We start from the raw sequence: 49,082 nt of genomic DNA on the forward strand, positions 1-49,082 counted from the left end.
CGGAAGCAGCGCTGGGCGCGGCGCACATCACGGTGAACAAGAACGCGATCCCGAACGATCCGGAAAAGCCGTTCGTGACGAGCGGCGTGCGCCTGGGTTCGCCGGCAATGACGACGCGCGGCTTCGGCGTGAAGGAAGCGGAGATCGTCGGCAACCTGATCGCCGATGTGCTGGAAGCGCCGGAAGATGCGGCCACGCTCGAGCGTGTGCGCGGGCAGGTTGCCGAACTGACGAAGCGTTTCCCCGTCTACGGCTGATGCGCGCAAGATTCAGCCGCTGCAAGGCGGTTGAATCTCGTTGTTGCGCGTAGACATGAAAAAACCGACTCGCGGCATCGAGCCAGCGAGTCGGTTTTTTTTCAGCCTGCTTCGCAGACGTTTCAGACAGACGGATCGACGTTCGCCTCGAGTTCGCGGATGCGGTCGAGATTGCGCGTGTCCTTCAGCACCGGCGGCCCCGCGAACGTGTTGCGCACGCCGAAGCCGTACCAGATCACCATCAGCACCACGACGAAGCCGACGAGCACGTACAACACTTTCTCGTTCGGCGGCTGGATGCCGACATACGCGAGCACGCAGGCGCCGATCAGCGCAAGCAGCGCACACGGCTTCGACCAGATCCCCAGTTGAAACGGGCCCTTGTCGGTCCACGTGCGGCCTTCGGCCAGCATCCCGGAGCCGATCGGCATCGCATACGAGATGAACAGGAACACCGCGCTGCCGGCACTCAGCACCGAGAACGCATCGCCGTACAGCGTGACGACGATCGCGAGCACCGCACACGTCCAGATCGCGGGGCCGGGCGTGCGGTGCGTCGGGCTCACGCTGCGCAGCAGCTTCGATGCCGGCAGCCCGCCGTCGCGTGCGAACGCATACACCATCCGCGACGTCGACATGATCGCCGCGAGCCCGCACACGTAGTTGATGAAGAACATCGCGAGTTCGAGCGTGACGCGCAGCGTCTTCGGAATCGGCGCGAGAATCGCTTCGAAGAAGCCGGTGCCCTGCTTCATGCTGGCGGTCAGGTCCGGCATCACCAGCACGAACGCGCACACCATCACGTAGCCGAACACCGCGGACCAGAACACCGACCCGATGATGCCGCGCGGCACGTTCTTCGCCGCATCATGCGTCTCTTCCGACGTGTGCGCGGAAGCGTCGAAGCCGGTGATGGTGTAGGTCACGAGCAACAGGCCGGACAGGAACGCGAGCGGCGTGGCCTGCTTCGGCCATGCGCCGCCATCGACGCCGGTGAAATTGGTGAACGTCACCAGCCGATGCGCATCGAACGCGACCGGCGAGTAGTAGAGCAGCGATACCACCAGCGCGATCGTCACCACGAAGATGAGATAGCCCGACAGGTCGGTGATCTTGCTCGCGATCTTGATGCCGCGCGCATTCAGGATCGCCTGCGAGATCGTGATGAACGCGATGAACGCCGTTTGATGCCACCAGGTCAGGCTGTCCGGGCTGACGCCGAACATCGGCGCGATCAGCGTCTTGAAGAACGGGTCGTAGGTGCCGAAATTGATCGCGGCGATCACGAAGATCAGGCCGATCAGGTTGAGCCATGCCGTCATCCACCCCCATTTCTTCCCGCCGAGGATCGCGCCCCAGTGATAGAGGCCGCCGGCCGTCGGAAACGCGGACGCGATCTGCGACATCGACACCGCGACGATCAGCGCGAACAGCGAGCCCAGGGGCCAGCCGAGGCCGATCGACGCGCCGCCGGCGGCGGAAAACGCGAGCTGGAACGCGGTAATGCCGCCCGACAGGATGCAGATCACCGAAAACGACACCGCGAAGTTCGAGAAACCGCTCATACGTCTCGACAGTTCCTGCGCATAGCCCATCTTGTGCAGCAGGCTTACGTCACTGTCAGTGCCTGAATCAGGCTGGAATTTTGCTTCCATGGTCGCTCCGTCACGAATGTCCTGCGTGGCAGGACCGTCATCGCCGCCCGGGCCAAGCAAGCTGGCCCGCTCCTGGGATTCGTCGGCGGCTCGCGATGCCCGGGGTCGAGCGGCAATCGCTTTCCAGTCCGATGCGTGAACGGTATGAAATCAAATCTCCCGGCTCTATCAGATTTCGGCAACGTAGTGAAAATCCGGAGGGATGCACCGGAAGAGGGCAGGGAGAGGTGTCGTGGCAGGTAGATCCGGTGCGACGCCGGATCCGGGTTATCGCCCCCGGGATGTTCGGGGGGACGAGCGTCGGAGCGTCAGTCACGCAGGGTCACGCATGGCCCGCCGCGAACAGCGCTTCCCAGCCGAGAAACGCGCCGAGCGGAATGATGTCCCAGTCGATCAGCCCGGCCTTGGCCAGCGGAAACTCGCGCAGCGCTTCCCGCGCGCTTTCCATCGAATCGCACTCCGCAATGATCGCGACGCCGGGGCGATCCTGGCGGAAATAGATGTCGCGGACGATCCCGCGCTTGAGCAGTTGCCAGCCGTAGCGCACTTCGTCGAGCATGTGCGGTTGATAGGCTTCCGGACTCGCGCCGGGCAGCGGAACGTCGAGGCACAGCAGTTTCATGTCGATCTCCTGGTAAGCGCGTTGCACCGCTTATGCGCTGGCCGCGAACCGCGTCGCCAGTTCGGCGACGCGCTGCCCGAGGTGCGCGGCGGTTTCGAGGTCGCTGGCGATCGGCGACAGTTCCGGCGACACGTCGTCGGACTGCGCCATCGCGCCGAGCCAGCCGCCGATCCGGTTGCGCTCGTTTGCCGCGGTGCCGGCGAACAGGTCGAGCCCGACCCAGATCATCCCGTGCTGCGCCGCGAACAGCGTCATCGTCATCAGCGCGTTCAGCTTGTCGCCGTGCTGCGCGCCGGAGTTGGTGAAGCCGGCCGCGATCTTGTTGCGCCAGGTTTGCGGAATCCACGCGGGGCGCGTCGAATCTTCCATGAACTTCTTGAGCCGCGAGCTGATCGACGCGTTGTACGTCGGCGAGCCGAAGATGATCGCGTCGCTCGCGGCGAGCGCATCCCACGGAATCGCGCCGTCGGCGACCGCGATGAGCCGAACTTCCGCGCCCGGTACGCGCCGCACGCCTTCCGCGACGGCTTGCGCCTGTCGCTCGGTGTGACCGTGACCGCTGTCGAAAACGATGGTGGCAAGCATGAGCATTCCTTTGCAGTCCGTTGAACGATGGCCGCATTGTGGGCGGCGCGAGTCGCAACCGGAAGTTGGGCCCGGGTTGAGTCGCTCTCAACTTCAGGTTGATAATCGGCGGCAGGCGAAGGTGTACCGTGCAACGTGTCGATCGAAGGAGGCTGCTTTGGATGTGTCACAACGGACGCGCGCGATCCTGTCGTTCGTGCATGCGGCCGACGGCGGCAGCTTTGCAGCGGCCGGGCGGGTGCTCGGCATCACGTCGGCCGCCGTCAGCAAGAACGTCGCCGGCCTGGAGCAGTCGCTTGGCGTGCGGCTGATGAACCGCACCACACGCACGCTGAAGCTCACCGATGAAGGCAGCGTGTTCCTGCGCGAGGCGCGCATCGCGCTGGACGCGCTCGATTCGGCGGTCGACAGCATCGTCGCGCAGCGGCTCGGGCCGCAAGGGCGCGTGCGCATCTCGACGAGCGCTGCGTTCGGGCGCGAGCACCTGCAACCGGTGCTGCCCGGGTTGCTGGCGCGCTACCCCGGTTTGTCGGTGGAGGCCGATTTCGACGACCGGATCGTCGACGTCGTGCGCGACGGTTACGACATCGTCATTCGCGGCGGCAACATTCACGATTCCGCACTGGTATCGCGGCCGATCTTTCGCATGAATACGGTGCTGGTTGCGTCACCCGCCTATCTGGCGAGTCACGGCATTCCGCGAGCACCGGACGATCTGGGCGCGCACCGGCTGATCGCACGCAGGTTTCTGGGCGGTGAGGTGTCGACGTGGATCTTCAGGATGCGCGGCGGGAGCATCGTGGCGGTCGATCCGGGCGACACGGCGCCGCTGACGTTCTCGGCGCCGGAGGCCGTGCTGCAGGCCGCGCGTGACGGCCTCGGCATCGCGGAGGTCGGTGTGCATCTCGCGTGGGCGCATCTGCGCGCCGGCTCGCTGAAGGTGTTGTTGCACCGCCATCATTTGCCCGGCACCTACGAAATGGCGATGCAGTATCCGCATCGCGCATTGAAGGCGTCGCGCGTGCAGGCAACGGTCGACTATCTGCTCGACGCGTTTGCTTCGAACGAAAGCCTGCATGTGCCGTTGAAGGCGCTGGATGCGTACGGCGCGTGATGCGGGCGCGGGCTAAGCGGTCCGCTGTCTGTCGGAGTGGGGATGCACGCCGAAGCGTGCGCGATAGTCACGCGGCGACACGCCGACCTGCTTCGCGAACGCGCGCTGTAGTGCGTCGACACTGCCGAATCCCGAGCGCTCGGCGATGCGTTCGAGCGGCCAGTCGGCCCGCTCGAGCAGCGCCTTCGCGCGTTCGACGCGTGCCGCCAGCACGAATTGCGCGGGCGATCGCCCCGTTTCCTTGAGGAAGGTGCGCGCAAACGTGCGTTCGCTCATGTGCATCCGTGCGGCCAGCGCGGCGACGCCGAGATCGCCGGCCGGATCGTCGGCGATCTCGGTGAGCAGCGCGCGCATGCGCGGCGTTGCGCTGGCCAGCGAGCCGAGCCCGACGCTGAACTGTGCTTGCCCGCCGGGCCGGTGCATGAACAGCACGAGTTCGCGTGCGACCGCGAGCGCGGTCGGCGCACCGCAATCCGCCTCGACGAGTGCCAGACACAGATCGATGCCGGCCGTCACGCCGGCCGACGTATGGAACGGCGGATCGCTGACGTAGATCGCATCCGGTTCGATCCGCGCGTCGGGACAGAGTGCCTGCAGCATCGCGCACTGGTTCCAGTGCGTGGTCGCGCGCTTGCCGTCCAGCCATCCGCCCGCGGCGAGCACGAACGCCCCCGTGCAGATGCTCGCGATGCGCCGCGTGTCCGCGATCCGCGTGCGCAGCCACGGCAGCACGCCGGCTTCCGACGCCGCGTGTCGCAGCGCCGTTTCATGGCCGCCGGCGACGACGATCGTGTCGATCCGCGCCGGCAGCGCCGCCAGCGCGACGGTACCGGCGAGGCGCAGGCCCGCGTGCGTGACGATGTCGTCCCCGTGTTGCGACGCGAGCGTGAGCCGGTACGGCACGGCATGATCGGGCAGGTAACGGTTCGCGACCGCGAACACTTCCATCGGGCCCGTGATGTCGAGCGACTGGACGCCTTCGAAGCCGACGACAACGATGTCGCGTGCCGAACAGGTTGACTGGGACATGGCGGAAAGTGCGGTGGAGTTGTCCTTGTGACCGCGAGCATGATCCTTGTAATTTTCCGGACGTGCAATCGACGGATGTGGGGGGACGATGCGGGTATGGAAGACAGGCGGCGCAGTGCTGCTCGTGGGCGCGATGCTGGGCGCGTGCGCAGCGGGGCGGACGGCACCGGCGAGGGCGGAGGACGCACTGCCGGTCGCACGCGCGCTGACGATCGGCGTGCCGAAAGCGGGCCGCACGCGGCCGCTCGTGGCGATCGTCGCGGACAACGCCGGAACCGAGACGACCGATTTCATCGTGCCGTACGCGATTCTGAAGACGTCCGGTGCGGTCGATGTCGTCGCCGTGTCGGCCGACGAAGGCGAGGTCGAACTGATGCCCGCGCTGCGCATGCTGGCCGATACGACCTTCGACCGGTTCGACGCCGCTACGCCTGCGGGGGCCGATGTCGTGATCGTGCCCGCGCTGCATCGCGCGGATAGCCCGGTGGTATTGGCGTGGCTGCGCAAGCAGGCCGTTGCCGGCGCGACGATGGTGGCGATCTGCGATGGCGCGGAAGTCCTCGCGAATGCGGGCCTGCTGCGGCATCGCACGGCGACGTCCCACTGGTATTCGCGCGACGGCCTGCGCCGCCGCTTCGCCGATACGACGTGGGTCGACGATCGCCGTTACGTGATGGACGGCAACGTCATGACGACGACCGGCGTGTCGGCGTCGATTCCCGCTTCGCTGGCCTTGGTGAGTGCGCTGGCCGGGCCGGCGGCGGCGCGCGAGACGGCGCGGCGCGTCGGCGTGCAGACATGGAGCGATGTTCACGACGGCCGCCGGTTCGCGTTGACTGCGCGTGCGGTGACGGTCGCGTTGACGAACCGTGTCGCGTTCTGGCGGCACGAGACGTTCGATCTTCCGGTCGAAAACGGGTTTGACGAGCTGTCGGTTGCGTTGACCGCCGACGCATGGGCGCGAACCTGGCGCAGTGACGTCGTCGCGACGGCGGACACGCGCGTGATCGCGTCAAGGCACGGACTGCGGTTGCTGGCGCAGCCGCCGAATGTCCGGCATGTGAGCGTGACGACGCCGACCGACCGGCGTGGGGAATCCGTGCTGCCCAGTGTGCTCGGCGACATCGCGGCTCACTACGGCGATGCGACATCGGGCTGGGTTGCGTTGCAGCTGGAGTATCCGAAGTAGCGGCCGTCTTGCGCAGAATGCTGGCGTTGTGCGCCGCGCTTACTTCACCCACTCTGCGAGCTTCGGATCGGGATAGGGCAGGATGTCTCGCGACTGGGTGTGCTCGGCCACCCATTTCGTTCCGTTCCAGTGGAAATCGGCCTGCGTTTCCGTCCCGTGGCCGTTCGCGCGGATGACCAGCGTGCAGGCCGCCTGGATCGGGTAAGTCGGGTTTTTCGGGCCGATGCAGGACCCGAGAAACACCATGACGTCGCCGAGGCCGAACCGCTCCTTCATCGCGTAGGTCGCGTCGAAGTCCGAGAGCCGGTCCGGTACCGGCGTTGCGTCGCACGCGGCGACGCTCGCGGCAAGCAGCAGCGCGGCGGCGCGGCCGGCACGCCGCCAGTTGCACGGGGTGTGGGCTGAACGGGCATCAGCGTCGGCGCGCTTCTCCGCGCGGGAGTTTGACGGGCAGGGCATTCGGGGTTCGGGTCACGGACACGGCGGCCATTGTGACGGATTTCACCGGCACCCGGGCTGACCCGAGCGCATCGGTGCATCGGCTTCGTACCCGAACGCGGGGGGCCGTTGAGCGGCGCGGTGTTCCGGCTCAGGCCGTACGCCGGGCGGACCAACGATTCCACAGCATGCCGGAGCGGTTGCCGCTGCGGCAGTACGCGAGCACCGGCTTCTGCAGCGTGTCGACCAGTTCACCGAAGGCATCGATCTCCGCCTCGCCGATGCGGTCGCGCTCGACCGGCAGGTAGCGCGCTTCGAGGCCCAGTTCGCGGGCGGCAGCGGCGATTTCATCGAACGCCGGATGTTCGTCGCCTTCGCCGTCCGGACGATTGCAGATGACCGAGCGGAAGCCGGCATTGCGGATCGCCTTCAGGTCGGCCGGCGTGATCTGCCGCGACGCGGAGAACCCGTTCGCCGCCGTCGCGCGACACTGTTCGATCGCGTGGCGGAAGCAGGCGATCGCGAAATCGACATCCTGCTCCGTCGTGAAGCGGCCGAAGCTCACGCGCACGGTGCGGCCTGCCGTCTCCGCGTCGAGGCCGATCGCGGTCAGCACGTGGGACGGGGCGCCGCTGGTCGAGTTGCACGCGGACGTCGACGACACGGCGAGCGCTTCGCCGAGCATGAACGGGAAGAAGCCCGGCGCATTCACCGTCAGGCTCAGCGTGTGCGGGATGCGGCGCGCGGCGGCCGCGTTCTGCGTGACATCGCCGAGCGCGACCAGCGCGTCCGTCAGGCGGGCGCCGAGCGCCGCGATCCGTGCGGTTTCGCCGTCGAGCTTGTCAGCGGCCAGTTCGCATGCCACGCCCATGCCGACGATCTGATGCGTCGCGAGCGTGCCCGAGCGCAAGCCGCGCTCGTGCCCGCCGCCGTGAATCTGCGGGGCGATCCGGTCCGCGATGTCGCGGCGCACGAACAGCGCGCCGATGCCCTTCGGGCCGTACACCTTGTGCGCGGACATCGACAGCATGTCGATGCCGAGCGCGCGCACGTCGATCGGCGTCTTGCCGAGCGCCTGCGCGGCGTCGACGTGGAGCAGCGCGCCCGCGTCATGCACGATGCGCGAGATTGCGCCAATATCGGTCAGCGTGCCGAGCTCGTTGTTCACGAGCATCAGCGACACGAGGCCCGTGTCGGGGCCGATCGCGGCAGCGACCGCGTCGGCGGTGATCTCGCCGTCGCGCGTGGGCGTCAGGAGCGTGACCGACGAACCGTGCTTCGACAGGTTCGCCATCGTGTCGAGAATGGCCTTGTGCTCGATGCGGCTCGTGACCAGGTGGCGCTTGCCGGTCGCGTTTTCCGCATAGCCCTTCAGTGCGAGGTTGTTCGATTCGGTGGCGCCGGACGTCCAGACGATCTCGTCGGCATCTGCGCCAATCAGCGCGGCCACTTGCGCGCGTGCGTGCTCGACCTTGTCTTTCGCCAGCCGGCCGGCGGCATGCGAGCTCGATGCGGGGTTGCCGAAGATGCCGTCGAAGCCGAGGCAGGCCGTCATCGCTTCGATCACGCGCGGATCGGCGGGCGTCGTGGCGGCGTAGTCGAGGTAGTGCAGCGTGGTGGTGTCGCTCATGTCCTTCTCATACTCGTTTCTTTCGGAATGGAAGAAATGATACGGGGGACAGGAGGGAAAAAGGATCCAAAGTTGGCTGGCGATTCAGTTTGATATGGAATAACGTTTTATCTGAGTGTGGATTGGGGGAATTTATTTTTCTGGCGGCGGGCGGGTGCGACTGGCGCGTCCGCCGCTTATTTTGCGAGGGATGGTCGATATGCAGTATGAACTGACGACGTTGTCGTGTTGGCTGCTGGCGCAGGATGCCGTTTCCGCCGGGGCGCACCGATGGGTATCGGATCCGGGGGCCGCGGGGCGTCTCCTTGGCGCCTGGCGTTCGGAAATCGGCGAGTTGGGGCAGATCGTCGTGTTGCGCGGCTTCGACGAAATCGACGAGCTGCAGCAGGAGCGCCGTCGTGCGTTGATGAGCGGCGGGCCGTTCAATATCGACGGTGCCGACGTGGGTCTCAACATGGAAACCTACGAACGCTTTCCGTTCCTGCCCGAGATCGAGCCGTCGAAACTCGGCAGGTTCTACGAATTTCGCCGCTATTGGCTCAAACCGGCCGGGATCGCGCCGACGATCGCCGCGTGGGCGCAGGCCGTCGGTCCGGCCGAAGCCTATACGTCTCATCTCGTCACAAACCTGTACGCGATCGATGGCCCGCCTCGCATCGCCCATATCTGGGGGTTCTCGAGCCTGGAGGAGCGCATGGCCTTGCGCGCGCGCCACTATGCCGAAGGACTCTGGCCGCCCAAGGGCGGGCCGCAGCAGATCGAGCGGGCCACGTCGACGATTTGCCTGCCGGAGGCGTGGTCTCCGCTGTGCTGAATGTCCGGTGACGCGTCGGTGAGGTCGCCCCGCGCATTGCCGCCGAGGGCAGCCCGTTGCGAAAGCAACTGGCTGGTTCGGCCACACCGAAGTGGCCGGCTTGCCGCGTTTTACCGATGAACGGCGGCGAGCGCCGGGGCGTGCCCGAATGGCGGTTCGCCGTGTTCATGCGGCGAAATGCAGCCGCCGCCATGTCTATGAGGGATTCCCCCGTGACACGCGAGTGAGCGCTGTTTCAACGCCGCTTTCGTTCGCTCCGCGCTTCTCCGTCGATGCTTCCCGCGCACCGCCCGCGATTATTTGCGTTTCGCGAATGGCGCGTTCGCCGGTTGTTCCATACCCGATTGGCGGCCGTGCACCTATCGTGGTGACGTCGGCCGATTGAACTCGGCGCGTCGAACCCGAACGGCGGCCGGCACTTCCTCGCGATTCGCGTCGCACACAAAAACCATCGGACCTGGCTCATGCGCAGGCGCTGCGGCGCGCGCAGGCGAACCTGTGTCCACGGAGACGGACATGAAAGCAAACGAGTGGGATACCTCATACGAGTGGAAGGCAGTCACGCTGCTGGCGCTCGGCTTCGGGCTGGTCGGCCTCGATCGCTGGCTGATCGCGCCGCTGTTCCCTTCGATCATGAAGGACCTCAACCTGAACGCGCAGGACGTCGGCAACTGCATCGGCGTGCTCGGCCTGTCGTGGGGCATCTTCGCGGCGTTGATGGGCGGCATCTCCGACAAGATCGGCCGCCGGAAGGTGCTGATTCCGGCCATCCTCGCGTTCTCGCTGCTGTCGGGCTTCTCGGGGCTCGCCGGCGGGCTGCTCGGGCTGATGGCGATTCGCGGCCTGATGGGCGTGGCCGAAGGCTCGTTCTGCCCGACGAGCTTTGCCGCGACCGCCGACGCGTCGCATCCGCGGCGGCGCGGGCTGAACCTCGGCCTGCAGCAAAGCGGCTTCGCGCTGTTCGGGCTCGCGCTGTCGCCGATCATCGCGACGCAGCTGCTCGGTTTCGTGTCGTGGCGCTGGGTCTTTGCGCTCGTCGCCGTTCCCGGCCTGATTCTCGGCGCGATCATGTTCTTCGTCATCCGTGAGCCGAAGGTCACGAAGGCCGTCGCGTCGGAGCATGCGCCGGCGTCGCTCGGTCATGTGCTCAAGAGCCGCAACATCCTCGTGGCGATGGCGGCCCTGTGCTGTGCGATGACCGGCGTATTCGTGCTCGGCGCGCTGCTGCCGCTGTACCTGACCGACTACCTGGCGCTCGGCACGCAGAAGATGGGCCTCGTCGTGTCGGCCATCGGCTTCGGCGGGTTTCTCGGGCAGTTCGGGTTGCCGGGCCTGTCCGACCTGGTCGGCCGCCGCCTCGCGAGCATCGTCGGCTTCGCGGGAACGGCCGTGATGCTCTATATCTTCCGCGGCCTCGGCCCGCAGCCGGTCGTGCTGTTCGGGGTCCTGTTCGTCGCGTCGTTCTTCACGCTCGGGCTGGTGTCGCTGCTGTCCGGCCCGGTGGCGACCGAGGCCGCGCCCGTCGGGCTCGTGTCGACGTCGATCGGCGTGGTGGTCGGTGTCGGTGAAATCTTCGGCGGCGGCATCGCGCCGGCGATGGGCGGCTACGTCGCCGCACACTTTGGCATCCAGAACATTCTGTGGCTGCCGATGTGCTCGGTCGTGCTGGGCATCGTGGTCAGCCTGCTGCTGAAGGAAACCGCGCCGGCCGTGCTGCAGCGTCGCGTGGCGGCCGTGCAACCGGAACTCGCGGCGGGTGAGCAATCACGGTAACGTCCGCGCGGGCACGGCGGTGCATTCGGGAGCGGATGCCGTCGGCGATTGACATCGATTGGGCGACAGAGTGACGCCTCCCGCATGACACAGCCCGTTACCCGCACGGGTAGACTGCCGGTTTCGCTGTCGAAAAAGGGCGCGGTATGGACCGGTTCCTGAGCATCGAGGCATTCGTCAGGGTGGCGGAGGCGAGCAGCTTCGCCGAGGCGGCGCGGCAGCTTGGCGTGACCAGCTCCGTCGTGACGAACCGAATCCAGCAGCTCGAGAAGTTCGTCAACGCGCCGCTGTTCCATCGCAGCACGCGCCACGTGCGCCTGTCGGAAGTGGGCGAAGCGTTCTATCGCGAGTGCGCGGAGGTGGTGGGGCGCGTCAACGAGCTGACGGACCAGATGCGCGAGCTTCGCGCGACCCCGACCGGGCGGCTGCGCATCCAGATGCTGCCCGGTTTCGCGCTCGATCACTTCGGCGCGCCGCTGATGGAATTCAACCGGCGCTACCCGGGCATCCAGCTCGACGTGATCGTCAATGACCGTGTCGTGGACCCTGTCGAAGAAGGGTTCGACATCGCGTTCCAGATCTTCCCGCCGATCTCCGAGTCGCTGATCGAACGGCGGCTGTTCACCGTCAGGCGCCTCTTCTGCGCGTCGCCTGCGTACCTCGACGCGCATGGTGCGCCACAACATCCACGCGACCTGCTGCAGCACACCACGGCACTTTATTCGGGCTATCCGTCGCGCAACCGCTGGACGATGACGCGCGGCGACGAGGTCGTCGAAATGGAGCTGCCGGGCATGATCCGCTCGAACTCCGTGCACCTGCTGCGCGAGTACGCGCTGTCTGGCGGCGGCGTCGTGTGCCTGCCCACGCTCGTCGCGAGCGAGGCGCTCGTCGCGGGCCGGCTGGTGCCCATCCTCACCGACTTCCAGCTCGCGCCGCTGAGCTTTGCCGCGGTTTATCCCGCAACGCAGCGACAGGCGCTGAAAGTGAAGGCGCTGGTCGAATTCCTCGCGGAAACCATCGGCGACGAATCGCCGTGGGACCTTCCGCTGCTGGAGCGTGGCTGGGTGCGCTGAACCACGCGGATTATTCGCGAAACGCAAATGCCGTAGTCGCCGTCCCGTGCCTTGTTGCGGTGGTGCCTTGCCCCTAGAGTTGAATCCAACAAGCGGTTCAACTCAGGAGACAGAAATGACCGACACGGCATTCCACACCGTCTTTGGCTCGCTCGACCATTACCGGAAGGGCGAGATCGAAATCACGAGCGGCAGCGCTCAACACTACGCGTTCTCGAATGTCTTCGAGGTCGCATCGAAGTCGGCCCCTTATGAAAAGGTCGTCGCCGGCAAGAACCTCGAATACGTGATCGAAGTGCTGCGGACCGACGGCCAGTCGCCGTGGTTCGCCTGCTCGCACGACGAGTTCGTGATCCAGATGGATGGCGAAGTCCGGATCGAATTCATCAAGCTCGATACGCCGCCGCAATCGGCGCGCGGCACCGTGAGCGCCGGCACGCAACCGGCCGGCCGCAAGATGGGCTACGTCGTATTGCGCCAAGGCCATCAGGCGCTGCTGCCGGCCGGCTGTGCGTATCGCTTCACAGCCAGCCGGCCGGGCGTCGCACTCGTGCAGACCGTCCTGGGCGAGCTGTCCGTGGAGAAGTGGGCCGACATCTGCCTGCACTGATTCGTCCGACCTCATTCGACTATTCCAGGAGACACGTTATGGCCACCCTCGACACTCTCGACACTTCCGCAGGCTTTGCCGCCGATCTGGTGCGATCGACCGAAGCCGATGCCGTCACCGGCTACCGCCGCTTCCAGCTCGGTGAATTCGAATTCCAGCGCGACGAATATTTCGTGAAGATCTGCTGGCCCGCGAAAGGCCAGACCCGCACGCACGCGATGCCGGCGGACGCCTTCCTGCGCGCGATGATGCGCGACGTGGCATGGGGCTTCTTCTACGGCTGGGTGAACTTCGATCATGTGTTCGGCACGCGCAATCACTATGGCAAGGTCGACATGTATGCGGGCACCTTCAACGGCATCCTGAAGGACGCCGGGGTCGACTACACCGAGACCTTCGAAACGCCCACGATCATGGCGACCTTCAAGGCGATGCTGCACGACTGGACCAACGAAGGCTTCGATCCGTTCGCGGCGCCCGAGGAAACCGGTACGGCGTTCGGGCGCAAGCACGGCGACAACGGCTCGGCGATCGAGCGCACGCGGATCGCGACGCGCCGCATGCCGGGCCTCGAAGGCGATTCGCCGCTGCGCGACGACCTGCCGGTCAACCGCGCGTTCCTCGACGTCGCGCAGGACGAGCCGGAGGTGCATGTCGAGCCGGGCTTCGAAGGCGAACTGCACGCGTTCAACCTGTTCAAGTACCTGTCGCGCTCGGACGTGACGTGGAATCCGTCGGTCACGTCGGTGTGCGGGCGCAGCCTGTTCTGCCCGACCACCGAGGAATTCATCCTGCCGGTGTTCCACGGCAACGACCGCGTCGAGTGGTTCCTGCAACTATCCGACGAAATCGTGTGGGACATCGGCGACAAGAACACCGGCGCGCCGCGCGCACGCGTGACGATGCGCGCCGGCGACATCTGCGCGATGCCCGCCGACATCCGGCATCAGGGTTATTCCACGAAGCGGTCGATGCTGCTGGTCTGGGAAAACGCGACGCCCGACCTGCCGCAGCGCTACGAAAGCGGCGAACTCGCGCCGTATCCGATCGCGTTCTGAGCGGCGCTTCCGCTTCAGATTCCGCTTCAAGCCTTACACCGAGGACGATTCATGCAAACCCAACTCTTCATCGACGGGCGCTTCGTTGACGCCGTCGACCGCGGCACGATCGACGTGCTGAATCCACACGACGGCTCCGTCATCACGAAGATCGCGGCCGCCACCGCCGCGGACGTCGATCTGGCCGTCGAAGCCGCGACACGCGCGTTCCCTAAATGGTCGGCGCTGCCGGCCGCCGAACGCGGCCGCCTGCTGCTGCGCCTCGCCGACGCGATCGAGGCAAACGCGGAGGAGCTGGCACAGCTCGAATCGCTGGACACCGGCCACCCGATCCGCGATTCGCGCGCACTCGACGTGCCGCGCACGGCCGCCTGCTTCCGCTACTTCGGCGGCATGGCCGACAAGCTGCAAGGCTCGGTGATTCCCGTCGAAACCGGCTTCCTGAACTACGTGCAGCGCGCGCCGATCGGCGTCGTCGGCCAGATCGTGCCGTGGAATTTTCCGCTGATGTTCACGAGCTGGAAGATGGGCCCGGCGCTCGCGGCCGGCAACACGGTCGTGCTCAAGCCGTCGGAAATCACGCCGCTGTCGACGCTGCGCATCGTCGAGCTGATGGCCGAGGTCGGGTTCCCCGCGGGTGTCGTCAACATCGTTCCCGGCTACGGTCATACGGCCGGCCAGCGGCTCGCCGAACATCCGGGTGTCGGCAAGATCGCGTTCACCGGATCGACGGCCACCGGCCGCCGGATCGTCGAAGCGTCGCAGGGCAACCTGAAACGCGTGCAGCTCGAACTGGGCGGCAAGGGCGCCAACATCGTGTTCGACGATGCCGACCTCGACGCGGCCATCAACGGCGCCGCGTGGGCGATCTTCCACAACCAGGGGCAGGCGTGCATCGCCGGCTCGCGCCTCGTGCTGCACGAACGCATCGCGGATGCGTTCCTCGAGCGCTTCGTGGCGCTCGCGTCGTCGATCCGCATCGGCAACCCGCTCGATGCAAACACCGAGATGGGGCCGCTCACGTCGAAGCAGCACCTCGACCGCGTGCTGTCGTTCGTCGACGTCGCGCGCGAGCAGGGTGGTCGCGTGCTCACGGGCGGCAGCGCACCGCAGGACCCGGCGCTCGCCAACGGCTACTACGTGCGCCCGACGGTCATCGAAGCAAAGAGCGCGGCCGACCGCGTTGCGCAGGAAGAAGTGTTCGGCCCGTTCGTCACGGTGCTGCGCTTCGGCAGCGACGACGAAGCGCTGGCCATTGCGAACGCAACCGAATACGGGCTGGGCAGCGGCCTCTGGACGAAGGATCTGTCCCGCGCACACAAGATGGCGTCGCGGATCAACGCGGGCATGTGCTGGATCAACTGCTACAAGCGCGTCAATCCGGGCAGCCCGTTCGGCGGCGTCGGCCAGTCGGGCTACGGCCGCGAGATGGGCTTCGAGGCGATGCACGACTACACCGAGGCGCGGTCGGTGTGGGTCAACGTCGACGGCAACGTGCCACCGCATTTCAAGCGCTGAGGTTCGTCATGGATCGCTTCGTCTATCAGGGCACCCCTTCCCGCGTGGTGTTCGAATGGGGCGCGCTCGACAGGCTGCCGGACGAGTTGTCGACGCTCGGCGCGCGCCGCGCGCTGATCCTGTCCACGCCCGAGCAGCGGCCGCTCGCCGAGCGCGTGGCGGCGATCCTGGGCGAGCGTGCGGCCGGCATCTGCGCGCAGGCGGTCATGCACGTGCCGGTCGAGGTCGCGCACGCGGCGCGCGAGATGGCCGGCGAACTGGATGCGGACTGCTGCATCGCGATCGGCGGCGGATCGACGATCGGGCTGGGCAAGGCGATTGCGCTCGAGTCGGTGCTGCCGATCCTGGCCGTGCCGACGACGTACGCGGGCTCGGAGATGACGCCGATCTTCGGGCTCACGGAAGGCCGGCTGAAGCGCACCGGCCGCGATGCGCGCGTGCTGCCGCGGACGGTGCTCTACGACCCGTCGCTGACGTTGTCGCTGCCGCCGGACATTTCCGCGGCATCGGGCATCAATGCGATGGCGCACGCCGTCGAGGCGCTGTATGCGGAAGACGCGAACCCGGTGATCAGCCTGATGGCCGAGGAATCGATTCGCGCGCTCGGCGAAGCGCTGCCCGTGGTCGTGCGCGATCCGGGGAACCGCGAGGCGCGCAGCCGCGCGTTGTACGGTGCATGGCTTGCCGGAACCTGCCTGGGTGCGGTCGGCATGGCGCTGCACCACAAGCTGTGCCACACGCTCGGCGGCACCTTCAACCTGCCGCACGCGCAGACGCATGCGGCGATGCTGCCGCATACCGCGCACTACAACCACAGTGCCGCGCCCGATGCGCTGCGCCGCGTGGCGCGTGCGCTGGGCGGGAACGATGCGGCCGAAGCCGGCCCGCTGCTGTTCGCGCTGAACGCGCGGCTCGGCATCGCGCCGGCGCTCGCCGATCTCGGGATGCCGGAGGCCGGCCTCGACGAAGCGGCCGACCTCGCGTGTCGCAACCCGTATGTGAATCCGCGGCCGGTCGAACGCGAGGCGATTCGCGCGCTGCTGCAGTTCGCATGGGAAGGGCGCGCGCCGCAATGAGCGGGCGGATACGCCAACGGAGACAAGCATGAGCCATGATCAACATGACGGCGACGCCGGGCTGACCGAGCAGGTTGTCGCCAGCTTCGACGGTACGCCGAGCCATCACTGGCGAGCGCGGATGCGGCGCCTCGTGCGGCATCTTCATGCGTTCGTTCGCGACCGGAGCTGACCGCCATGGCAAGATTTTTTGCGGTGTTAGCGACGGACCAGCCGGGCATGCGCGACGTGCGCGATCGCATGCGGCCGATTCATCGGACTTACCTGCGCTCGGCCGATCAGCACGGCGTGGTGGTGCGGCTCGGCGGCCCGACGCTGGACCCGCATGGCGATGCGATGAACGGCACGCTGCTCGTCGTGGAGGCGGACGACATTCATGCGGTGATGCAGTTCATCGGCAACGATCCGTATGTGAAGGAAGGGCTGTTCTCGCACGTGGAAGTGCGTCCGTGGGACTGGAGCCTCGGCAACCCCGAACATCGAGTGTGAATCATGGACGCACGACAACTCTGCCACTTTTCCGATGTGCCCGACGGCGGCGCGCGGGTCGTCGACGAAGCGTGTATCGGGCGTCCCGTGATCGTCGTGCGACGCGGCGAGCACGTGTGGGCTTATGTGAATCGTTGCCCGCACTTCTCGGTGCCGCTCGATTTCGTGCCGGGTAGCGTTTCCTGTTACCGGTCGCAGGTATTGATGTGCGCCCATCACAGCGCGCTGTTCCGGTTCGACGATGGCGTGTGTATCGACGGGCCGTGCTCCGGCTCGGCGCTGGAGGCCGTGGCTGTCGAGGTGGATGCCGCCGCGTGGATCGTTTATCGAGGCGCTTGATTCGCGTGCTTTGAAGACGTGCAAGCAGGACCGTTCAATGCGACGGTCATCGTATTGATCAATCAGTAAATCTAATCATATTTAAGGCGTCCGGTAATCGACGCCTGAATGACGGCGATTCCTTGTGCAGCACCGAGCAGGCACCTGCCACGTAGCAGGTGGTGGCCTCGCTTTTTCATAAAAAAGACGGAGACAGCATGAAACTCAGGTTTGGAGCAGTGGCGATTCTCGCCGTGGCGCAGGGTGCATGGGCACAGAGCAGCGTGACGATGTTCGGTCTGATCGATGCCGGCGTCTCCTATGTCAGCAACGAGAGCGGTGGAAAGAACGTCAAGTTCGACGACGGCATATTTGCGCCCAACCTCTTCGGCTTTCGTGGCACGGAAGACCTCGGTGGCGGATACCACGCGATCTTCGCGCTCGTGAACCAGTTCTCGATGGCGAACGGCGCGATCATCGGGACGGGGATTTTCGGGCGCAATGCGTACGTGGGCCTCGAAAGCAACCGGTTCGGCAGCATCACGCTGGGCAATCAGTACGACTTCATGGTGGATTCGCTGTTTTCAAAGAACAACGCGATTTCACGGGATATCTCGGGGCTGTACGGCTTTCGCAATGGCCCGTTCCAGCGTCTCGCGCTCCCGGACAATCCGACCGGTGCATTCGATTGGGATCGCACGGCGGGTAGCAAGCCGATCGCGAATGCCGTCAAGTACAGTTCGCCGACGGTCTCGGGGGTTTCGGGCGGCGCGATGTATGCGTTTGGCGGCGTAGCCGGTTCGGTCGGCGCGGACAATGCGGTCAGCGCCGGGGTGAACTATGAGATGGGGCCGTTCGGTATCGGTGCGGCCTACACGAACGAGAAGTACGGCCCCGCGCCCGGCGTGCCGTCCACCAGCGTGCGCAACTGGGGCGTCGGGATGCATTACGACTTCGGCGTCGTGACCGCGAATGCGCTGATGACCACCGTGCACAACTCGTTCAACGACGCCGGGGTGTGGATGGCCGAAGCGGGCGGGCTGTGGCACGTCAGGCCGGATATCGTGCTGGGTGCGAAGTACATGTACATGAAGGGCAATGAAGCGGTGAACGACAACCACGCGCACCAGGTCAGCGTGGCGCTTCAGTACCTGTTCTCGAAGCGGACGATGGTGTATGTGTCGGCGGACTACCAGCGCGCGAACAACGGCGCGAATGCGCAGGTCAATGGCGTGCTGGATCCGAACGGGGCTTCGAGTTCGGCTAGTCAGACGGTGGCGCGGGTGGGGTTGCATACGGTGTTCTGACGGAGCGGGCGCCTCGTTCTTCAAGCGCGCGGGGCGTCACATGTTCGCCCCGCGTCGATATTTCCCATCACCGATATTTCCCGCACGGTCCGCAACGCGACGATATTTTTCCTGGTAAGTGAGCGGTAAGTCGACTGGTCCTACAGTAGCCCCCGTTTCGATCGTCGACTCCAGGAAAATGATGCTGAAAATAGCCTCCCGCCGCCAACGTCCGTTACTGCTGCTTGCCGCTTCATTCGCATTGTCGTCTGCTCCCGTGTGGGCGGACGACGGCATGATCCCGCCCGATGCCGATCATTCGGGGCTGACCATACTCGACAACGCGACGAATGTGACGCATTGGGGATTGGGTGCCGGAGTCGGCTTTGCGCCGTCGGTCTACCAGGGCGATCGCAACCGCGTGTTGCCGTTTCCGCTGGTCTTTTTCGACAACAAATGGGTACATGCCGTCGGCACCACGGCCGATCTGAAAATCGGGAGCTGGAGCGGCGTCAGCGTCGCGCTTCGCGGCCAGTTTTCGCTCTTCGACGGATACAAGGGCTCGGACGCACCGATCCTGAACGGCATGGAAAATCGCAAGGGTGCGTTCTGGTACGGGCCTGCACTGTCATGGCGCACCGGGTTCGGTACGTTGTCGGGTACCTTCCTGTTCGGCGGTAACAAAGGCGAGCGCGCAAAAATCGGCTTCGAGAAGGCATTTGCTTTCGGCCAATTCTCGATCGCGCCGCATGTCGGCGCGGAATGGCTGAGCAACCAGTACGTCGACTACTATTACGGCGTGCGACCATCCGAGGCGCGCGCCGGGCGCGCCGCCTACAGCGCGGGATCGACAGTGAACGTGTCGGTTGGCACGCGTATCGACTACCAGCCGACGAAGCAGCAGACGATATTTCTGGACGTTGGCGTGTCGCGTCTCGGCGACGCCATCACGGACAGTCCGATCGTTGGAAGACGGTACGTTCCCGAGGCCAGAGTGGGTTACATGTATCGGTTCAAGTGAGTACGAGTATGCCAAGAGTGGCGATTGTCGAGGATCATCAGCGCCTCGCCGACCTGTTGTCGCAGGCGTTGGCCGCTGCGGGAATCGAATCCGACCTGTTCGGCAATGTCCGGGAAGCCGCCTACGGTGTCGACCAGGCCGACTACGCGTTGCTGATCATCGACCGCGGATTGCCTGACGGAGAGGGGCTGGCGTTCTTGCGGACGCTGCGCGCGGCGGGACGCATGACGCCATGCCTGATGCTGACGGCGCGCGACGCGTTGCGTGACCGCATCGACGGTCTCGAAAGCGGGGCCGACGACTACGTGACCAAGCCGTTCGAAATGAGCGAGCTCGTTGCCCGCGTGCGCACGCTGATGCGGCGTCCGGTGTTGCTGACGACGCTCGTCGCGTCGTTCGCGGATGTGACCGTGGACCCGGCGCAGCGTGCGATGCGCTGCGGCGACAGGACGGTACTGCTTGCGCCGGCCGAGCTGCAGGTCATGTTGTGCCTGATCGAAGCCGCGGGCCGCACCGTCCGTCATTCGATCCTCGAGCATGCCGCCTGGGGGCTCGGAGAGGCGGTCACGCCGAACGCGCTCGAGGTGACCGTACACCGCTTGCGCAAGAAACTGGCTTCAATCGATGCAACGATGCGGCTGACCAATATCCGCGGTGCCGGCTTCGCGCTGCAGGATGCATGATGCTTCGCCGCGTCTTGCTCGTTGCCGCTTCAGGGTAAGAAAGCGACCATGTTCCATCATTGGATTCGACGCCTGTCGACGCGTCTGTGGGTGACCAACGTCGTTGCGTTCGCCATCAGCCTGGCGCTGCTGTCCGCGCTCGCGGCATATGTCCTCGATCGATATCCGGAGTTCTTCGGGCGGCGGCAGCAGATGGAGAGCATCCGACATATCGAGGCCGGCCTGGGCTTCGGCGCCGATGGGCGTCCGGTATCGGTGCAATTGGGCGAGCGTCCGGCATTGATGTTCCGGCTCTTGCCGACCGAGGTGCAATATCGCGTGCTCGATGCGACCGGGAAGCCGTTGCTGGCGTCGGTGCCGTCGAACGGCGATCGACCGTGGCTGACGGAGGATCTCGCGAAGGCGGCCGGCAAGGTGCTGCCCACCACGATCGACGGCAACGCGTATTCGGTCGCCACGCAGCGCGCATCGAACGGGAGCGTCGTCTATTACGTGCAGGTGGCGCAAAGCAGGCAGCTTCTCGATGCGCTCATCATGTCGAGAATCGATCCGATACCGAAGACCGTCGGAATCGTGCTGGTCATTGCGACCGTCATTTTCGGGCTGACGCTGCCGCTGACGATCAGCCGCGTGCTGAAGCCGTTACGGGAGGTATCGCGTGCCGCGAGGGGCATCGAGCCGCGCAATCTGAAGACGAGGCTGTCTCCGAACGGCATTCCCAGCGAGATCAAACCGCTGATCGACGCGTTCAACGATGCACTGACCCGGCTCGAGAATGGCTTCGCGGTCCAGCAGCAGTTTCTGGCCGACGCCGCGCATGAGTTGCAGACACCGCTCACGCTGGTCAGAGGCCAGATCGAGTTGCAGCCCGACATCCGGCAGAAGGCGCTTTTGCTTCGCGAGATCGACCTGATGGCCCGGCAGGTCAAGCAACTGCTGCATCTGGCCGAAGTCAGCGAAGCGCAGAACTTCAGCTTCGGCGACGTGCACGGCGTCGACGTCGCGCGAGATGTCGTGAGCTTGCTGGCCGGCAAAGCCGATGCGAAGCAGGTGGCGCTCCATATCGAGGCGCGCGAATCCGTGTCACGCATACGGGCTGATGGCGGGGCGCTGTTCATCCTGCTCAAGAACATTCTCGAGAATGCGATCAACGCGTCGCCGTCGGAAGGCGTCGTCGTGCTGACCGTTCTCGAGACGGCGATTCATGTCGACGATGAAGGGCCGGGCATCCAGCGGGAGCATCTTCCATTGCTCTTCGACCGATACTGGCGAGCGCCGGATTCACGGTATGACGGTGCCGGTCTCGGGCTGGCAATCTGCAAGGAGATTGCCGTGGCCCATCAATGGAAACTGACGGTCGATGTGCTGGCCACGGGGACGCGGTTCAGCGTGTGGTTTTAGGCTGCACGGGTGCCGTGCGTGGCCGGGCTCCCACCGTACAAGGGCCGGATCGAGGGTTCCACCCGGTCGAAGGGGGGCTTTCCCGGCGGCCCTTGTCAGGTGTCAATTTTTCGATATAATGAACCAACGTTCGGAATGACGAACGCGAGAAGTCAAGCATCCAGAGTCGGATTCTCCGACGCCAACCTGCCCTCCCGGGCAAGGTGGACGCCTCTGAGGCGATGCGGCCGATTTACGGCAACGAAACGGGAGCAGCATGGCTGGCACCGGTTCGATAACCAATCATCCGGAGCAACCATGAGCCAAATTTCCTCCGCTTCCCGCCCGGCAGTCTGTGAAGACTGGTCGCAGTTCCTTCCTGGTTTTACGTTGACGCATACGGTTCATCTCGTTTCGGGACGGAATCCGGGCATCGTCTCGACCGCGGCGGCTGTGCTCGAAGATGAAACGGCCACGGTTGATCGTTGGGCCATCACCCGCTGTGGTGACGTTCTCGAGCAAAAAATCGTTCTTGGGGCAATGACAGAAGGGCAAGCGGCTCGGCTGCGTGAACGACTTGCTGGGCTCGATGGGGTACTGCGCACGAGGGTGGAGCATCATTTCGTGCGGGGTGGGTCAGTTGCGTCCGAGAAGGCGTCGGGGAGCGGTTGTTAGGCGATGGCAGTGCGACCTGTCGCCCCTGAGTTTGAACGTTTCTCACTGCCAGCCAAGCTGACGAGCGTTCACATACGACTTCCTCGACAGGTTTCGGCGACGTAGCATTCAAAACTGAAATGCCAGTGTCATCTGGTAGCCAGAACGCTTGATCGACGCGTTCGACCGCCCGGAGATTTCCTCGCCGCGCCGAGCACGCGTCAGTGCATGGAGCCCGACGGCGTGTATCCGTGCGTGAATCGGGTGTTCGATCGGCGGCGAACCGGTCGATCTCGCGGAGCGGGCTCATGCGCGCGGGTATGTCGATCAGGCGCATTTCACGCGCGATTTCCGCAAGCGGGTGGGGAAGGCGCCGGCGCAATACAGGCGGGAGGGTCGCCAGGCGTGAGGTTGCGGTTTCGCGACGGGCAACTGAATGTCACTGCCCTCCGTCGCGCCGCTGCTCGCTTGTCGTGGATTGTTGTAGTCTGGGCAATACGATAGTGTGGCGCGCCGGCCTGCCGCCGAACTGACAATGAACCTATGATGTGTCGCGCAGGCGATCGGTGAACTCGAACGGTTGGACCGTTACCGATCGTTCGATCCTGCCGCTCTCATCGTCGACCGATCCGCCAGAAAATCAGGAGTTTGTCGTGTCTCACCGGAGATCCATGTTGGGCCGTCCGAATGTCGCGTGCGTCGTCGCCGTGGCGATCATGCTGGCCCCGGTCGCGACGCGTGCGGCGGCCGACCATGTCGACGAAACGGCGAGCGTCGCGCCAGCCGTTTCGGCCAACACGTCGCTCACGCGGCCGATTGTCGGCGACGATCCGGTTGCGATTCGGGAAGCACTGGAGAAGCTGCACGTCAAAAGCGCGTCCCCGTCCCTGGGCGATCGCGTCCGCAGCCTGATCCCCGGCGTGGCCGACAAGCATGGCCAGAACGCCGACCTGGCCGCGGTCAACCTGGATCGTGAGGTAACTTTCCTGGTGCCGGTGACGTACGGGCTGCGATATCAGTCGCAGAAGCATCTGTTGAAGGTGAACGCCGACCTGGTCGACGCCGACGGCGAAGGCCGGACGGGCATCCTGCTCAGAAAGGTCATTACCGGGCCGCGAGGGCGAGGGCTCGTGATCGCACCCGAGGCGAATGCAAAGGGCTATATCCAGCAGATCGACATCATCGAACTCGATCCCGGAAAAGGCAGGAAGTCCACCGTGCGCGGCCGCGTGAGGCTGTTACCCGCTGCGTACGCGCAAACGCATGGCGGGTTCGTGTTCGCGCTTTCCGGGCGTCTGGTCCGGCCGTACCTGACCGAACACGTCGAGCACGCCGAGCCGAGCAACGACGAGCCGACCGACATCACGACGAGGACTTCGAGGTTGTACCTGGATATCGAATCCATTTCGCTCGTGAGTCAGGCGAGTGGTGCGGTGTTGTTGAAGAAGCTGAGTTTCTCGAAATAGCGGGTTGCTTGCGCGAGTCTTTGGGCGATCTCGCGGAACTCGCTCATGCCCTCTCGGGTATCTCGATCAGGCGTCGCTTGACGCGCGATATCCGCAAGCTGGCGGAGACGTGGACGACATTGCAACAGTGCGCGAATATCCGCGCTGGTTTGCATCGGTGTGGGACCTCGTCGCACGCTGCATTGCTGCTGGGCTGCAGTGGCTAAACGGGCCAGAACGCCTCTTGGAATCATCGTAACCTATTGATTTATAAAGATTGGCCGTTTATTTTGCAAAAAACAGACTTCTACGGCCAATGCTCAACTACCTGCCACTCTCGGACAATGCCGCTCGTCAGGCTATCGACTCGTCTACCGTGTTCGAGGAGTTCTGTCGGACGAAATCCGAGGCTTTGAAATATGCCGGAGGTATGTACTGGAAGACCCAGGGTCCTTACGAGTACCTGGTGAAAACGACCGCAGGCAACCAGCAAAAGCGTATCGGGCCTCGCTCATCCGAAACCGAACAAACCTACGCAGCCTTCAAGTCCAAGAAGGCCGAAATCGAGGCTTGCCTGTCGGACCTTCATGCTGCAGTAGTTGACGCAGAGCGATTAAATCGTGCACTCAGGGTGGGCCGGGTCCCGGCTATCGTTGTGGATGTTCTGCGGGATATCGAGAAAGCGGGACTGTCTTCCTACTTTACGGTCGTTGGTACGCACGCCCTGTACGCATATGAAGCCGCAGCTGGAGTTCGCATTGCGCAGGGTGCATCGGCCACCCAGGACGTCGACATGCGTTGGGACGCTCAGAAGCATGTTCGTTTTCTGACAGACATGGAGCGCCTGGACGTTTCGATGCTTCGTATTTTGCAGGGCGTGGACAAGACTTTTCAGCGCAAAGATGGGCATCTCGAAACGGCCATCAACAGCAAAGGCTTTGAGGTTGATTTCTTGCGGCGCCCACCGCAAGACTCTGACCCACATCCTGTCAGACTGTCTGGCTATGAAGAAGACCTGTGGCCTGTACAGGCCCGGCGTGCACAAGTATTGTCGTCGGCGCGCAAATTCGAGCAGGTCGTGGTGGCCGCGACGGGAAAAATGGCGAGGATGACGACCATTGATCCAGAAGTATTCATCGAATTCAAATCCTGGATGGCGAATTTAGCCCTGGACCGCGACCCGCGTAAACGTCAACGCGACAAACTGCAGGCCGATATCGTTTGGACGTTAATGGACCAAGGTTTGCTGTTATCGCAGTAGATGCGCGTTCAGCGCTGCATCCCTGGGTTGCGACGGCTCCTGGTGTGAGAGGTGCCGTCGTGTGTCGGGCATCCATTCGTTTTCTGCCTTTCTCGTACTTTGCGGTTTTGCTTCGGGCACCCTCACTCCACCGTCACCGACTTCGCCAGATTCCGGGGCTTATCGATATCCGTCCCCCGCGCCAGCGCAGCGTGATACGCGAGCAGTTGCATCGGCACCGTATGCAGAATCGGCGAAAGCGGCCCGTAGTACTCGTTGAGCCGAATCACCTCGATCCCTTCGCTCGGCACCAACCCGCAGTCCACATCCGCGAACACAAACAGCCTGCCATTCCGCGCACTGACCTCATGCATGTTCGACCGGAGCTTTTCAAGCAGCATGTCATTCGGCGCAACCGCAATCACCGGCATTTCGTTACTCACCAAAGCCAGCGGCCCATGCTTCAACTCCCCCGCCGGATAAGCCTCCGCGTGAATATACGAAATCTCCTTCATCTTCAGCGCGCCTTCGAGTGCGATCGGATAATGCATCCCGCGCCCGAGAAACAGCATGTTGTCGCGCCGTGCGAGCAGTTCCGACCAGGCCATGATCTGCGGCTCGAGCGCGAGCACTTTCGACATCGCATCGGGCAGATGCCTTAGCGCACGCAGATGCTCCTTCTCTTCGTCGTCGCTCAACCGCCCGCGCACCTGCGCAAGCGATAGTGTGAGCAGAAACAACGCCACGAGCTGCGTCGTAAAAGCCTTCGTCGAAGCCACCCCGATCTCGATGCCCGCCCGCGTGACAAACTGCAGCGCACATTCCCGCATCAACGCACTCGTCGCGACGTTGCAGATCGCGAGCGTATGCATCATTCCAACGCGCTTCGCGACATGCACGGCACCAAGCACATCAGCCGTCTCACCGCTTTGCGACACGGCGACAACGAGCGTGCGTGGATTCGGCACACCGTCGCGATAGCGAAACTCGCTCGCAATTTCCACGCTGGCCGGCAGCTTCGCGATGCTTTCGATCCAGTACTTCGCCGTGAGCGCCGCGTGATAACTGCCGCCACACGCGAGCAGCAACACCGAATCGACGTCGTTGAACACGCGCCACGCGCCATCACCAAACAGCTCGGGCATGATCGAAGACACATCGAGCAACGTATCGGCCACCGCCTGCGGCTGCTCGAAGATCTCCTTCTGCATGTAGTAGCGATACGACCCGAGATCGGCCGCGCCGCTATGCGCGGCGACCCGCTGCACCGTGCGCTCGACGCGCTGGCCGGCCGCATCGACGATCCAGTAGCGATGCAGTTGAATATCGGCAACGTCGCCGTTCTCGAGGTAGGCGATGCGATCGGTAATGCCCGACAGCGCAATCGCATCCGACGCCAGAAAATTCTCGCCTTCACCGACACCCACGACGAGCGGCATCCCGTCGCGCGCGCCGACGATCCGGTGCGGCTCGTCGCGGCACATCACCGCGATCGCATAGCTGCCGCGCAGTTGCGCGACCGCGCGCCGGACCGCATCGAACAGGTCGCCGTCGTACAGGTGATCGATCAGGTGCGCGATCGCCTCGCTGTCGGTCTGGCTCGCGAACACGTAGCCATGCGCCTGCAGTTCGGCGCGCAGTTGATCGCAGTTCTCGATGATCCCGTTATGCGACAGCGCAATGCGCGCATTGGCGTCGCTCGGCGAGAAGTGCGGATGGGCGTTGAGCGTGACGGGCGCGCCGTGCGTGGCCCAGCGCGTATGCGCGATGCCGGTGTAGCCCGACAGCGCATGCTCGGCGATCTCACGCTGCAGGTTGGCCACACGATCGACGCTGCGGGCGCGCGCCAGCGCCCGGTCGCGGTAGACCACGACGCCGCACGAATCGTAGCCGCGGTATTCGAGCCGCTTCAGGCCGTCGACCAGGTTCGGCAGGATGTCCCGCTGGGCGACCGCCCCGACAATTCCACACATATCGCGCTCCGTAAATGTCCTGTCTGGATCAGTGAGAGCGATGGTAGGGCGAGCTGTATGGAATTAAATTTCAAAATACAAGATAAAATGAAACGAATAGCAGATCGTCTATCATGTTGAAATTAAATTTCACACTCTGACCGGAAGGAGCCGCCGATGGCCGGCATTACCCTCGACGATCTCGACCTGCGCATCCTCGCGATCCTGCAGGACGACGCGTCGGTGTCGAACCTGCAACTGGCCGAGCGCGCGCTGTCGTCGCCGCCCACTTGCATGCGCCGCGTGCGCCGGCTGACGGAGGCCGGCGTGATCCGCCGGCAGGTCGCGGTGCTCGACCCGGTGGCGATCGGCACGGCCGTCACCGCGCTGATCGAGATCAGTCTCGACCGGCAGACCGCCGAAGACTACGACGCGTTCGAAGCGTACGTGTGTGCGGAGCCGGCCGTCACGCAGTGCTATCGCGTGTCGCCTGGGCCCGATTTCGTCGTGGTGGCCGATCTGGCCGACGTCGCCGAATACGATGAATTCGCGCGACGGCTGTTCACTGGCGCGTCGAATGTCCGCAACGTGCGGACGTTCTTCTCGACGCATCGCGCGAAGTTCGAGGCGAACGCGCGGGTTACGCATGCGATGCGCAAGCGCGGATGAGGTGGTCGCACCATCATTCGCAATGCGTTCGCGAATGCCTTCGCGACACCATCACGCAGCAGCGTCAGCCGCTTCCAGCAATTGCAGCGGCTTGCCATACCCGAAGCAATGCGCGGGTTCCGGAAACACACCCTGCCGCACATCGTGCGCGTACTGGCGGATCGCATCGCGCATCACCGCGTTCGCATCGGCATAACGCTTCACGAATCGCGGCGTGTACGCGTCGAATGCGCCGATCATGTCCTCGGTGACGAGCACCTGCCCGTCGCATGCGGGCGATGCGCCGATGCCGATCGTCGGGATCGTCAGCGTTTCCGTCAGATGTCGCGCGAGCGCTTCGGCGGTGCCTTCGATGACGACGCTGAACGCGCCGGCCTGTTCAGCCGAGCACGCGGCATCGAACACCTGCGCGGCGGAGCGCGGGTCCATCCCCTGCGCGCGGAAGCCACCCGTCGCGTTGGCCTGCTGCGGCATGAGGCCGACGTGTGCCATCACCGGGATGCCGCGCTCGGTCAGGAAGCGGATCGTGTCGCCCATCTCGGTGCCGCCTTCGAGCTTCACGCTCTGCGCGCCGGTTTCGGCGAGCAGGCGCGCGGCGGAGCGATACGCTTGCGCGGGCGATTCCTGGTACGTCGAGAACGGCAGGTCGACGACGACGCATGCCTGCGCGGCGCCGCGCACGACGGCCGCACCGTGTGCAATCATCATGTCGAGCGTGACGCGCAGCGTATCGGGCATCCCGTACAGCACCATGCCGACGGAGTCGCCGACGATGATCACGTCGGCCACCTCGTCGACCAGCTTCGCCATCGGCGCGGAATACGCGGTCAGCGACACGAGGCTGCCGATGCCCTTGGTCGAACGGATCGCGGTGACGGTCTTGCGGGTGGTGCGGGTATGAGCGCTCATGAACGGAAGCCGTGTGAAAGAAGAGCCGCCACGGTAGCATCGCGCTCGTTCGTGCAATGACCTTCGGAGGACGTCTTATGTTGCTGGCGGGACAATCGGGTGACCCTTACGCAGTGCCGCCGATGGCGTGCCTGCCGAGGCCGCTGTACGTGCGCGCGTTCGGTATTCCCGGCAACGTGAGCATCGACGCGCACAGTCATCCGTGGGCGCAGCTGATGTATGCGACGAGCGGGGTGCTCGAGGTGTCGACACCGTCGGGCCGGCATCTGCTGCCGCCGCACTATGCGATGTGGATTCCGCCGCACGTGCCGCATGCGGTGTCGACGCGCGATTGCGTCGCGTTCCACAGCCTGTATCTCGATGCCGCGATTGCGCGCGACGACGTTCACGGCGATTGCGCGATCCTCTGCATGACGCCGCTGCTGCGCGAGCTGGTGCTCGCCACGGCCGAATTGCCGGTGAACTACGACGAGACGGGGCCGGACGGCGCGCTCGTCTGCCTGATCGCCGACCGGATCGCACGGATGCGGCAGGCGCCGCTGACGGTGCCGCTGCCGCGCGATCCGCGTCTGCTGAAAATCGCGCGGGCGTTGCATGCGTATCCGGGCGATACGCGCAATCTCGACGAATGGGGCCATCAGGTCGGTGCGACGCGGCGCACGCTGTCGCGGCTGTTCCGGCAGGACACGGGGCTGTCGTTCACCGAATGGCGGCAGGCGGTGCGGCTGCTGGCGTCGCTGCCGCTGCTCGACGCGGGCGAGCCGATCGGCGCGGTGGCCGCACAACTGGGCTACGACTCGACGTCGTCGTTCATCGCGCTGTTCCAGGCGAAATTCCAGGTGACGCCCGGCGCGTATGCGAAGCGTGAAGCGCGCCGGCCCGTGCTGAACGCCTGACGCTGCGGCACATCCCGACTCAGAACGCGAGCGCCTGCTGCACCGGATGGTGGGCGCCGCGCTCGAACCCTGCGCCTTCGAGCGACAGCAGTGCGCGCTTGCGGTCGATGCCGCCCGCATAGCCGGTCAGGCTGCCCGACGCACCGACCACGCGATGGCACGGCACCATGATCGACACCGGGTTCCGGCCGACCGCACCGCCCACGGCACGTGCGCCGCTCATCGGCAACCCGACGCGCTCGGTGATGTCGCCGTACGTCACGAGTTCGCCGAACGGAATGGCGAGCAGTTCCTTCCATACGCGTCGCTGAAACGCGGTGCCGCGCAAGTGGATCGGCACCGAGAACGTCTCGCGCGTGCCGGTGAAGTACTCGGCGACTTCTTCCGCGACCTTGCGCGCAAGCGGCGACATCGCGAGCGCGTCTGCTTCGGTCACGATCGCAACCGACGGGAAGTATTTCTGGCCGACGAAGTAGAGGCCCGTCAGCGCATCGTCCTCGATGCGCACGGCGATGTCGCCCAGCGGGCTCGGAATCAGGTGAGCGGGAGTCATCGCAATACGTCTCCATGAAGGCGCCACACTTGCAGTGCGGCATACGCGCGCCACGGCGCCCAGCGCGCCGCATGCGGCGCGGATGATGGCACACGGGCGCGTTCGGTGCGGGCGGGCAGCCACGCATCGTCGGCCGGGAACGCGTTCGGCCAGGCCATCGCGCGCATCGCGACGTACTGCACCGCGTGTTCGTCGAAGCCGGGCAGCGCACGCAATGCGTCGAGCGTCGTGTCGAGCGGCGCCATCGGTTCGAGTGAGAGCGTGCCGTCGTCGACGGCGCGGGCGAGCGACACGATCGCCTGCGCGGCGTCGTGCGCGATGCCGATTGTTTCAAGCGCGGAAGGCGGCAGGGCGGCCAGCGTCGCGGCGGAGGGCAGCGCGTGCGTGAGGCCGGGCGGCGCGCCTTCGATCGATGTGCCGAAGCGCTCGGCGATGCGTGCCAGCACGGGCGTGCCCGCATGCGCTGCCGCAAGCCGCTCGCCCGCGATCGCACGGATCGCGATCTCGACACCGTCGAACGCGCCGGGGACGCGCAGGCCCGGCGAGCCGCTCGCGAGTTCGCCGAGATGCGCGTCGATCACGTCGGGGCGGCTGTCGAGATCGAACAGCCGCCGAATGCGCGCGAGCACGGTGGGTACGACGGGCGTCAAAGCGGGCGACACGGTGACGGCCAGCGCGAAGCGCTGCGGCACATGCGCGACGGACAACCAGCCGGCGACGCGCCCGTTACCGCCAGTGCTGTTCTCGTTGCCATTCCGGTTCGGCAATTCGACGACACGCGCATAACCCTGCGCATCGATTCGCTCGACACCGTCGATCTGTCGCTCCGCGAGAAAGCGCATCAGGTCGTCCCATGCGAACGGGGGCCGATACGGCAGCGGGAACGTCATGTCGCCATCGGCCGACGCACGAGCCCCTTTGCGCAGCCGTAGCGGATTGAGGCCGTAACGCTGCAGGAACAGGTCGTTGAAGCGCCGCACGCTGCCGAACCCGGCCGTCGACGCGACGACGGCCACCGGCAGCGCGGTATCGGTCAGCAGCCGCTTGGCCATCAGCAGCCGGTGCGTCTGCGCGAACTCGACCGGCGACACGCCGAACTGCGCGCCGAAGATCCGGCGCAGATGGCGTTCGGTCACGCCGACGCGCTGCGCGAGTGCATCGACGGAACGGGCGTTCAGGAAACCGTCCTCGATCAGCGTGGCGGCCGCGTCGGCGAGATTGCCGGACAGGTCGAGCAGCCCGTGGCCGGGCGCGAGCTCGGGGCGGCAGCGCATGCAGGGTCGGAAGCCGGCTTTCTCGGCGGCGGCGGCGGTCGGGTAGTAGCTGCAGTTCTGCGCTTTCGGCGGCTTCACCGGGCAGACGGGGCGGCAATACACGCCTGTCGTCGCGACGCCGACGAAGAACCAGCCGTCGAAGCGGCGGTTCCGCGAAAGCAGGGCGTCGTAGCAGGTGTCGGGATCGAGGCGCATGAGACGACTGTAAACCATCCCGGCCCCCGATTCTGGCTGGAATCGGACATGTGTATCGGCGGCCGTCCCGGCGCGCGCCCGTTGGGAAAATCCGGGAAAAACGGTTAATGCCACGTGGCGAAACAGTCGTCTCTTTTGCCGTGACCAATTTGAGATGACTCATCGAAATCCCCGACTGACAGGGCGCCGGCAGACGTCCTATTCTCTGAAAAACGTTTTCCAGATTGATCGGCGGAATCGGCCGTGCTCGACAAGTGCACCGCCGTCCGCCCCGGCGCCGGTCGCCGGTCAACGAACATCGTGCGGCGCGACGGGCGCGGCCGCGCATCGGAGACATTCATGCAATCTGCCGTCGTCGGCGCCGTGCGCGCTGCCGCCAGCCGCTACCGCTGGACCGTCTGTGCGCTGCTGTTTTTCGCGACCGTCATCAACTACATGGATCGGCAGATCCTCGGCCTGCTCGCGCCGATGCTTCAGCACGACATCGGCTGGAGCCAGGTGCAGTACGGCCGCATCGTGATGGCGTTTTCCGCGTTCTATGCGCTGGGCCTGCTCGGCTTCGGCCGTATCGTCGACCGGCTCGGCACGCGCATTTCGTACGCGCTGGCGATGCTGGTGTGGAGCATCGCGGCGATGCTGCACGCGGCGGTAGGCTCGGTGATGGGCTTCGCGTTCGTCCGCGCGCTGCTCGGGATCGGCGAGGGCGGCAACTTCCCGGCCGCGATCAAGACGACGGCCGAATGGTTCCCGCGCCGTGAACGCGCGCTCGCCACCGGCATCTTCAACTCGGGCGCGAACATCGGCGCGGTGTTCGCGCCGGCGATCATTCCCGCGATCGCAGTGGCCTACGGCTGGCGCGCGGCGTTCGTGATCATCGGCGCGATCGGCCTCGTGTGGCTCGCGGTGTGGCTCGTGCTCTATCGCCAGGCCGATACGCGTGCGCTGGCCGCCGAATACGACGAGCCGCGCGACGAAGCGGAAGCGCTCGACGCGGCGAACGCGAATGCCGGCGCACCGCGCTGGGGCGAACTGATCCGCAAGCGCGAGACGTGGGCGTTCCTGATCGGCAAGTTCCTGACCGACCCGGTGTGGTGGTTCTACCTGTTCTGGCTGCCGAAGTGGCTCAACGAATCGCGCGGGATGGACATGCAGCACATTGGCCTGCCGCTCGTCTGCATCTATGCGCTGACGACGGTCGGCAGCATCGGCGGCGGCTGGCTGTCGTCGATGCTGCTGCGCGCGGGCTGGAGCGTGAACCGCGCGCGCAAGACGGCGATGCTGATCTGCGCATGCTGCGTGTTGCCGATCGCGTTCGTGTCGCAGGTGCAGAGCCTGTGGGCCGCGGTGCTGATCGTCGGCCTCGCCGCCGCCGCGCACCAGGGCTGGTCGGCGAACCTGTTCACGACGGCATCCGACCTGTTCCCGCGCCGCGCGGTGGCATCGGTGGTCGGTATCGGCGGGATGGCCGGTTCGATCGGCGGCGTGTTGTTCTCGGAAGTGATCGGGCAGGTGCTGCAGCGCACGGGCCACTACTGGGTGCTGTTCGCGATCGGTGCGTCGGCCTACCTGATCGCGTTGGGCGTGATGCACATGCTCACGCCGAAGATGAAGCCTGCGCAACTCGACGCGTGACGGGGTGATCGCTAGATCCCGTCGTCGCGTGTCCGAAAACGAACGCGCCGCCCTCGGGCGGCGCGTTTTCTTTTAAAGGCTCGAAGCGGGGAACTCAGCCGACCGCGGCCGTCGACGCACGCATGATCAACCGCGGCTCGAACGTCGAGTAGCTCGCATCGGTGCGGCCCGCGAGCGCGTCGATCAGCTTCTGCATCGCGAGCTCGCCCATGTTCTCGCTCTGGATGTCGACGGTGGTCAGCGCGGGCGCCGCGTATTCGCCGTACGGCACGTTGTCGATGCCCGCGACCGACACATCCTGCGGCAGCCGGAAGCCGAGCGATGCGGCTTCTTTCATGAAGCCGAGCGCGATCAGGTCGTTGTAGCAGATCACGGCCTGCGGGCGCTGCGGCCCGAGCATCACGCGCGAACACGCGCGCTCGCCGGCTTCGGCGGTCGGCGCATGCGCATCGTGCACGTCGAGCGTGAGCCCGGCTTCCGCGAGACAGTCGCGCGCGCCCTGGATCCGCTCGTCGTTCACGCGTGCGGTGCCGAAGCCGAGATACGCGATGCGCGTGTGGCCGAGATTGAGCAGGTGGCGCGCGAGCATGTAGGTCGACAGCCGGTTGTCGATGCCGACGCTCGGAATCGGCAGGCCCGGGCTGCGACGCAGCAGGACGAGCGGCTTGTTGAGATCGAGCATCCAGCCCGCTTCTTCATCGGGCATCCGCGTGCTGACGATCAGCCCGTCGACGCGCTGAGCGAGCGCCTCGATCAGCGAACGTTCGCGCGCCTGGCTCTCCTCGGTATCGACGAGCAGCAGCGTGTAGTCGTGCTGCAGCGCGACGCGGTTCGCGCCCTTCACCACGTTCGTGAAGTGCGGGTTGCTGATGTCGAGGATCACGAGGCCGATCGTGCGCGTGCGGCCGGTGATCATCGAGCGCGCGAGCGGGTTCGAACGGTAGCCGAGCCGCTCGATCGCCTCCTTGAGCCGTGCTTCGACGGTCGGCGAGAAGCGCTGCGTGCCGTTCACGTACTTCGATACCGTCGCGACCGACACGCCGGCTTCCGCCGCCACGTCGCGGATCGTCGGGGAAACTTTTTTCATTCGAAGGGTAACGTTTTCGTCCGATAACGCCGGATTGTGGCAGAAAAAGGGTACGCGCGGCCACGCGTCGATATCGGGAAAGTGCGGATGGCTACGAACGGGTTCGACCATTGACGTTCGGCGGTGCGCCCGCGTATAGTTGGAAAACGTTTTCCGATTCAGTCAGATTTCAGCCAGATTCAAGGAGACTCGATGAACGCCTCATCCACCGGCGCGCGCAAACCGTTCGGGCGCCTGCTGCTGACGGGCGCGGCCGGCAACCTCGGCCGCCAGTTGCGCGGCGCGCTCGCCGACTGGGCCGACGTCGTACGCGTCAGCGACATCGCGACGCTCGGCGACGCCGCCTCGCATGAAGAAACCCGCGTCGTCGACCTGGCCGACCGGGCCGCGGTGATGCAGCTCGTCGACGGCGTGGACGCGATCGTCCACCTCGGCGGCATTTCGGTCGACGCGCCGTTCGACGATCTCGTCGGCGCGAACATCACCGGCACGTACAACCTGTACGAAGCCGCGCGCAAGCACGGCGTGAAGCGCGTCGTGTTCGCGAGCTCGAACCATGCGATCGGCTTCCATCCGGTCACGGAAGTGCTCGACGCCGATTCGCCGCTGCGCCCCGACAGCCTGTACGGTGTGACGAAGTGCTTCGGCGAATCGCTGTCGCGCTACTACTTCGACCGTTTCGGGATCGAGACCGTATGCCTGCGGATCGGCTCATCGTTCGAAGTGCCAAAGAATCCGCGCATGCTCGTGACGTTCCTCAGTTATCGCGACTTCATCGAGCTGGTGCGCTGCTCGCTGCTGACGAACCGCGTCGGGCACGCGATCGTGTACGGCGCATCGGACAACCCGGTGAAGTGGTGGGACAACACGAAGGCCGGCTTCCTCGGCTTCCGTCCGCGCGACAGCTCCGAGCAGTTCGCCGGGCTGTTCCCGGTGTCGGCGCCGACTGCCGACTACGACGATCCCGCGCAGCGGTTCCAGGGCGGCGGGTTCGTTGTCGGCGAGCCGATGGAGCGCAACGCGTCGTAAGCGTCGCCGGCGTCGCGGCTCAGCGCAGGATGTCGGTCGCCTTGTGCCGCTCGTCGACGCCGTCGATCAGGATCAGCGGGCCGCTCGCGTGCTGCGCACGCAGCGGCTGGATCTGCTGGTACGCATCCGATTCGTACCACGCGCGCGCGGTGTCGAGATCGGGAAACGCGATCGCGATCAGGTCGCCGCGCCATACGCCTTCGCGTACTTCCGGCCGTGCGCCGTGAATCACGAAATGGCCGTCATACGGCGCGAGCGTGCCGTCGATGCGTTCGAGGTATTCGACGATGTCGTCGCCCATCTCGACGTCGTGCAGGTGGGCGATGGCGTAGGCGGTCATGGCGGGCTCCTTGGCGTGATGCGGTTCGTGCGTCGGTGGAGCCATGATCGCGGCGCGGGCGGCGCGGGTCGATTACCTGGGACGTAAGCAAATCGCAACGCAGTCCCGCCTTGCCAGCCGGCCGCGGGTCGGTAAGAATGCGGCGAGACCACACGCGGCCAGGCGTCGATGCGCCCGGTACGCGTGACGACAATCGAACCAGCACGGCGGCCGCCCCGGCGCGTTCGCCCGATCACCACGCCACGCTATCCGCCATGATCCGGCGCGCTTCCCGCCATCCGCTCGCGATCGCCGCGATCGTCCTGATGCTGCTGCTCGGCGTCACGCACCTGGTCGTCGTCCAGCTCGACGCGCGTGCTCGCGCAGCCGCCGACCTGAAGTTCGGCGAATTCGTCACCGATACGAGCAACAAGATCCAGGTTCAACTGTTGCGCTACGTGGACGTGCTGTCCGGCGTGCGCGGGCTGTGGTCGGTCGTCGGCGAGCCGACGCAGCAGCAGTTCACCGACTACGTCGCGTCGCTGCATCTGGCGCGGCGCTTCCCCGCGCTGCAGATGATCAACTACTGCGACTACGTGGCGACCGCGGACACGCGTCAATACGAGCAGACGATGCGCGTGCGGCTGGGGAAGCCCGACTTCAAGGTGTTTCCCGCGAGCACGCCGCATCCGTTCCGGGCGGTCCTGCGCTACAACATGCCTTACACCGCGATCTACATCGGGCGCGACGTTGCCGTGAACTTCGGCTGGAACGTCGCGGAAGAGACGAACCGGACGGGCGAGCCCTATACGTCCGGCGTCGGCGTCACGCAGCTCGATGGACACGCGGGCCCGGGCCTCGGGATCCGTCTCGCCGTGTATCGCGGCGGCGAGGTGCCGCCCCCCGCCGAGCGCCTGTCGCGCGCGATCGGGTCTGCCGGCATCTTCGTCGACGTGCGCACGCTGATTCGCGAGGCGATGCCCGACGACGACTGGCAGTTCGTGTCGCTGCGGCTCCATACGGTGGCGAAGCCCGGCGAAGTGGCCGACGTGCGGCGCCGCGGGCTGTTCGCTTACGACAACGACGCGCTGTCCGGCAAGCCGACGATGACGGAGCGCCGCACGTTCGTGGTCGCCGGCCGGCCGTTCGTGCTCGACATCGCGGTGCCGGCCGGTCACTTCCAGGACGTGATCGGCCGCCATCTCCGTGCGATCGGCTATGCGCTCGGCAGCGCGATCAGCCTGGCCAGTGCGTTCATCATCTACCTGCTGCTCGTGTCGCAGCGCCGGCTGTCCGACACCGTCACGCAGCAGTCGGTGTCGCTCGCGAGCACGCAGCACCAGGTGTCGACGCTGCTCGACGCGCAGCTGCGCGCCGAGCGCGAGCTCACGCGGCAGGGCGAGCGGGAGCGCCAGCAGATCGGCCGCGAGCTGCACGACGATCTCGGCCAGAAACTGACCGGTGCGTCGCTGATGCTGAGCACGCTTGCCCAATCGCGCCGTGACGGCGCGGACGACTCGCAGCAGGTGATCGACAAGGTGTCGGCGATCGTCGAGGACGGGATCGAGACGATCCGCACGCTGTCGCGCGGTTTGTCGCCGTTCGACGGCTCGCCGCACGATCTCGCGGCCGCACTGCGCGAACTGTGCGGCGACGTCGATCGCATTGCCGCCGGCGGCTGTCACCTGAGCGTCGAGTACGATACCGAGCTGTTGTCGCCGGACGCGTCGCTGCACCTGTACCGGATCGTGCAGGAATCGATCTCGAACGCGCTGCGGCACGGGCGTGCGACGCGGATCGAAGTCGCGCTGCGCGACTTCGACGGCCGGGTCGCGTTGTCGATCCACGACAACGGCACCGGTTTCGCGCCGGGCGTCGATCCGGCCGCGCAGCCGGCATCGCGCCTCGGGCTGCGCAGCATCCGCTCGCGCGCGCAATTGCTCGGCCTGCAGGCGCGTTTCCTGACCAACGAAACCGGCGGCATGACCGTCGAAGTGAACTGACCGATGAACCCGACCCTCGTGCTCGTCGACGATCATCCGATCGTTCGCGAAGGCCTCGCGACGTTGCTGCATTCGGTGCCCGGCTACCAGGTGGTCGCGCAGGCCGGCAACGAACGCGACGGCCTGGACGCCGTGCGCACGCACCGGCCCGACATCGCGGTGATCGACCTGATGCTCGGCGACACGCTTGCGCTGCGGCTGATCGAGACGATCGCGCACACGTATCCCGACACGGCGGTCGTCTGCATCTCGATGCACTCGGATGCCGCGTATGCGGAACCGGCCGCGCTGGCAGGTGCGCTCGGCTACGTGAACAAGGCGAACGTGAGCCGCACGATCCTCGACGCGATCGACTCGGTGCTGCGCGGCGTGCCGTATTTCCCGCCGGAAGTGCAGCAGAACCTGCTGCGCCGCGCGCGCGGCCAGGCTGCGAAGCCGACCACGCCGCTCGCCGCGCTGTCGCCGCGCGAGATCGAGATCCTGCGGATGATCGGCGAAGGGCTGACGAAGCAGCAGATCGCCGAGCGGATCGGTCGCAGTGCAAACACGGTCGAAGCGCATCGCACCAACATCAAGCGCAAGCTCGGCCTCGACAACAACGCCGAACTGATCCGCTTCTCCGCGCTGAACCTCTCGCCCGCACCCACCCGCTGAACCGCGAAGCGGGGCCCCCTCGCTCACGGGTTGATGGCGACATCGATCCGCCGAGCGATTGTCCGGCCCGCGCGCCGGCCCTACGATCCCGATCACTACGACAACAACACCGCGGGGTCTTCATGCCATTCCGACTTTTACCCGACAGGCCCGGCACGGCCGGCCTGTTCCCGGACCCACGCGACCTGACGGCCTGAACGTAGCGGTCGCGCGCACGGCAAGTGCCTGCCGCCGCGCGTGCCGCTGTCGTTCGCGCATCGCTTGCCGGCGCCGACGTCGTCGCGCCCGGCTCGTCGTTCACACCCTTTCACAACCACAAGAGCGAGACCACGATGAAACACCAGACCCTGGCCGGCCTGCTCGCCGGCACGACCCTGCTCGGCGCGCTGGCCGGATGCGGCGGCGACAGCAGCACGCCGTCGTCGAACAACGGCGGCAACGGCAACGTGACGACGACGCTGAGCGGCACGGTCGCGACCGGCGCGCCGCTCGGCAACGCGACGATCACGGCGTACCAGGCGGACGGCAGCGAGTGCGGTTCGGCCGTGAGCGCGGCGGACGGCACCTACGTGATGCACAACATCCACTGCACGTCGCCGTTCCTGATCGAGGCGCAGACGGCCGACGGGCTGCTCGTGTCGCCGTACGTCGGCTCGGGCATCGTGTCGAACATGAACGTGACGCCACTCACGACCGGTATCTTCTTCGGCACGATCGCGAAGAGCGGCATCACGCGCACGCTGACCGATTCGCTGCAGACGCTCGATGACGCGCAGCTCAAGGGCTATTACGCGAACGTCACGGCCGACCTGCAGACGATGTTCCCGCCGTCCGCATATGGCGTCGACTGGACGAGCACCGATCCCGTCACGACGCCGTTCCAGGCGAACCACCAGCTCGTCGACGCCGTGCTCGACCACCTCGGGCTGATCCGCCCGACGGCCGATAACCCGTCCGTGACTTACGTGAATACCAGCACGAGCCAGAAGTTCTCGACGACTGCATCGGACACCGGCGGCGCGGCGGCGGTCAGCGGCGTGACGGCGCAGGCGCCGCTCGCGTCGTCGATCGCGCCGGTGAACACGACGGTCGGTTATCTCGACTTCAACTACGGGCAGCCGCTCGCATCGACGACGAGCCTGCGCGGGTCGATTCTCGATTCGGGCCCGTCGGCGGTGTCCGGCGGCGGGATCGCGGGCACGGTGTCGTTCGGCAGCCCGCAGGTGGCGTCGGCGTTCACGAGCGTCGGCGGCAACTACACGTGGGGTTCGAATATCGCGGCGGCCAACGGGTTCGATGCGAGCGCAACCGATTTCAACCTGCCGGCCGTCGCGATGCTATGCCAGTCGATCGCGGGACAGGGCGCGGGTGCGTCGAACCTGAAGTCGACCGACGTGCTGGTGCCCGTTGACGCGGTGCCGGTGACGCAGGCGTCCGACCTCGTCGGCGTGTCGTTCACGCGCTACTACGAAGATTGCCTGCAGGGCGGCACGAGCCCCGCGACGACGACCGGCAACTACCTGTCGTTCGACGGGCAGGGCGGCGCGACCTTCGTCGTCGCGAACGGCGGCTCGACGCCGCAGACGATCACGGTGCCGTCCACTCAGGTGACGGGGGCGCTGACGGGCACGCCGCTCGTGTCGCTCGGCGGGCAGCCGGGCAACACCGTGTTGTCGGCATATCGTTACCAGACGGCTTACGGGATGACGCGCTACGTGCTGGTCGAGCGCGGCAGCGCGGGCGCATCGTCCGCGTATGTGGGGATCTGGCTGCAGTAACCGGTGGCGCGTCGACCGGCGAGGCTAACGACATCCGCATGCCGCGCCGGTCGATCTGCGCGGCGTGCGGGTGCCTTGCCGCATCGCCGTCAATGTTGCTTGCTGCAAGCCGGATCGGTATCGCGGCGCTCGGCCGAATCGCACCAGTAACTCGGCCGCCATGCTTCGAACGAGACCGCTTTCGCGGCATTGGCGCGCGTGACGCGCACCGGGTCGGCTTTCAGCGCATCGCCGTTCGGGTCGTCGTTGGGCCGCCAGTTCCGCATCACTTCCCGATGGAACACCCAGGTGCGATGCGCGGCGTCGTAGCGAAACGTCACGCGGTCGCGCCAGTGGCTCGGCCCCGCGAATACGCCCTGTTCGACCGTGAAGGTGCGCGGCTCGATCGTGAGCGCGTTCTCGGCGACGCCATCGAGATACGGGTCGCCCATCCCGCCTTCGTCGGCCTTCATGATCACGGTGTCGTTGCGCGCCGCGAGCCGGTAGTGGCCGTCCTTGTCCGGCACGAAGATCATCAGCGGACGCGGCGACGCGTGGCGCATCGAATCGTCGGGCTGATGCGCGACGACGACATAGCCGATGCGGGCACTGTCGGTCAGGTGCCCCGATGCGACATCCAGCGCTGCGTAGCCGGCGGGAATCTGCGCGACGATGTCGGCCGGAAGGTCGAGGGTGTCGGGACACGCGGACGACGCGGGCGTGTCGCCGCACGTCGCGGCGAAGGTGCTGCCGATGCCGAACGTCAGCAGCGCGGCGACGAGGAATCCTTTGATGCGGGGGATCGTCATGCGGATCGGGTCATGAGATGAGGTCGCGCCGCGGAAGCCGGCGCGCGCGTCGACTCGTCTCGCCGCCGCGCGGGTTGGTTGTTTGTCAGGTGCCGCAGTGTAACCAGTCATGCGCGCTTGCGCGTCGGCCGCGGGACCGGCACGGGCGCCGGCGCCGATGTCCGCGCTTCGTCGGCCTGCGCACACAGCCGGTCGAGCATCCGTTGCGCGGTTTCCGCGCAATCCTCGCCCGCCGGCTTGTTCTCGATCTCGTCGATCAGCACCTCCAGATGGTGCCGGTTCTGCGCGAGACGCTGTTCGAGCAGCACGATTTCGTCGACCTTGTGCCGTAGCGCGACCAGCAGTTCGTCGCGCGGCCACGCGCCGAGATCGGGCGGCAGCACCGCGCGGATTTCGTCGAGCGCAAAACCCGCGCGCTGCGCGCGGTCGATGATCGCGAGCCGCGTCAACGCTTCCGACCCGTATTCCCGATAGCCGTTGGCCTGCCGACGGGCCGGTTCGAGCAGGCCGCTCGCTTCGTAGAAGCGGATGCGGGACGCCGCGAGGCCGCTCGCCTTCGCCAGTTCACCGATTTTCATGCCGTGCTCCAAAAGGGCTTGACCTTAAAGTTGACTTTAAAGTTATCGTTGGGCATCGTCAATCGAGGGTGCCCTCCATGAACCTGTTTACACCGCTGACACTGCCCAACGGGGCGGTGATTCCGAACCGTCTGGCCAAGGCCGCGATGGAAGAGAACATGGCCGATGCGAATCACGCACCGTCCGACGCGTTGCTGCGCCTGTACCAGGCGTGGGCCGACGGCCAGGTCGGCCTGATCCTGACCGGCAACGTGATGGTGGACGGCCGCGCGATGACGGGGCCGAACGGCGTCGTGCTCGAGAGCGATGCGCATCTCGACCGCTTCCGCCGCTGGGCGCAGGTAGCGCGTTCGGGCGGCGCGCACGTGTGGATGCAGATCAATCACCCCGGCCGCCAGATGCAGGCAGCACTCGGCCAGACGACGCTCGCGCCGTCGGCCGTGCCGCTCGCGCTCGGTGCGCTGTCGAAGCAGTTCCCGGTGCCGAAGGAGATGACGCCGGCCGATATCGCCGACGTGAAGCAGCGCTTCGTGCGTGCAGCGCAACTCGCGGAGCAGAGCGGTTTCACCGGCGTGGAGATTCACGCGGCACACGGCTATCTGCTGAGTCAGTTCCTGTCGCCGCTGACGAACCGCCGGCAGGATCAGTGGGGCGGCAGCATCGAGAATCGCGCACGCCTGCTGCTCGATATCGTGCGGGACGTGCGCGCGACGGTGTCGCCGGAATTCGCGGTCGCGGTCAAGCTGAACTCGGCCGATTTCCAGCGCGGCGGCTTCAGCGCGGACGATGCGAAGCGCGTGGTCGAACTGCTGAATCCGCTTGGCGTCGATCTCGTCGAACTGTCGGGCGGCAGCTATGAAGTGCCGGCGATGCAGGGCGAGGCGCGCGACGGGCGCACGCTGGCCCGCGAAGCGTACTTCCTCGAATTCGCGCGCGACATCACGGCCGTCGCACGGATGCCGCTGATGGTCACGGGCGGCATCCGGCGTCGCGTGGTGGCCGAGCAGGTGGTCGACAGCGGCGTGGCGATGGTCGGCATCGCAACCGCGCTGTCGATCGAGCCGAACCTGCCGCGCGACTGGCGGGCCGGCAAGGACAGCGCGCCGGTGCTGGAACCGATCCGCTGGAAGAACAAGGCGCTCGGCGCGCTGGCCAACATGGCGGTCGTCAAGTTCCAGCTCACGCGGCTCAGCGAAGGCCGGCGCACGCACCCGCAGGTGTCGCCGCTGCGCGCGCTGGTCAGGCAGCAACTGGCCACGCAGTGCCAGACGCGGCGCTACCGGAAGTGGATGGCGGGTCGCGCGGCGGGCTCGCGTGCATGACGTGCGTGGGCGGGGCTGAATCGACGGTCCCGCGCTGATCGGCCCGCCGCCTGGCGGGTCGTTTCAAGGCTCGATCCTTTCGGATTACTTTCCGAAATATCGAGCCTGTTTACTGCATTATTCAGGCGCCTGAGCGCGATTTCAGCGTGGCATAATCCACCACCTTCATCGCATCCTTCCTCGTCGCGCGTCATGCACGTCGCCCGTTTCCGCAAGCCCGGCAGCCTGATCGGATTGATCGCAATCCTGATGATGGCGCTCGCCCCTGCGGTCTCGCAGATGATGGCGTCGCGTCACCGGCTCGTCGATGCGCTGGCCGTCTATTGCACGGCGAGTGTCGACGAAGCGGTGGTCGCGCACGACGACGGCAAGCCCGCGCATGGCGTCAAGGCGCACTGGCATGCTTGTCCTTATTGCAGCTTCGTCGCTCACGCTGTCGCGTTGCCGGGCCAGGCCGTTGCATTCGCCGTTCCGCGCGCGGATTCACAGAGGCCGGTCGTGTCGGCATCGATTCCGGCGCGTGTCCATCTCGTCCATACCGTCGCGCAATCGCGCGCGCCTCCCGCGTTCTCCTGAGTTCGTCTGATCTTTCTGCCTGACCCGCCGCCGTTTCGCGACCGAATCGGGCGGCCGTTCGTCGCGCACGTGCGCGACGGCATCGAACGACAACCGGAGAACACACAACATGCCCCGCTTCAACCAACGGCACGCGCCCCGCGCATGTGCCGCGCTGCTGGCCGCCTTTGCCGGCCTGTCCCATGCGTCTTTCGCGAACGCACACGCGGTGGTCGGCGATCGCGTCTTTCCCGCGACGATGACCGTGGACGATCCTGGCGTCGGTGACGAATTCGACGCGCAGTTCGGCCACATCAAGTCCACCGACGACAGCGGCAACACCCTCAACGTCAATACCGTGTCGTACGAGTGGGACAAGTTGATCACGAAGAACCTCGCGTTCAGCGTCGCCAGCCAGTACGTGTCGCAGAACGCGCCGGACGGCGGTTCCGCGAAGGGCTGGGACAACGTGACGCTCGGCGTGAAGTACCTCGCGTACACGAACGCACAGCACGAATTCATGGCGTCGGTCGGCCTGAAAACCGAGATCGGCGGCACTGGCGCGAAGTCGATCGCGAACGCGTATTCGACGTTCACGCCTGCCGTCTATGTCGGCAAGGGCTTCGGCGATCTGCCTGCGTCGCTCGGCTATCTGCGCCCGCTCGCGCTCACGGCCGAACTCGGGCCGAACCTGACCACCGCATCGTCCGACCAGGGGCCGAACTCGCTCGGCTGGGGAATGACGCTGCAGTACAGCATCCCGTACCTGCAGCAGCAGGTGAAGAACCTCGGCCTGCCGCAGCCGCTCAGCAACATGGTCTTCGTCGTCGAGGCGCCGATGAGCACCTGCACCGCAGGCGCGTGTTCGGGCCAGACGACCGGGACGATCAACCCCGGTGTGCTCTGGCTCAATCGCTACGGTCAATTCGGCATCGAGGCGCAGATTCCGGTCAATCGCGCGAGCGGCAATCACGTCGGCGTGCTCCTGGATGCGCATCTGTATTTCGACGACCTGTTCCCCGGCTCGCTCGGCAAGCCGCTGTTCTGATCGAAGGAGAAACGCCATGAACCGATTGACCACACTGCGCATGACCGCCGCCGCGCTACTGCTCGCCGGCGCCCAGTTCGTGCATGCCCATGCGTTTCCGACACATCAGGTGCCGTCCGCGGGCGAGACCGTGACCGGCTCGCCGAAGACAGTCGCGATCGATTTCGACGACGGGCTCGAACCCGCGTTCAGCTCGATCGCCGTGACCGATGCGCAGGGGCACGCCGTCACGAACGGCAAGGCCGAAGTCGACGCGTCGAACCGCAAGCACATGTCCGTCGCGCTGAACCCGTTGACGCCGGGCGTCTACTCGGTGGCGTGGGTGGCCGTCGCGCTCGACGGCCACCGCACGCAGGGGCACTACGCGTTCACGGTGAAGTGACGCTCACCGCCCGCGTCCGCGCCCGCCGCCATGCATGCACGCCGGTGGCGGGTGCGGTGCGCGTCATTGCGCCGCGTCAGAACCGGTAGTTCGCCACCACTTCGAGCCGACGGTCGTTGCCGAGCAGGTACTGCGTCTCGTTGTAGTACGCGGACTGCACGAAGCGGCGGTTGAACACGTTGTACGCGCGCGCGGTGATCGTCGTGTCCTTGCGCGGCTTCCACGCGAGGCCGAGGTCGACGGTCGTGTACGACGGCATCACGAGCTGGTTCGCGGTGTCGGCGAAGCGCTTGCCGACGTACTTGACGCTCGCGATGCCCGTCCAGTCCGGCGCGAAGTGCCAGCTCACCCACAGGTTCGCGAGCCGCTGCGGCACCGACACTGGCACATTGCCCGCGCGCGACACCGTCGTGCCGCCGGACGTCTGCTGGAAGTCGTCGTATTTCGCGCGCAGGACCGACACGTTCGCGTCGACGCGCCAGTCCTTCGCGATCTCCGCGCCGACCGTGGCCTCGAGCCCGCGCGACGATTGCTGGCCGATCTGGATCGACTGGTTCGGGTTCAGCGGATCGGCCGTGAGGAGATTGCTCTTGACGATCCGGTACGCGGCGAGCGTCCATTCCGCCTTGCCGCCGAGGAACGACTGCTTCACGCCGATCTCGATCTGCCGGCCGGTCGCGAGCGTGAAGTTCGACTTCGACGCATTCAGCGACAGCAGCGAGCTGATCGGGTCGGCCGCGACCGAATACTGGCCGTACACGGCGAGGCCGGGCTGCACGTCGTACACGGTGCCGATGCGCCAGCCGGTGTTGGCGAACACTTTCGTGAACGCGCCGCCGTTCACGAGATCGTCGCGGTTCACGCTCGCATGGTCGTAGCGCAGCCCGCCGATCACCGACCAGCGCGGCGTGATTTCCAGCCGGTTCTCGGCGAACAGCGCGTACTGGTTCGCCTGGCTGCGGTACTTCGGATAGGTGCCGGCCGTGTTGATGAAACTGCCCGGATCGAAGTTGAACGGATCGACCGTCGACGTGCCCGAATACGGCGAGTTGTTGTCGTGCTGGAACGTCGTGTGATTGAACTCGAAGCCCGTCGAGAACGTGTTGCGCATGCCGAGCAGCGCGGTGGTGACGGTGGCCGCCGTCACGTTGCCGTACTGCTCCTGGTCGTGGAAGATCTCCGTGAAGCTGCTGCGCCGCACTTGCGCGGTCGACGGCAGGTACGTGTAGTACTCGGCGTCCTTCCAGTGACGGTTGCTCTTCATCCGGTACAGCGTGCTCGTCACGTTCAGGCTGTCGCTCGGCTGCCAGTTCGCCGACACCGTCGCCCAGCTGTCGCGGAACGCGATGTCGCTGTCGCCGACGTTGTAGTTCTTCTTGTCGAGTGCGCGATCGCGCGCGCCGTTCACGAGCGGCACGCCGAAATACTGCATCGGATGCTGGAAGCCCTGCGCATACGATGCCGTCACGTACAGGTCGGACGTCACGTCGTAGCGCAGCGCGCCGGAGATCGACAGGTTGCGCGAATTGCCGCGGTCGACCCAGCCCGACGAGCGGTTGCCGCTGATGTCGAAGCGGTACGACAGCTTGTCGTTGATCGCGCCGCCGCTGCCGAACGCGACCCGCGCGGTGCCCTCGGTGCCGCCGCCCACTTGCAGCTCGTTCTGGATCGCGCTGCGCGTCGGCTTCTTCGGCACGATGTTGACGACGCCGCCGATCGCGCCTTCGCCGTAGATCACCGACGCCGGGCCGCGCAGCACGTCGATATGATCGACCGACCACGTGTCGAACGGAAACGTGATGCCGATCGCGCCGTACGGGCGCACGCCGTCATAGAGCTGCGTGACCGACGACGCGCCGACGAAGCCGCGCGCGCCGAGTTCCGAGCCGCCGTTGCCGGGATGTGGCGACGCGCTGATGCCGGCGGCGCGGCTCACCGCGTCGACGATCGAGCTGTCGCCGCGCGTGTCGAGCGTCTTGCGATCGATCTGCTCGACGCTCGCGGGCGTTTCGAGCGACGTCAGGCCGAGACGGCTGCCGGTGTCGAGCGGTTGCGTGAGCGGCGTTGCCTTCTGTGCGTTGACGCGAATCGGCGCAAGCGTGGTGCCGGTGCTCGCGGCATCGCTTTCCTGTGCCTGGCCCGTGGGCGAGAAGGCTGCGAGCAAGGCGGCGGGCAGCATCAATCTGAACTTCATGTTTCGATATCCTTTGAATCTGTTCAATGCGGTGTTGCTTGAAAGGCGGCGCATCAGAACGCGTACCGCATGCCGGCGAATACGCTGCGTCCTTCACCCGGATAGAAGATCGCGGTGTTCGCGGTGCGCGCATCCGCGACCGTGCTGATGTCGCTCACATAGCGCTTGTTGGTCAGGTTGCGCGCGTCGACGAACAGCGACAGCCCGTTGCGGAAGTCGTAGCCGGCCTGCAGCCCGAGCAGCGTGTAGCTCGGCACGCGCAACGTGTTTGCATCGTCGGCCCACGCGCCCGACGGCACCCAGTCGAGCGTCGCCGCGATGTGGAAGCCGCTCGGCCGCGCGTACCCCAGCGTCGCGCGCAGCACGTTCAGCGGCACGCCCGCGATCCGGTTGTTGCCGTACTGCGGATCGTTCTTGAAGCGGAAGTCGTTCAGGTTCCAGATGCCCGACAGCGTGACCTTGTCGCCCGCGCCGCGCCCGGTGACGTTGCGGAACAGCTCGACCGACGCGCCGGCCTCGATCCCTTGCAGTACCGTCTTGTTCGCGTTGAACGTCGACGCCGGCACATCCGGGTTCGTCGTGTACTGCAGCAACTGGTCGCGCACGAGCGAGCGATAGGCGGTCACGTCCCAGCTCACGCGCTCGCGCGAGCCGCGCGTGCCGAACTCGATCGTCCACGCGTGCTGCGCCGCGAGCGGCGTGAAGCGCGTCGTGTTCGAGAAGGTCTGCGTGAGGTCGGTGAAGTCGGGCACGTCCTGGCTGCGCGTGATGTCGACATAGGCCTGGGTGTTCGCGTCCGGCTGCCACAGCAGCCCGAGCTTCGGATTGACGCCGCTGTAGCTCGCGTTCGTCGACTTGTAGTTCGGGCTGCGCGGCAGCCCGCCGTTGTCGATGTACTCGCGCACCGAGTGCAGCACCTTCACGCCCGTCATCAGCGCGACGGTCGGCACGAAGAACAGCCGGTTCTCGACATACGCCTCGTAGTTGAACGCCGTCTGCGTCGAGTCGAGCGTCTGCGCGCCCTTGTTGCCGTTGACGTTCACGTACTGGTTCGCCTGCGTGCGGCCGCCGAAGAAGCGCGCGCCGACGATCAGGTCGTTGCGCATTCCGCCGAGCGTCAGGTGGCCCGTGTAGCGCGGTGCGAAGCCGTAGGTCCAGCCGTCCTGGTCAAGCGCCTGGAAGATCGGGTGATAGAGGCTCTTGTGGATCGCCCACGTGTCGAACTGCAGTTCACCCGAATCGAGCTTCACGGTCGTGCGGTTCGCGATCCGCTCGGTGCGCGTGTTGCGCGCCTGGTCGCCCGATATCGCGTTCGGCGCGGCCCTGGTCGGATTGTTCAGCGCGTCGGACAGCGACAGCGTGCCCGGCAGCAACTGGTCGACGACGTACACGCCGACGTAGAAGCGCGTCTCGACCGTCGGGCTGAACCGGTAGCCGACGTTCGCGTTGAACTGCTCGTATTGCCCCTTCGAATGATCGCGATAGCCGTCCGCGTGATTGACGCTGAAGTTCGCGAGGAAGTCGAGCGGGCCGAGCACGCGCGAGACCTGCGCACTCGTGCGCACCGTGCCGTAGCTGCCGCCTTCCACGCGCAGGATGTTCGGCGCGTCGGCGGTATGGGCGGTCGGCGTGATGAAGTCGATCGCGCCGCCGAGTGTCGACGCGCCGTACGCGAGGCCGTTGCCGCCCTTGTAGACCTGCACCGCCTGCAGCGCGAGCGGATCGATCTGGTAGTAGTCGCCGCTGCCGTCCGCGAGGTTGGTCGGGATGCCGTCCTGCAGGATCTCGAGGCCGCGCGTGTGATAGGAGCGGGCAATCCCCGAGCCGCGGATCGACAGCCGCAGCTCCTGGCCGTAGCGGTTCTCGACGAACACGCCGGGCACGTCCTTCAGCACGTCGCGCAGCGTGAAGGCGTAGGTGTTCTTGTAGCTGTCGGCATCGACGAAGCCCACCGAGCCGACCGTCTGTTCGAGCGTGCGTTTCAGGCTACCGGTCGATTTCGATGTGAGCGAGTCCGGTACGCGGGTTGCGTTGACGTTGACCGCAGGCAGCGTCGATGCGGCCGGTGCATCGGCCGGTGCATCGGCGCCTTGTGCGCATGCGGCCGACGCGAAGAGAACGGAGATCGCGCCGGACAGCGCGGCGGCAATACGGGTCGAGGTAAACATGTCGTTGTATGTATGGTGACGATGACGAAACGGACACGATGCGCGCCATGCGCGGCGCCGGCCGCCGCGCGTGGTCACGCGCGCGGGCTCGGCATCGGGCACCGGCAGGGCGGGCAGGCGGAGCGGAACGGAAGAGA

The 49,082-nt window shown here is 65.9% G+C and carries 47 protein-coding genes, 1 pseudogene and 1 riboswitch; of the genes and pseudogenes, 32 read left to right on the top strand and 16 right to left on the bottom strand.

The window, feature by feature from the left end:
- Positions 1-257, top strand: a pseudogene (gene glyA, locus G3O00_RS11170) (serine hydroxymethyltransferase); the annotation flags it as partial.
- A gap of 122 nt (positions 258-379) precedes the next feature.
- On the opposite strand, the gene G3O00_RS11175 reads toward glyA, so the two are convergent.
- From G3O00_RS11175 to G3O00_RS11185, 3 genes are all read right to left on the bottom strand, one after another.
- Positions 380-1,912, bottom strand: a complete 1,533-nt coding sequence (locus G3O00_RS11175; protein WP_206142986.1) for an amino acid permease — start codon at positions 1,910-1,912, stop codon at positions 380-382.
- Positions 1,913-2,234: 322 nt separating this feature from the next.
- Positions 2,235-2,534 (bottom strand): superoxide dismutase, encoded by a 300-nt coding sequence (locus tag G3O00_RS11180; protein ID WP_206142987.1) that lies wholly within the window; start codon positions 2,532-2,534, stop codon positions 2,235-2,237.
- Between the two features lie 30 nt (positions 2,535-2,564).
- Positions 2,565-3,119: a flavodoxin family protein gene (locus G3O00_RS11185; protein WP_206142988.1), complete on the bottom strand. Its 555-nt coding sequence runs from the start codon at positions 3,117-3,119 to the stop codon at positions 2,565-2,567.
- 157 nt (positions 3,120-3,276) lie between these two features.
- Between G3O00_RS11185 and G3O00_RS11190 the strand changes: the two genes are divergently transcribed.
- On the top strand, positions 3,277-4,233 hold the full coding sequence (locus G3O00_RS11190) for a LysR family transcriptional regulator (RefSeq protein ID WP_206142989.1): 957 nt from the start codon (positions 3,277-3,279) through the stop codon (positions 4,231-4,233).
- A gap of 12 nt (positions 4,234-4,245) precedes the next feature.
- Here G3O00_RS11190 and G3O00_RS11195 read toward each other — a convergent pair whose 3' ends face one another.
- Positions 4,246-5,262, bottom strand: a complete 1,017-nt coding sequence (locus tag G3O00_RS11195; RefSeq protein ID WP_206142990.1) for a helix-turn-helix domain-containing protein — start codon at positions 5,260-5,262, stop codon at positions 4,246-4,248.
- A gap of 88 nt (positions 5,263-5,350) precedes the next feature.
- On the opposite strand from G3O00_RS11195, the gene G3O00_RS11200 reads away from it, so the two are divergent.
- A complete protein-coding gene (locus G3O00_RS11200) occupies positions 5,351-6,451 on the top strand; it encodes a DJ-1/PfpI family protein (protein WP_206142991.1) in 1,101 nt (366 codons plus the stop codon).
- A gap of 39 nt (positions 6,452-6,490) precedes the next feature.
- Here the strand turns inward: G3O00_RS11200 and G3O00_RS11205 are convergent, their stop codons facing one another.
- Positions 6,491-6,910, bottom strand: a complete 420-nt coding sequence (locus tag G3O00_RS11205; RefSeq protein WP_206142992.1) for a hypothetical protein — start codon at positions 6,908-6,910, stop codon at positions 6,491-6,493.
- A gap of 130 nt (positions 6,911-7,040) precedes the next feature.
- Positions 7,041-8,519, bottom strand: a complete 1,479-nt coding sequence (locus G3O00_RS11210; protein WP_206142993.1) for an aminotransferase class V-fold PLP-dependent enzyme — start codon at positions 8,517-8,519, stop codon at positions 7,041-7,043.
- Between the two features lie 199 nt (positions 8,520-8,718).
- Here G3O00_RS11210 and G3O00_RS11215 point away from each other — a divergent pair, with 199 nt between their 5' ends.
- The 18 genes from G3O00_RS11215 (at position 8,719) to G3O00_RS11300 (ending at position 24,981) form a co-directional block, all read left to right on the top strand.
- Complete coding sequence (locus G3O00_RS11215) at positions 8,719-9,333, top strand: NIPSNAP family protein (RefSeq protein ID WP_206142994.1); 615 nt, start codon at positions 8,719-8,721, stop codon at positions 9,331-9,333.
- A 516-nt stretch (positions 9,334-9,849) separates the two neighbouring features.
- Positions 9,850-11,106 carry an MFS transporter gene (locus G3O00_RS11220; RefSeq protein ID WP_011356333.1) on the top strand — a complete coding sequence of 419 codons (1,257 nt, stop codon included), beginning with the start codon at positions 9,850-9,852 and terminating at the stop codon, positions 11,104-11,106.
- 146 nt (positions 11,107-11,252) lie between these two features.
- Positions 11,253-12,182: a LysR family transcriptional regulator gene (locus G3O00_RS11225; RefSeq protein ID WP_011356332.1), complete on the top strand. Its 930-nt coding sequence runs from the start codon at positions 11,253-11,255 to the stop codon at positions 12,180-12,182.
- A 115-nt stretch (positions 12,183-12,297) separates the two neighbouring features.
- A complete protein-coding gene (locus tag G3O00_RS11230; protein WP_174932172.1) occupies positions 12,298-12,792 on the top strand; it encodes a hydroxyquinol 1,2-dioxygenase in 495 nt (164 codons plus the stop codon).
- 38 nt (positions 12,793-12,830) lie between these two features.
- Positions 12,831-13,850 (top strand): hydroxyquinol 1,2-dioxygenase, encoded by a 1,020-nt coding sequence (locus tag G3O00_RS11235; RefSeq protein WP_206142995.1) that lies wholly within the window; start codon positions 12,831-12,833, stop codon positions 13,848-13,850.
- 51 nt (positions 13,851-13,901) lie between these two features.
- Positions 13,902-15,368, top strand: a complete 1,467-nt coding sequence (locus tag G3O00_RS11240; RefSeq protein WP_206142996.1) for an aldehyde dehydrogenase family protein — start codon at positions 13,902-13,904, stop codon at positions 15,366-15,368.
- 8 nt (positions 15,369-15,376) lie between these two features.
- Complete coding sequence (locus G3O00_RS11245; protein ID WP_206142997.1) at positions 15,377-16,444, top strand: maleylacetate reductase; 1,068 nt, start codon at positions 15,377-15,379, stop codon at positions 16,442-16,444.
- A gap of 28 nt (positions 16,445-16,472) precedes the next feature.
- Positions 16,473-16,616, top strand: a complete 144-nt coding sequence (locus G3O00_RS11250; RefSeq protein ID WP_174932175.1) for a hypothetical protein — start codon at positions 16,473-16,475, stop codon at positions 16,614-16,616.
- A 5-nt stretch (positions 16,617-16,621) separates the two neighbouring features.
- Positions 16,622-16,933: a YciI family protein gene (locus G3O00_RS11255; RefSeq protein WP_174932176.1), complete on the top strand. Its 312-nt coding sequence runs from the start codon at positions 16,622-16,624 to the stop codon at positions 16,931-16,933.
- Between the two features lie 3 nt (positions 16,934-16,936).
- Positions 16,937-17,272, top strand: coding sequence for a Rieske (2Fe-2S) protein (locus G3O00_RS11260; RefSeq protein ID WP_174932177.1), 336 nt, complete (start codon positions 16,937-16,939; stop codon positions 17,270-17,272).
- A 197-nt stretch (positions 17,273-17,469) separates the two neighbouring features.
- Positions 17,470-18,558 carry a porin gene (locus tag G3O00_RS11265; protein ID WP_206142998.1) on the top strand — a complete coding sequence of 363 codons (1,089 nt, stop codon included), beginning with the start codon at positions 17,470-17,472 and terminating at the stop codon, positions 18,556-18,558.
- A gap of 184 nt (positions 18,559-18,742) precedes the next feature.
- Positions 18,743-19,558, top strand: a complete 816-nt coding sequence (locus G3O00_RS11270; protein ID WP_206143018.1) for a MipA/OmpV family protein — start codon at positions 18,743-18,745, stop codon at positions 19,556-19,558.
- A gap of 8 nt (positions 19,559-19,566) precedes the next feature.
- A complete protein-coding gene (locus G3O00_RS11275) occupies positions 19,567-20,241 on the top strand; it encodes a response regulator transcription factor (RefSeq protein ID WP_206142999.1) in 675 nt (224 codons plus the stop codon).
- Positions 20,242-20,289: 48 nt separating this feature from the next.
- The gene (locus tag G3O00_RS11280) at positions 20,290-21,642 is read left to right on the top strand and encodes an ATP-binding protein (RefSeq protein WP_206143000.1); all 1,353 of its coding nucleotides are present in this window, start codon (positions 20,290-20,292) and stop codon (positions 21,640-21,642) included.
- A gap of 151 nt (positions 21,643-21,793) precedes the next feature.
- A riboswitch (SAM-I-IV-variant riboswitch) is annotated at positions 21,794-21,897 on the top strand.
- Positions 21,898-21,939: 42 nt separating this feature from the next.
- Positions 21,940-22,296, top strand: a complete 357-nt coding sequence (locus G3O00_RS11285) for a hypothetical protein (protein WP_206143001.1) — start codon at positions 21,940-21,942, stop codon at positions 22,294-22,296.
- A 250-nt stretch (positions 22,297-22,546) separates the two neighbouring features.
- Entirely contained in the window at positions 22,547-22,684 is a 138-nt protein-coding gene (locus tag G3O00_RS43305; RefSeq protein ID WP_346778965.1) for an AraC family transcriptional regulator, read from the top strand.
- A 244-nt stretch (positions 22,685-22,928) separates the two neighbouring features.
- On the top strand, positions 22,929-23,741 hold the full coding sequence (locus G3O00_RS11295; protein WP_206143019.1) for a hypothetical protein: 813 nt from the start codon (positions 22,929-22,931) through the stop codon (positions 23,739-23,741).
- A 295-nt stretch (positions 23,742-24,036) separates the two neighbouring features.
- Entirely contained in the window at positions 24,037-24,981 is a 945-nt protein-coding gene (locus G3O00_RS11300; RefSeq protein WP_206143002.1) for a GSU2403 family nucleotidyltransferase fold protein, read from the top strand.
- A gap of 122 nt (positions 24,982-25,103) precedes the next feature.
- Here the strand turns inward: G3O00_RS11300 and glmS are convergent, their stop codons facing one another.
- Positions 25,104-26,933 carry a glutamine--fructose-6-phosphate transaminase (isomerizing) gene (glmS, locus tag G3O00_RS11305; RefSeq protein WP_206143003.1) on the bottom strand — a complete coding sequence of 610 codons (1,830 nt, stop codon included), beginning with the start codon at positions 26,931-26,933 and terminating at the stop codon, positions 25,104-25,106.
- A gap of 156 nt (positions 26,934-27,089) precedes the next feature.
- Here glmS and G3O00_RS11310 point away from each other — a divergent pair, with 156 nt between their 5' ends.
- On the top strand, positions 27,090-27,581 hold the full coding sequence (locus G3O00_RS11310; RefSeq protein WP_011356314.1) for an Lrp/AsnC family transcriptional regulator: 492 nt from the start codon (positions 27,090-27,092) through the stop codon (positions 27,579-27,581).
- A gap of 51 nt (positions 27,582-27,632) precedes the next feature.
- Here G3O00_RS11310 and panB read toward each other — a convergent pair whose 3' ends face one another.
- Positions 27,633-28,490, bottom strand: coding sequence for a 3-methyl-2-oxobutanoate hydroxymethyltransferase (gene panB / locus G3O00_RS11315; protein ID WP_206143004.1), 858 nt, complete (start codon positions 28,488-28,490; stop codon positions 27,633-27,635).
- 77 nt (positions 28,491-28,567) lie between these two features.
- Here panB and G3O00_RS11320 point away from each other — a divergent pair, with 77 nt between their 5' ends.
- On the top strand, positions 28,568-29,386 hold the full coding sequence (locus G3O00_RS11320; RefSeq protein WP_206143005.1) for a helix-turn-helix transcriptional regulator: 819 nt from the start codon (positions 28,568-28,570) through the stop codon (positions 29,384-29,386).
- A 19-nt stretch (positions 29,387-29,405) separates the two neighbouring features.
- Here G3O00_RS11320 and G3O00_RS11325 read toward each other — a convergent pair whose 3' ends face one another.
- Positions 29,406-29,939, bottom strand: coding sequence for a methylated-DNA--[protein]-cysteine S-methyltransferase (locus G3O00_RS11325; protein WP_011356311.1), 534 nt, complete (start codon positions 29,937-29,939; stop codon positions 29,406-29,408).
- On the bottom strand, positions 29,936-31,426 hold the full coding sequence (locus G3O00_RS11330) for a DNA-3-methyladenine glycosylase 2 family protein (protein ID WP_206143006.1): 1,491 nt from the start codon (positions 31,424-31,426) through the stop codon (positions 29,936-29,938). Before G3O00_RS11330 ends, G3O00_RS11325 begins: the two co-directional genes overlap by 4 nt.
- 321 nt (positions 31,427-31,747) lie before the next feature.
- On the opposite strand from G3O00_RS11330, the gene G3O00_RS11335 reads away from it, so the two are divergent.
- Positions 31,748-33,040 carry an MFS transporter gene (locus G3O00_RS11335; RefSeq protein WP_206143007.1) on the top strand — a complete coding sequence of 431 codons (1,293 nt, stop codon included), beginning with the start codon at positions 31,748-31,750 and terminating at the stop codon, positions 33,038-33,040.
- Between the two features lie 94 nt (positions 33,041-33,134).
- On the opposite strand, the gene G3O00_RS11340 is transcribed toward G3O00_RS11335, so the two are convergent.
- Complete coding sequence (locus tag G3O00_RS11340; RefSeq protein ID WP_206143008.1) at positions 33,135-34,238, bottom strand: LacI family DNA-binding transcriptional regulator; 1,104 nt, start codon at positions 34,236-34,238, stop codon at positions 33,135-33,137.
- A gap of 81 nt (positions 34,239-34,319) precedes the next feature.
- Here G3O00_RS11340 and G3O00_RS11345 point away from each other — a divergent pair, with 81 nt between their 5' ends.
- Entirely contained in the window at positions 34,320-35,156 is an 837-nt protein-coding gene (locus tag G3O00_RS11345) for an NAD(P)-dependent oxidoreductase (RefSeq protein ID WP_206143009.1), read from the top strand.
- 19 nt (positions 35,157-35,175) lie between these two features.
- Here G3O00_RS11345 and G3O00_RS11350 read toward each other — a convergent pair whose 3' ends face one another.
- Positions 35,176-35,496 carry a DUF1330 domain-containing protein gene (locus G3O00_RS11350; RefSeq protein ID WP_206143010.1) on the bottom strand — a complete coding sequence of 107 codons (321 nt, stop codon included), beginning with the start codon at positions 35,494-35,496 and terminating at the stop codon, positions 35,176-35,178.
- A gap of 254 nt (positions 35,497-35,750) precedes the next feature.
- On the opposite strand from G3O00_RS11350, the gene G3O00_RS11355 reads away from it, so the two are divergent.
- The 3 genes from G3O00_RS11355 to G3O00_RS11365 all read left to right on the top strand — a co-directional run bounded on the left by G3O00_RS11355 (position 35,751) and on the right by G3O00_RS11365 (position 39,910).
- Positions 35,751-37,478, top strand: a complete 1,728-nt coding sequence (locus G3O00_RS11355; protein WP_041493392.1) for a CHASE domain-containing protein — start codon at positions 35,751-35,753, stop codon at positions 37,476-37,478.
- 3 nt (positions 37,479-37,481) lie between these two features.
- Positions 37,482-38,132, top strand: coding sequence for a response regulator transcription factor (locus G3O00_RS11360; protein WP_174932189.1), 651 nt, complete (start codon positions 37,482-37,484; stop codon positions 38,130-38,132).
- 332 nt (positions 38,133-38,464) lie between these two features.
- Positions 38,465-39,910, top strand: a complete 1,446-nt coding sequence (locus tag G3O00_RS11365) for a hypothetical protein (protein ID WP_206143011.1) — start codon at positions 38,465-38,467, stop codon at positions 39,908-39,910.
- A gap of 89 nt (positions 39,911-39,999) precedes the next feature.
- On the opposite strand, the gene G3O00_RS11370 is transcribed toward G3O00_RS11365, so the two are convergent.
- Positions 40,000-40,698: a hypothetical protein gene (locus G3O00_RS11370; protein WP_206143012.1), complete on the bottom strand. Its 699-nt coding sequence runs from the start codon at positions 40,696-40,698 to the stop codon at positions 40,000-40,002.
- Between the two features lie 107 nt (positions 40,699-40,805).
- The gene (locus G3O00_RS11375; RefSeq protein ID WP_174932192.1) at positions 40,806-41,276 is read right to left on the bottom strand and encodes a MerR family transcriptional regulator; all 471 of its coding nucleotides are present in this window, start codon (positions 41,274-41,276) and stop codon (positions 40,806-40,808) included.
- A 77-nt stretch (positions 41,277-41,353) separates the two neighbouring features.
- On the opposite strand from G3O00_RS11375, the gene G3O00_RS11380 reads away from it, so the two are divergent.
- The 4 genes from G3O00_RS11380 to G3O00_RS11395 all read left to right on the top strand — a co-directional run bounded on the left by G3O00_RS11380 (position 41,354) and on the right by G3O00_RS11395 (position 44,583).
- Positions 41,354-42,598: an NADH:flavin oxidoreductase/NADH oxidase family protein gene (locus G3O00_RS11380; RefSeq protein ID WP_206143013.1), complete on the top strand. Its 1,245-nt coding sequence runs from the start codon at positions 41,354-41,356 to the stop codon at positions 42,596-42,598.
- Positions 42,599-42,790: 192 nt separating this feature from the next.
- Entirely contained in the window at positions 42,791-43,174 is a 384-nt protein-coding gene (locus tag G3O00_RS11385; RefSeq protein WP_206143014.1) for a DUF2946 domain-containing protein, read from the top strand.
- 109 nt (positions 43,175-43,283) lie between these two features.
- Complete coding sequence (locus G3O00_RS11390; protein ID WP_206143015.1) at positions 43,284-44,201, top strand: hypothetical protein; 918 nt, start codon at positions 43,284-43,286, stop codon at positions 44,199-44,201.
- 40 nt (positions 44,202-44,241) lie between these two features.
- A complete protein-coding gene (locus tag G3O00_RS11395; protein ID WP_241025090.1) occupies positions 44,242-44,583 on the top strand; it encodes a copper resistance protein CopC in 342 nt (113 codons plus the stop codon).
- Between the two features lie 76 nt (positions 44,584-44,659).
- On the opposite strand, the gene G3O00_RS11400 is transcribed toward G3O00_RS11395, so the two are convergent.
- Both G3O00_RS11400 and G3O00_RS11405 read right to left on the bottom strand, forming a co-directional pair.
- A complete protein-coding gene (locus G3O00_RS11400; RefSeq protein WP_206143017.1) occupies positions 44,660-46,777 on the bottom strand; it encodes a TonB-dependent receptor in 2,118 nt (705 codons plus the stop codon).
- A gap of 53 nt (positions 46,778-46,830) precedes the next feature.
- The gene (locus G3O00_RS11405) at positions 46,831-48,945 is read right to left on the bottom strand and encodes a TonB-dependent receptor (RefSeq protein ID WP_206143020.1); all 2,115 of its coding nucleotides are present in this window, start codon (positions 48,943-48,945) and stop codon (positions 46,831-46,833) included.
- Positions 48,946-49,082: the final 137 nt, after the last annotated feature.

Origin of the sequence: Burkholderia sp. Ac-20384 (assembly GCF_017104605.1) — a bacterium.
Lineage (GTDB): Bacteria > Pseudomonadota > Gammaproteobacteria > Burkholderiales > Burkholderiaceae > Burkholderia > Burkholderia lata.

Bases quoted from the DNA above. Each gene is read 5' to 3' on its own strand.
- G3O00_RS11175 (WP_206142986.1), bottom strand. From the start codon at position 1,912: ATGGAAGCAAAATTCCAGCCTGATTCAGGCACTGACAGTGACGTAAGC.
- G3O00_RS11180 (WP_206142987.1), bottom strand. From the start codon at position 2,534: ATGAAACTGCTGTGCCTCGACGTTCCGCTGCCCGGCGCGAGTCCGGAA.
- G3O00_RS11185 (WP_206142988.1), bottom strand. From the start codon at position 3,119: ATGCTTGCCACCATCGTTTTCGACAGCGGTCACGGTCACACCGAGCGA.
- G3O00_RS11195 (WP_206142990.1), bottom strand. From the start codon at position 5,262: ATGTCCCAGTCAACCTGTTCGGCACGCGACATCGTTGTCGTCGGCTTC.
- G3O00_RS11200 (WP_206142991.1), top strand. From the start codon at position 5,351: ATGCGGGTATGGAAGACAGGCGGCGCAGTGCTGCTCGTGGGCGCGATG.
- G3O00_RS11205 (WP_206142992.1), bottom strand. From the start codon at position 6,910: ATGCCCTGCCCGTCAAACTCCCGCGCGGAGAAGCGCGCCGACGCTGAT.
- G3O00_RS11210 (WP_206142993.1), bottom strand. From the start codon at position 8,519: ATGAGCGACACCACCACGCTGCACTACCTCGACTACGCCGCCACGACG.
- G3O00_RS11215 (WP_206142994.1), top strand. From the start codon at position 8,719: ATGCAGTATGAACTGACGACGTTGTCGTGTTGGCTGCTGGCGCAGGAT.
- G3O00_RS11220 (WP_011356333.1), top strand. From the start codon at position 9,850: ATGAAAGCAAACGAGTGGGATACCTCATACGAGTGGAAGGCAGTCACG.
- G3O00_RS11225 (WP_011356332.1), top strand. From the start codon at position 11,253: ATGGACCGGTTCCTGAGCATCGAGGCATTCGTCAGGGTGGCGGAGGCG.
- G3O00_RS11230 (WP_174932172.1), top strand. From the start codon at position 12,298: ATGACCGACACGGCATTCCACACCGTCTTTGGCTCGCTCGACCATTAC.
- G3O00_RS11235 (WP_206142995.1), top strand. From the start codon at position 12,831: ATGGCCACCCTCGACACTCTCGACACTTCCGCAGGCTTTGCCGCCGAT.
- G3O00_RS11240 (WP_206142996.1), top strand. From the start codon at position 13,902: ATGCAAACCCAACTCTTCATCGACGGGCGCTTCGTTGACGCCGTCGAC.
- G3O00_RS11245 (WP_206142997.1), top strand. From the start codon at position 15,377: ATGGATCGCTTCGTCTATCAGGGCACCCCTTCCCGCGTGGTGTTCGAA.
- G3O00_RS11250 (WP_174932175.1), top strand. From the start codon at position 16,473: ATGAGCCATGATCAACATGACGGCGACGCCGGGCTGACCGAGCAGGTT.
- G3O00_RS11255 (WP_174932176.1), top strand. From the start codon at position 16,622: ATGGCAAGATTTTTTGCGGTGTTAGCGACGGACCAGCCGGGCATGCGC.
- G3O00_RS11260 (WP_174932177.1), top strand. From the start codon at position 16,937: ATGGACGCACGACAACTCTGCCACTTTTCCGATGTGCCCGACGGCGGC.
- G3O00_RS11265 (WP_206142998.1), top strand. From the start codon at position 17,470: ATGAAACTCAGGTTTGGAGCAGTGGCGATTCTCGCCGTGGCGCAGGGT.
- G3O00_RS11275 (WP_206142999.1), top strand. From the start codon at position 19,567: ATGCCAAGAGTGGCGATTGTCGAGGATCATCAGCGCCTCGCCGACCTG.
- G3O00_RS11280 (WP_206143000.1), top strand. From the start codon at position 20,290: ATGTTCCATCATTGGATTCGACGCCTGTCGACGCGTCTGTGGGTGACC.
- G3O00_RS11285 (WP_206143001.1), top strand. From the start codon at position 21,940: ATGAGCCAAATTTCCTCCGCTTCCCGCCCGGCAGTCTGTGAAGACTGG.
- G3O00_RS11300 (WP_206143002.1), top strand. From the start codon at position 24,037: ATGCTCAACTACCTGCCACTCTCGGACAATGCCGCTCGTCAGGCTATC.
- glmS (WP_206143003.1), bottom strand. From the start codon at position 26,933: ATGTGTGGAATTGTCGGGGCGGTCGCCCAGCGGGACATCCTGCCGAAC.
- G3O00_RS11310 (WP_011356314.1), top strand. From the start codon at position 27,090: ATGGCCGGCATTACCCTCGACGATCTCGACCTGCGCATCCTCGCGATC.
- panB (WP_206143004.1), bottom strand. From the start codon at position 28,490: ATGAGCGCTCATACCCGCACCACCCGCAAGACCGTCACCGCGATCCGT.
- G3O00_RS11320 (WP_206143005.1), top strand. From the start codon at position 28,568: ATGTTGCTGGCGGGACAATCGGGTGACCCTTACGCAGTGCCGCCGATG.
- G3O00_RS11325 (WP_011356311.1), bottom strand. From the start codon at position 29,939: ATGACTCCCGCTCACCTGATTCCGAGCCCGCTGGGCGACATCGCCGTG.
- G3O00_RS11330 (WP_206143006.1), bottom strand. From the start codon at position 31,426: ATGGTTTACAGTCGTCTCATGCGCCTCGATCCCGACACCTGCTACGAC.
- G3O00_RS11335 (WP_206143007.1), top strand. From the start codon at position 31,748: ATGCAATCTGCCGTCGTCGGCGCCGTGCGCGCTGCCGCCAGCCGCTAC.
- G3O00_RS11340 (WP_206143008.1), bottom strand. From the start codon at position 34,238: ATGGTCGAACCCGTTCGTAGCCATCCGCACTTTCCCGATATCGACGCG.
- G3O00_RS11345 (WP_206143009.1), top strand. From the start codon at position 34,320: ATGAACGCCTCATCCACCGGCGCGCGCAAACCGTTCGGGCGCCTGCTG.
- G3O00_RS11350 (WP_206143010.1), bottom strand. From the start codon at position 35,496: ATGACCGCCTACGCCATCGCCCACCTGCACGACGTCGAGATGGGCGAC.
- G3O00_RS11355 (WP_041493392.1), top strand. From the start codon at position 35,751: ATGATCCGGCGCGCTTCCCGCCATCCGCTCGCGATCGCCGCGATCGTC.
- G3O00_RS11360 (WP_174932189.1), top strand. From the start codon at position 37,482: ATGAACCCGACCCTCGTGCTCGTCGACGATCATCCGATCGTTCGCGAA.
- G3O00_RS11365 (WP_206143011.1), top strand. From the start codon at position 38,465: ATGAAACACCAGACCCTGGCCGGCCTGCTCGCCGGCACGACCCTGCTC.
- G3O00_RS11370 (WP_206143012.1), bottom strand. From the start codon at position 40,698: ATGACGATCCCCCGCATCAAAGGATTCCTCGTCGCCGCGCTGCTGACG.
- G3O00_RS11375 (WP_174932192.1), bottom strand. From the start codon at position 41,276: ATGAAAATCGGTGAACTGGCGAAGGCGAGCGGCCTCGCGGCGTCCCGC.
- G3O00_RS11380 (WP_206143013.1), top strand. From the start codon at position 41,354: ATGAACCTGTTTACACCGCTGACACTGCCCAACGGGGCGGTGATTCCG.
- G3O00_RS11385 (WP_206143014.1), top strand. From the start codon at position 42,791: ATGCACGTCGCCCGTTTCCGCAAGCCCGGCAGCCTGATCGGATTGATC.
- G3O00_RS11390 (WP_206143015.1), top strand. From the start codon at position 43,284: ATGCCCCGCTTCAACCAACGGCACGCGCCCCGCGCATGTGCCGCGCTG.
- G3O00_RS11395 (WP_241025090.1), top strand. From the start codon at position 44,242: ATGACCGCCGCCGCGCTACTGCTCGCCGGCGCCCAGTTCGTGCATGCC.
- G3O00_RS11400 (WP_206143017.1), bottom strand. From the start codon at position 46,777: ATGAAGTTCAGATTGATGCTGCCCGCCGCCTTGCTCGCAGCCTTCTCG.
- G3O00_RS11405 (WP_206143020.1), bottom strand. From the start codon at position 48,945: ATGTTTACCTCGACCCGTATTGCCGCCGCGCTGTCCGGCGCGATCTCC.